Source organism: Fonticella tunisiensis, from assembly GCF_004364155.1.
In the GTDB taxonomy this organism is placed as follows: domain Bacteria; phylum Bacillota; class Clostridia; order Clostridiales; family Caloramatoraceae; genus Fonticella; species Fonticella tunisiensis.
This window is the reverse complement of record NZ_SOAZ01000024.1, coordinates 1-50,195: the sequence shown is the minus strand read 5'-3', so window position 1 is coordinate 50,195 and position 50,195 is coordinate 1. Positions and strand designations below refer to the sequence as shown.

The 50,195-nt window shown below is 37.0% G+C and carries 45 protein-coding genes, 2 tRNA genes and 1 other annotated feature; of the genes, 43 read left to right on the top strand and 4 right to left on the bottom strand.

Annotated elements, in window-relative coordinates; translation table 11 throughout:
* Positions 1–226 precede the first annotated feature (226 nt).
* From EDD71_RS12010 to EDD71_RS11910, 21 genes are all read left to right on the top strand, one after another.
* A complete protein-coding gene (locus tag EDD71_RS12010) occupies positions 227–1,210 on the top strand; it encodes an LCP family protein (protein ID WP_133628986.1) in 984 nt (327 codons plus the stop codon).
* Between the two features lie 213 nt (positions 1,211–1,423).
* A complete protein-coding gene (locus EDD71_RS12005; protein WP_133628985.1) occupies positions 1,424–3,709 on the top strand; it encodes a SpoIID/LytB domain-containing protein in 2,286 nt (761 codons plus the stop codon).
* Between the two features lie 88 nt (positions 3,710–3,797).
* Positions 3,798–3,920: an NTP transferase domain-containing protein gene (locus EDD71_RS12000; RefSeq protein WP_133628984.1), complete on the top strand. Its 123-nt coding sequence runs from the start codon at positions 3,798–3,800 to the stop codon at positions 3,918–3,920.
* Positions 3,921–4,141: 221 nt separating this feature from the next.
* Positions 4,142–5,122 carry a choline kinase family protein gene (locus EDD71_RS11995; RefSeq protein WP_133628983.1) on the top strand — a complete coding sequence of 327 codons (981 nt, stop codon included), beginning with the start codon at positions 4,142–4,144 and terminating at the stop codon, positions 5,120–5,122.
* Positions 5,123–5,159: 37 nt separating this feature from the next.
* A complete protein-coding gene (gene eutH, locus EDD71_RS11990) occupies positions 5,160–6,383 on the top strand; it encodes an ethanolamine utilization protein EutH (protein ID WP_133628982.1) in 1,224 nt (407 codons plus the stop codon).
* 134 nt (positions 6,384–6,517) lie between these two features.
* On the top strand, positions 6,518–7,489 hold the full coding sequence (locus tag EDD71_RS11985) for an NTP transferase domain-containing protein (protein WP_133628981.1): 972 nt from the start codon (positions 6,518–6,520) through the stop codon (positions 7,487–7,489).
* A gap of 258 nt (positions 7,490–7,747) precedes the next feature.
* The gene (locus EDD71_RS11980) at positions 7,748–8,440 is read left to right on the top strand and encodes a sugar phosphate nucleotidyltransferase (RefSeq protein WP_133628980.1); all 693 of its coding nucleotides are present in this window, start codon (positions 7,748–7,750) and stop codon (positions 8,438–8,440) included.
* A 496-nt stretch (positions 8,441–8,936) separates the two neighbouring features.
* Positions 8,937–10,283, top strand: coding sequence for an O-antigen ligase family protein (locus EDD71_RS11975; protein WP_133628979.1), 1,347 nt, complete (start codon positions 8,937–8,939; stop codon positions 10,281–10,283).
* Positions 10,284–10,392: 109 nt separating this feature from the next.
* Positions 10,393–11,493, top strand: coding sequence for a glycosyltransferase family 4 protein (locus EDD71_RS11970; RefSeq protein WP_133628978.1), 1,101 nt, complete (start codon positions 10,393–10,395; stop codon positions 11,491–11,493).
* 124 nt (positions 11,494–11,617) lie between these two features.
* Entirely contained in the window at positions 11,618–13,168 is a 1,551-nt protein-coding gene (gene murJ, locus EDD71_RS11965) for a murein biosynthesis integral membrane protein MurJ (RefSeq protein ID WP_133628977.1), read from the top strand.
* On the top strand, positions 13,165–14,115 hold the full coding sequence (locus EDD71_RS11960; RefSeq protein ID WP_133628976.1) for a LicD family protein: 951 nt from the start codon (positions 13,165–13,167) through the stop codon (positions 14,113–14,115). The genes murJ (EDD71_RS11965) and EDD71_RS11960 overlap by 4 nt, the downstream gene beginning before the upstream one ends.
* On the top strand, positions 14,112–15,023 hold the full coding sequence (locus EDD71_RS11955; protein WP_133628975.1) for a LicD family protein: 912 nt from the start codon (positions 14,112–14,114) through the stop codon (positions 15,021–15,023). Before EDD71_RS11960 ends, EDD71_RS11955 begins: the two co-directional genes overlap by 4 nt.
* 20 nt (positions 15,024–15,043) lie before the next feature.
* Positions 15,044–16,159, top strand: coding sequence for a glycosyltransferase family 4 protein (locus tag EDD71_RS11950; protein ID WP_166636474.1), 1,116 nt, complete (start codon positions 15,044–15,046; stop codon positions 16,157–16,159).
* A gap of 90 nt (positions 16,160–16,249) precedes the next feature.
* Entirely contained in the window at positions 16,250–17,644 is a 1,395-nt protein-coding gene (locus tag EDD71_RS11945) for a sugar transferase (RefSeq protein ID WP_133628973.1), read from the top strand.
* Positions 17,645–17,731: 87 nt separating this feature from the next.
* On the top strand, positions 17,732–18,850 hold the full coding sequence (locus tag EDD71_RS11940; protein WP_133628972.1) for a glycosyltransferase family 4 protein: 1,119 nt from the start codon (positions 17,732–17,734) through the stop codon (positions 18,848–18,850).
* A gap of 19 nt (positions 18,851–18,869) precedes the next feature.
* Positions 18,870–20,114, top strand: coding sequence for an O-antigen ligase family protein (locus EDD71_RS11935; protein WP_133628971.1), 1,245 nt, complete (start codon positions 18,870–18,872; stop codon positions 20,112–20,114).
* Entirely contained in the window at positions 20,111–21,445 is a 1,335-nt protein-coding gene (locus EDD71_RS11930; protein WP_133628970.1) for a nucleotide sugar dehydrogenase, read from the top strand. The genes EDD71_RS11935 and EDD71_RS11930 overlap by 4 nt, the downstream gene beginning before the upstream one ends.
* Positions 21,446–21,793: 348 nt before the next feature.
* A complete protein-coding gene (locus EDD71_RS11925; RefSeq protein ID WP_133628969.1) occupies positions 21,794–22,762 on the top strand; it encodes a glycosyltransferase family 2 protein in 969 nt (322 codons plus the stop codon).
* Positions 22,763–22,798: 36 nt separating this feature from the next.
* Positions 22,799–23,176, top strand: coding sequence for a GtrA family protein (locus tag EDD71_RS11920; protein WP_133628968.1), 378 nt, complete (start codon positions 22,799–22,801; stop codon positions 23,174–23,176).
* Positions 23,177–23,304: 128 nt separating this feature from the next.
* Positions 23,305–24,432, top strand: a complete 1,128-nt coding sequence (locus EDD71_RS11915; RefSeq protein ID WP_166636473.1) for a glycosyltransferase family 4 protein — start codon at positions 23,305–23,307, stop codon at positions 24,430–24,432.
* Positions 24,425–25,147, top strand: a complete 723-nt coding sequence (locus tag EDD71_RS11910) for a WecB/TagA/CpsF family glycosyltransferase (RefSeq protein ID WP_207669345.1) — start codon at positions 24,425–24,427, stop codon at positions 25,145–25,147. The genes EDD71_RS11915 and EDD71_RS11910 overlap by 8 nt, the downstream gene beginning before the upstream one ends.
* 11 nt (positions 25,148–25,158) lie before the next feature.
* Here EDD71_RS11910 and EDD71_RS11905 read toward each other — a convergent pair whose 3' ends face one another.
* Positions 25,159–26,334: an alanyl-tRNA editing protein gene (locus EDD71_RS11905; RefSeq protein WP_133628966.1), complete on the bottom strand. Its 1,176-nt coding sequence runs from the start codon at positions 26,332–26,334 to the stop codon at positions 25,159–25,161.
* A gap of 140 nt (positions 26,335–26,474) precedes the next feature.
* On the opposite strand from EDD71_RS11905, the gene murJ (EDD71_RS11900) reads away from it, so the two are divergent.
* The 9 genes from murJ (EDD71_RS11900) to trpS all read left to right on the top strand — a co-directional run bounded on the left by murJ (EDD71_RS11900) (position 26,475) and on the right by trpS (position 36,826).
* Positions 26,475–28,049 carry a murein biosynthesis integral membrane protein MurJ gene (gene murJ, locus EDD71_RS11900; protein ID WP_133628965.1) on the top strand — a complete coding sequence of 525 codons (1,575 nt, stop codon included), beginning with the start codon at positions 26,475–26,477 and terminating at the stop codon, positions 28,047–28,049.
* A 117-nt stretch (positions 28,050–28,166) separates the two neighbouring features.
* Complete coding sequence (locus EDD71_RS11895) at positions 28,167–28,922, top strand: TSUP family transporter (protein ID WP_133628964.1); 756 nt, start codon at positions 28,167–28,169, stop codon at positions 28,920–28,922.
* A 410-nt stretch (positions 28,923–29,332) separates the two neighbouring features.
* Positions 29,333–30,280: a phosphodiester glycosidase family protein gene (locus EDD71_RS11890; RefSeq protein WP_243116458.1), complete on the top strand. Its 948-nt coding sequence runs from the start codon at positions 29,333–29,335 to the stop codon at positions 30,278–30,280.
* A gap of 9 nt (positions 30,281–30,289) precedes the next feature.
* Positions 30,290–31,276 carry a hypothetical protein gene (locus tag EDD71_RS11885; RefSeq protein ID WP_133628962.1) on the top strand — a complete coding sequence of 329 codons (987 nt, stop codon included), beginning with the start codon at positions 30,290–30,292 and terminating at the stop codon, positions 31,274–31,276.
* 294 nt (positions 31,277–31,570) lie between these two features.
* On the top strand, positions 31,571–32,212 hold the full coding sequence (locus tag EDD71_RS11880; protein ID WP_133628961.1) for a cyclodeaminase/cyclohydrolase family protein: 642 nt from the start codon (positions 31,571–31,573) through the stop codon (positions 32,210–32,212).
* A gap of 109 nt (positions 32,213–32,321) precedes the next feature.
* Positions 32,322–32,828: a GAF domain-containing protein gene (locus EDD71_RS11875; protein ID WP_133628960.1), complete on the top strand. Its 507-nt coding sequence runs from the start codon at positions 32,322–32,324 to the stop codon at positions 32,826–32,828.
* 227 nt (positions 32,829–33,055) lie between these two features.
* Positions 33,056–33,301 carry a hypothetical protein gene (locus tag EDD71_RS11870; RefSeq protein ID WP_133628959.1) on the top strand — a complete coding sequence of 82 codons (246 nt, stop codon included), beginning with the start codon at positions 33,056–33,058 and terminating at the stop codon, positions 33,299–33,301.
* 121 nt (positions 33,302–33,422) lie between these two features.
* A complete protein-coding gene (locus EDD71_RS11865; protein WP_133628958.1) occupies positions 33,423–35,153 on the top strand; it encodes an Eco57I restriction-modification methylase domain-containing protein in 1,731 nt (576 codons plus the stop codon).
* Between the two features lie 220 nt (positions 35,154–35,373).
* Positions 35,374–35,580: a binding site (T-box leader), on the top strand.
* Between the two features lie 241 nt (positions 35,581–35,821).
* Positions 35,822–36,826 carry a tryptophan--tRNA ligase gene (gene trpS / locus EDD71_RS11860; RefSeq protein WP_133628957.1) on the top strand — a complete coding sequence of 335 codons (1,005 nt, stop codon included), beginning with the start codon at positions 35,822–35,824 and terminating at the stop codon, positions 36,824–36,826.
* 124 nt (positions 36,827–36,950) lie between these two features.
* Here trpS and speE read toward each other — a convergent pair whose 3' ends face one another.
* Complete coding sequence (gene speE / locus EDD71_RS11855; RefSeq protein WP_133628956.1) at positions 36,951–37,790, bottom strand: polyamine aminopropyltransferase; 840 nt, start codon at positions 37,788–37,790, stop codon at positions 36,951–36,953.
* A 186-nt stretch (positions 37,791–37,976) separates the two neighbouring features.
* Between speE and EDD71_RS11850 the strand changes: the two genes are divergently transcribed.
* The 9 genes from EDD71_RS11850 to spoVAEA all read left to right on the top strand — a co-directional run bounded on the left by EDD71_RS11850 (position 37,977) and on the right by spoVAEA (position 43,675).
* Positions 37,977–39,212, top strand: a complete 1,236-nt coding sequence (locus EDD71_RS11850) for a M16 family metallopeptidase (RefSeq protein WP_166636472.1) — start codon at positions 37,977–37,979, stop codon at positions 39,210–39,212.
* 176 nt (positions 39,213–39,388) lie between these two features.
* The gene (gene spoIIAA, locus EDD71_RS11845; RefSeq protein WP_133628954.1) at positions 39,389–39,724 is read left to right on the top strand and encodes an anti-sigma F factor antagonist; all 336 of its coding nucleotides are present in this window, start codon (positions 39,389–39,391) and stop codon (positions 39,722–39,724) included.
* A gap of 13 nt (positions 39,725–39,737) precedes the next feature.
* A complete protein-coding gene (gene spoIIAB, locus EDD71_RS11840) occupies positions 39,738–40,163 on the top strand; it encodes an anti-sigma F factor (RefSeq protein ID WP_133628953.1) in 426 nt (141 codons plus the stop codon).
* A gap of 17 nt (positions 40,164–40,180) precedes the next feature.
* Positions 40,181–40,939, top strand: coding sequence for an RNA polymerase sporulation sigma factor SigF (gene sigF, locus EDD71_RS11835; protein ID WP_133628952.1), 759 nt, complete (start codon positions 40,181–40,183; stop codon positions 40,937–40,939).
* A 178-nt stretch (positions 40,940–41,117) separates the two neighbouring features.
* Positions 41,118–41,261: a hypothetical protein gene (locus tag EDD71_RS15410; RefSeq protein ID WP_166636471.1), complete on the top strand. Its 144-nt coding sequence runs from the start codon at positions 41,118–41,120 to the stop codon at positions 41,259–41,261.
* A gap of 49 nt (positions 41,262–41,310) precedes the next feature.
* Entirely contained in the window at positions 41,311–41,718 is a 408-nt protein-coding gene (gene spoVAC / locus EDD71_RS11830; RefSeq protein WP_423244829.1) for a stage V sporulation protein AC, read from the top strand.
* A 9-nt stretch (positions 41,719–41,727) separates the two neighbouring features.
* Complete coding sequence (spoVAD, locus tag EDD71_RS11825) at positions 41,728–42,744, top strand: stage V sporulation protein AD (protein WP_133628950.1); 1,017 nt, start codon at positions 41,728–41,730, stop codon at positions 42,742–42,744.
* A gap of 1 nt (position 42,745) precedes the next feature.
* Positions 42,746–43,102, top strand: coding sequence for a stage V sporulation protein AE (gene spoVAE / locus EDD71_RS11820; RefSeq protein WP_133628949.1), 357 nt, complete (start codon positions 42,746–42,748; stop codon positions 43,100–43,102).
* Positions 43,103–43,114: 12 nt separating this feature from the next.
* Positions 43,115–43,675: a stage V sporulation protein SpoVABEA gene (gene spoVAEA, locus EDD71_RS11815; protein ID WP_133628948.1), complete on the top strand. Its 561-nt coding sequence runs from the start codon at positions 43,115–43,117 to the stop codon at positions 43,673–43,675.
* A gap of 31 nt (positions 43,676–43,706) precedes the next feature.
* On the opposite strand, the gene EDD71_RS11810 is transcribed toward spoVAEA, so the two are convergent.
* Positions 43,707–46,220: a transglycosylase domain-containing protein gene (locus tag EDD71_RS11810; protein ID WP_133628947.1), complete on the bottom strand. Its 2,514-nt coding sequence runs from the start codon at positions 46,218–46,220 to the stop codon at positions 43,707–43,709.
* 439 nt (positions 46,221–46,659) lie between these two features.
* Here EDD71_RS11810 and EDD71_RS11805 point away from each other — a divergent pair, with 439 nt between their 5' ends.
* The 4 genes from EDD71_RS11805 (at position 46,660) to EDD71_RS11790 (ending at position 49,190) form a co-directional block, all read left to right on the top strand.
* A complete protein-coding gene (locus EDD71_RS11805; protein WP_133628946.1) occupies positions 46,660–48,087 on the top strand; it encodes a glycosyltransferase family 2 protein in 1,428 nt (475 codons plus the stop codon).
* 97 nt (positions 48,088–48,184) lie between these two features.
* The gene (yunB, locus tag EDD71_RS11800) at positions 48,185–48,862 is read left to right on the top strand and encodes a sporulation protein YunB (RefSeq protein ID WP_133628945.1); all 678 of its coding nucleotides are present in this window, start codon (positions 48,185–48,187) and stop codon (positions 48,860–48,862) included.
* A gap of 72 nt (positions 48,863–48,934) precedes the next feature.
* A tRNA-Ala gene (locus EDD71_RS11795) sits at positions 48,935–49,010 on the top strand.
* Positions 49,011–49,113: 103 nt separating this feature from the next.
* A tRNA-Ile gene (locus tag EDD71_RS11790) sits at positions 49,114–49,190 on the top strand.
* A gap of 125 nt (positions 49,191–49,315) precedes the next feature.
* Here the strand turns inward: EDD71_RS11790 and hpt are convergent.
* Positions 49,316–49,843: a hypoxanthine phosphoribosyltransferase gene (gene hpt / locus EDD71_RS11785; protein WP_133628944.1), complete on the bottom strand. Its 528-nt coding sequence runs from the start codon at positions 49,841–49,843 to the stop codon at positions 49,316–49,318.
* Between the last annotated feature and the right edge of the window lie 352 nt (positions 49,844–50,195).

Here is a 50,195-nt window from a genome sequence, read left to right as displayed (position 1 = left end):
CGGCCTTTTTCCCTTCCAAAATTTCAATAAAATAGAAAAAATCTAATTTCCTATAAAGAAAAAAGCTTTACTGGAAATTAGATGCGAAATCTCTGGTAAAATATTAATACTTTTGAAACTTTAATTACACTCTCTTGAAAAACATCATTTACAGTGTTACATTTAAATATATGTGTTTTTTACTGCTTTAAGATAGCTATGTCCAATATTAGGAGGTAAATAATTAATGAGCGAGCGACGAAGGAAAAGGAATAAAAAGAATAAGAGAAACAAAGTTCTTATAGTTTTGACGATTATATTGGCAATGATCGTGGGCTCAGCTGCTTACGGGTACTACACTTTCTTTGGAAGGCTTCAAAGAAAGGAGTTGCCTAAGACTAATGAGGAACTTGGAATACAGCCTGAGGCTGCAGAAAATAAAGATAGCAATATAATTAATATAGTATTTTTCGGACTTGATAGAAGAAATCAAACAAGTGAAAGTTCGAGATCCGATAGCATTATAGTTGTTTCCATTGATAAGACAAACCAGAAGGTTAAAATGACATCCCTTATGCGAGATATGTATGTTCCCATACCGGGTAAAGGAAACAACAGGATAAATGCAGCCTATGCATTCGGGGGCCCGGCACTTGCAGTTAAAACGATAAACTCAAATTTTGGACTAGATATAAGGGATTATGTGACTATTGATTTTTTTGGACTTGAAAAACTTATTGATAAGGTTGGTGGTGTAAAAATTAATATATCTGAAGCTGAAGCAACATATGTAAATGGATATTTGGCAGAATTAAATAGACTTAATGGAAATGTAGTTAAAGGTGTAAAGCCAGGAATTCAGGTGCTAAATGGTAGACAAGCTGTTGCATACTCAAGAATTAGATATGTAGGCCGCGGTGATTATGAAAGAACTGAAAGGCAGAGAGAGGTTTTAAATCAGCTTTTCCAGAAAATAAAGGCTCAGGGAACAGCTAAGATACCAGGGCTGGTTTCGGAACTTATTCCATATATAGAAACAAGCCTTTCTAATAAGGAGATAATCGATCTTGCAATGGAGGCAGCAAAGTTTAATACAAGCAGCATTGAGCAGTTTAGGCTGCCAGTTGATGGCTATTTTAAGAGTCAGAACATAAATGGAATGGCTGTTTTAGTTCCGGATATTGAAGCTAATAAGGATAAACTGCATGAGTTTATATATGGAGAGAAATAAGGGCTTTTAAGCCCTGTTTTTTTGTCTAAAAAATCATATAGCCCATTATATCGCTTTCAGATTGAGTGATCAATTTTGGTTTACTTCAAGTAAGCTTTAATTGCAAATAAAATGTTGTTAAAATATACATTTAAATATTTCATTTTATTTCGTTGATGGATAGATTTTTATATTATATAATTGTTGTAAACAAAATAAAGAGGAGGTGAAATATTGAAGAAATTTGCTATTTCTTTTTTCACTGCTTTATCCTTTCTTCTTTCTATGCTTTTCTATGCTTCACCTGCTCTTGGATATACAAATTCAAATTATTATAGGGATTTGAGAGTTGGGCTTAAGAACATGCTTTCGCCCTCGGTTAATGTTACCCTTAGCGGTGAATATAAGGCAGGGGAGAAAACGTATGCTTCAGGGACAAGCTTTACTCTTACAGTAAGCAATGGAAAGGTGCTTTTTAATGGCGAAGAATATGATTCAATAACCTTTGTTCCTTCATCGGATAAAAATACAATAAAGCTTAGGGTAAATAACGGCACAATCAAGGAATATTCATATCTGGGGAGTATGACATTTAAGGTTTCTGATAATCAGGTTTTTGAGATCAACACGATAAATATTGAAGACTATTTAAAGGGTGTTGTTCCCTATGAAATGTCAAATTCCTATCCCCTGGAAGCCCTAAAGGCCCAGGCAGTTGCTGCAAGAAACTATGCATTAGCCAATATGGGGAAATACAACAGCTACGGCTATGATATCGATGATACCATAAGCAATCAGGTATATAGAGGGTACAATAGTTACTACGCCAATGCCATAAGGGCCGTTGAAGAAACAAGGGGAATGGTTCTTTTATATGGAGACAAACTGGTAAATGCCTACTATTCTGCAAGCAATGGGGGATATACCGAGGCATCAGAAAATGTATGGCTTTCGAGCCTTCCATATTTTAATGCAAAGCCTGATGCATATGATAAAGATCCAAGCTATGATTGGACTGCGTCATTTACAAGTTCAGAAATAGATGAAATTCTTAAAAACAAGGGATATTTATCAGAAACTGATAGCTTTATAAAGATAGATACTGATACAATAAGAAAATATGAGAGCGGAAGAATATCAAATATTGAAATTGTATATTCAACAAGTACAGGAAGCATAAATAGAAAAGCATTTGGAAAGGAATCGGCAAGAACGTTTTTAGGCCTGAAAAGCTCATTATATGATGTATCCTTGAATGATGGTGTGTACACCTTTACAGGTAAAGGCTACGGACATGGAGTTGGACTCAGCCAGATAGGCGCAAGGGATAGGGCAAAAGCTGGACAAACCTATGAGGATATTTTAAAGTTCTATTATGATGGTTCGTATTTGTATAACCTTAGAACCAGAATAACCAGCTTTAATTTAGATAAAACTAAGATAATTCAGGGAGATGGGGTAACCTTTACTTCTCAGGCATCAAATGGCAACATTCCATTATACAGGTACATTGTTAAAAAGGGTGACAGTGTAGTTTATACCAGGGACTACAGTGAGGTTTCAAAGGATACATTCACTCCAGGAGAGCCTGGAGACTACAGCGTTGAGCTTTATGTGAAGGACAAGCTATCAACGCAGGATTACGAGGCAACTGACAGGATATCCTTTTCAGTTTACGCTCAACCTAAAATAAAAACTGTAACAGTTTCTCCTGAGAAGCCCGTTGAAAAGAAACCCGTATCGGTTAGCGTTGAATACGAGGGTGGGAGCACGGATGGTGTTGAGTACAAATATGAGATTTTAAAGTCTGGAAAATTTATATCTACTGGTTTAGCTTTAAACTCTACATATAGTTTTACACCTGATAGTTCAGGTCAATATGTAGTAAAAGCATATATTAAGGATAAGCTAAGCACTAAACAGTATGATGATGTTAAGGAAATTACAGTAACCGTTGAGAAGACACCTGCGGCGCCGCCAACACCACAGCCATCAACACCGGGCAGCACTTCCTTCAGCCTGTCAAGGACGTTGAAGAAGGGCAGCAGAGGAGAAGATGTAAAATGGCTGCAGGATGCACTTAAGAGGCTTGGATATTATAAATCCACGATAGACGGAAGCTTTGGACCTGGAACCTATTCAGCAGTTGTAGCCTTCCAGAGGGCAAACGGGCTGAAAGCAGACGGTGTAGTAGGTCCGGCAACTGCATCAAAGATAAACGAAAAACTCCAGGGAGGTACAACAATCCAGCCTATAGCGCCGCCAACATCACAGCCATCAACACCGGGCAGCACTTCCTTCAGCCTGTCAAGGACGTTGAAGAAGGGCAGCAGGGGAGAAGATGTAAAAAGGCTGCAGGATGCACTTAAGAGGCTTGGATATTATAAATCCACAATAGACGGAAGTTTTGGACCTGGAACCTATTCGGCGGTTGTAGCCTTCCAGAGGGCAAATAATCTGGCAACAGATGGCATAGTAGGTCCGGCAACCGCAGCAAAGATAAATGAAAAATTAAGATAGGGCAGCTAAGGCTGCTCCTTTTTTATGAATATCTATTCCATAATATTCCCACTATATATTTAATTAGGGTTACATAATTTGACATGTTTTGTTGATTCTAGCCGGAGGCACCGGTATAAGAATGGGTGTGGTTGACAAGCCAAAGCAATTAGTTGTTGTGTATGGAAAGCCGCTTATCATACAAGCTCTTGAAAGTTTTGACAGACATTAGTGTATCCAAAATCACCTGTGGTTTGGTTGATTACAAAATTTTAAAGATGTTGAAAAATATCAAATTTACATCAAAATATTATTTCCTACTGGAAATTAGATGCGAAATCTCTGAAACCTTATTTTATGTGTTGCTTTTTTGTAAAAATAATATTAAAATTAAGTTATGTTCAAAAAATGAACGGAATATAATTATAATATAGAGCAAAGGGGGATGGTAAAATGATTAAAAACCTGCCGCAGGAAGTGTTTAACGCTATTGAGAAAATTGACATACTTAAAAATAGAGTTGATGAGATTACATTTATTGAACAACTATTGGGAGGACTAACAAACAGAAACTATAAAATAACCCTTGGCGAAGAAAATTATGTTTTGAGGATTCCAGGGGAAGGTACAAGTCTCTACATAGACAGAAGTGTTGAGATGCATAATGCTAATATAACATCAAGAAATGGTATAAATACAGAGATTATATATTTTGATGAGAAAACAGGAATTGCTTTGACAAAATATATTGAAAATGCTGTGACTATGCATCCTGAAAGCTTTGTAAAGGATGAACTCGTAGTTGAGGCCACTAAGGTACTTAAGAAATTGCACTCTATCGGTGAGGAGTTTAAATTCACCTTTGATGCCTTTGACGGTATTGATCTTTATGATGATATATTAAAAAGAAATAATGCAAGGCTTCCTGATGATTACGCTGAGACCTATAAAGACCTGGAGATTATCAGGAAGGTAATAAAAGACAAACCGGTAAAGCTTGTACCAAGCCACAATGACCCTTTATGTGAAAATTTCATTTCAGACAGCAAAAAGTTGTATCTTATAGACTGGGAGTATTCAGGAATGAATGACCCAATGTGGGATCTTGGGGCCTTTTCAATAGAAGCAGGACTTACAGAACACCAGGAATACATGATGATGAGGGAATACTTTGATGGGTATGTTACTGCTGCCAATTTTGGAAGAATGGTAATAAACAAGGTTTTAATAGATGCCTACTGGACCGTATGGGCCATAGTACAAATTGTATATGGAAAACATGAGAATGATTATTGGCCATATGCTATGGGAAGATATGAAAGATTCAAAAAACTTATTAAAAGCGAAAACTTCCAAAAATACCTGGAAGCTGTTAAAAATGATTCACAGAAAAGGGTTTACTTTGATGCTGAAGCCGAAGCGGCTGCATTTTAAAATGATTTAAATAAAAAATAATGTGAGGTAAAGTAATATGGCTCAGTTTGGTAATTATGTACTATATGTTATTATGGCGTGTGCAGTTTTGGGAGCATTTGCTTCAATTATAAATGATGAATCCGAACTTGGCAGAGAATTTCTTGAGGGCCTTTTTTCAATAGGTCCAATCTTCGTTCCCGTTGCGGGTATAATGGCGGCAACACCTTATTTAGCAAGCTTTGTTAAGGCAATATTCGGTCCTGCCTTTAGTGCTGTGGGGGCAGACCCCGCCATAGCAGCTACAACCTTTATCGCCGTTGACATGGGCGGATATCAGCTTGCCGAGGCCCTTGCGGATACGAAGGAGAGCTGGATTATGGCAATGGTAACAGGCTATATGGCTGGGGCTACAATAGTATTTAGCATTCCTGTAGGGCTTGCAATGATTGATAAAAAGGATCATAAATATATGGCACTTGGGGTTATGTCGGGAATACTTACAGTGCCAATAGGAGTATTTGTGACTAGTGCTATTTTATCCCTGTCTAAGGCAAGCGTACGTGGAGTGATAAGTACAGATGCTGAGGCTACCTATCAGCTTGCACTGGGATTTGGGCAAATTTTATCAAATCTTCTGCCTCTTATTGTGATTTGTATACTTATTGCATTGGGACTATGGCTTATACCCGACAAAATGGTTAAGGGCTTTATATGGTTTGGAAAGATTATGGACGCTGCAATAAAAATAATACTTGTATTTTCAATAGTTGAGTACTTTACAGGAGTCTTTACAAAGATATTTGGAGCCTGGGGATTCAATCCGATAATTGCAGATGCTCAGGATCAGTTTAGAGCACTTGAGATTGCCGGTTATATAGGTATTATGCTTGCAGGTGCATTCCCAATGGTGTATCTCATTAAGAAGTATCTTTCAAAGCCCCTCGAAGCTATTGGCAAAAGGTTAGGATTTAGTTCAATTGGAAGTGCAGGGATTTTAGCCGGAGCAGCAAACATATTAGCCCTTTTTAGAATAATAAAGGACATGCCTGCAGCTGATAAGGTTAAGACTATTGCCTTCTCGGTATGTTCAGCCTTCCTGATAGGAGATCACCTTGCCTTTACAGCAAACTTTCAGCCGACAATGATTTTACCTGTTATGATAGGTAAGCTGACTGCCGGAATTATAGCTGTTGGTATCGCTTTAAAGCTATCCGTTCCAAAGGCTGTAGCTCTTGAAAAGCAGGATAAGCTTGAGGAATGTGCAAATACAAGCTTGTAAGGTTTAAAAATAATTTTTAGTCAAAAAACAATATATTGAAAGAATATATTGAACTATGGTTTTGAAATTGGTACAATAAGGATATGTTCATTATTTGAACATATCCTTATTGTGCATATGAAGGTGTGAAATAAATGCTGGATAAAGAGTTGAGGGTTTTAGAGATATTAAACAGAAATAGTGGAATAAGCCAAAGAAGTATTGCAGCGGCTGCGGATATTTCTATCGGTAATGTTAATTCAATAATAAAGCATCTGGTGGAGGATGGTTATATAAGCATTGATAAACACTCGCGTAAATCCAGATACGTTGTAAATAAAAAGGGTTTGGATGCCCTTGAGGAGCATATAAACGGAGCAATAAACAAAAAAATCATAATTCCTAAGCATGATAAAAAAGTTAATACTGCAGTTGTACTTGCTGCGGGAGAAAGTCCAAATTTTGATAAACCTGTAGGGTTTCTTCCGCTTGGGAGGAAAACTATAATCGAAAGAATACTTGACATACTTGAGGAATATGGAATAGAGAATATTATAGTTGTTGCGGGTTATGAAAGCCACTACTATGAAAAGCTTGCAAAGGAAAGAAAAATAAGCCTTGTAAAAAATAGAAAGTATAAATCCACGGGAACAATGACATCCCTTGCTGCGGCAAAGGATTTGATTAAAGATGATTTTATATTAATTGAAAGTGATATAGTATTTGAAAAGAGGGCAATTGGTGAAGTTCTTAAAAACGAAAACAGGGATTGTGTTTTAATTAGTAGTGTAAGTGGATCAGGGGATGAGGTATTTGTTGAAATACGAAATACCTTTATTTTTAAAATGTCAAAGGATAAACATCAGTTTAACAAAATAGATGGTGAGATGATAGGCATAAGTAAAATTTCAATTGACATATATAAAAAGATGCTTGAAGAATTTTCGGGAAACAGCAATCCCTATTTAAATTATGAGTATGTACTTTTGGATGTGGCGAGAACCTACAACATAGGTTATGCAAAAATAGAAGATCTCATATGGACCGAAATCGACACCCAGTGGCATTACAGTAATCTTGTAAACTTTATTTTTCCGATGTTGGAAAATAGGGAAAAACACAAGTGATGCATTAGTAAAATCCAATCATCACTGTTAAGTTTAAACAGGTCAAGCTTATATACCGTAAATACTTGCAAATTGTGTATTTACAAATATACTGGTCGGAGGTTGTTATACACCTTAACAAGGCAAAAAATGTCTTGACAATCTTAACCTACATAGCTAATAAGCTCCAATGAGCTTTGTTTAGGATCTAATTTGTTATTCAATTCTCGATTAATGATTGTTATATATTACTAATACAAGTTAGAAAGGAAGATACAAATGAGAGCTATTATTTTGGCAGCAGGAATGGGAACAAGGCTTAGGCCCCTTACATATGACACTCCCAAATCCCTGGTTAAGGTTGCTGGAGAGCCAATGGCTGAAAGGCAAATAAGATTTTTAAAGGAAAAGGGCATAGATGATATTATTGTGGTTACAGGGTACCTTAAGGAAAAGTTTGAATATTTAAGGGAAAGATACGGAGTTAAGCTTATTCATAATGATAAGTATGACGTTTATAACAATGTATATACTATGTATTTAGTAAGGGAATATCTTGAAGATGCCTATGTTACTGAGGCAGATGTATATATGTGTAGAAACTATTTTGAAAATCATTTGGAAAACTCCACATACTTTGGAGGTATAAAGGAAGGATTTGAATCCGAATGGAAGCTTCACTTCGATGAAGATGGGAGAGTATTCGAGATAGAAGTAGGTGGAGGTACAGACTATATTATGTCAGGTATTTCCTATTGGACCAGGCAGGATGGACAGGTTATCAGGAAAAAACTTGAGGAAGTAGTTGAAGGTGGAAACTTTGACAGGGTATACTGGGATGATGTAGTAGGAACAATTTTAGGGGATGTAAGAGTTTATATTAAAAAAATAGATTCAAATGATTGGTTTGAAATTGATTCTCTTGAGGATCTTAAGAAGGCTGAAAATTATATACTTGGAAAAAATGTTTAAAAAAGCTAAAGGATGTTTTATCGTCCCTTGGGAGCATATATAGATTTTTATAAATCAGATCTGTGTATGCTCTTTTTATGCATGTGTAATCGGTAAATATGGGAATAATAGCCATGCATTTTTGAAAGGAGTAAGCAATTGATAAGGTTGGAGATGTATCCAAGTTTAATACAAGCAGATTGGCTAGTTTAGACTATCAGTGGATGGTTTATTTTCAAGCCAGAATATAAACGGAATGGCAGTTTTAGTTCCAAACTTAGAGGTAAATAAGGATAAACTCCATGAGTTTATTTATGGTACAAAATAGGGTTTTAAAGCCCTATTTTATTATACATAGGGTTAAGGAATAGATCTTTGTTTACTCAAGCAATGAGGTATTAATTGAGTAAAATGAGTTAAAATATTGTCTAATAAATACTTGATAGATTTACTTTTAAACTATTATCGAGTAAAATAGCATTGGTATTTAATTTATTTTCAGCAAGGGGGAGAGTAGTTGAAAAAATTAAGTAGTATTAATCATAAAATAATAGATGCCTTATTAATTGTAGCCTTACTATTCTCATCTGTAACGGGGTGGTATACTCTTGACTATATTGGAATGAATTTATTTTGGGGTGTTTTTATACTTCTATCCATGGTGATTTTTTGTTTAATTATAGCAAGATGTGGTTTTAAGGCTGTTATAGACGGGCTTTTTAGAAGTAAATTCAATTTTGTTGTGGCAGCATATTTATTATGGACAGCTTTTACCTATTTAATAAATGGGGGCGGGAAGTCCACTCTGCTTTATATTTTTAAAATGTGGTTTATCGTTGGTATATATTTATTGATGTTAAGGATATACCTGGCTAGTTTAGAGGAAGAAAGCCGAGGGCAGCTTGTATATAAGATATGTAAGTATGTATTTTTACTAGGAATATTCCATTCAGTTATAGGGCTTAACCAGTTTATCACATTAAACAATACTATACTTGGAGTTACCATATCAGACTGGCCTGCCTATAATCCGGCTTCGATGTATGGTAATGTAAATGGGCATGGAACCTATTTGTTTTTATCCATAATAGCAGGGATATATTATCTTATTCTTAGGGATAAAAAGAATGGAAAAGGATTCATTATATTTGGTTTAGTCCTTCAGGCATATATGCTTTATTTAACTGTTGCAAGAACTAGCATAGTTTCAGCTGCGGTATATGTTTTTCTAAACTTGGTTGCTTTTATTATTTTTAATACAAAGCAATTTAAATTGCTATTTAATAAAAGAACCCTGGCGGCAATATTAATTTCAAATCTGGTTATGATGGGTATCATAATGTTGCCTGGCTATAGAAACGAACTTAACTTGCCTGGAAATAATAAAAGTACAAGATCGGCAGCCGATATGCTGGCTGAAAAGAATGAAAAGGGCGTTAATCAAAGACAATTTATATGGCTAGCGGTTATAAGGGATTATAAGAGATATGTTTTAGTGGGAGATGGTCTTCAATATAATATCGTTAATAAAATAGATGTGGAAAAGGTCATAAGCTCCAGGAGTAAGGGCGCTGAGAGAATAAGTTATCATAATACACTCTTTAGATATTTTGCTTCAAATGGCTTGGCGGGCGTGATAATTTTTATAGCCGTATTTTCATATGTTCCTTTAACCCTTCTAATAAAAATGTTTAGGAATAGAAAACTAAATATGAAATATTTTAATATAATTACACTCTTTACTTCCATATTCCTTTATATGCAGATGGAAGAGGTTTACCTGGGGGAGATAGGTTTTATTCAGCTAGTGACACTTATAACCATAGCATATGGTTCACAATATTTATATAGGAATATAGACTAAATCGTTAAAGGCAGGTTTTTCCTGTCTTTTTCATTAAAACCTATTAATAGACAAATATTTCATATAATATTATAATTTTTATATATAGTGTGGAGAAGAGGAATTACTTATGAATGTACTTTTTATAGGTGTGAGAAAAAATGAAGATGAAATAATATCGGGTCCTCAAAAGGTTTCCAATTTTTTGTACAATAATATAATAAAAAAACATGATAATGTCTATTATTATGGAATATATGAGGATGAAGTGCCTGAAGATCCAACAAGGGTTGTTATTATTAATGACATGGAGGTCAAGGGACCTGTTAAAGGTATAGAGAGTTTTATAAAATCGAAGGAGATTGATGTTGTCTATTTCGCAAGATATCATACCTCAATAGCCTTATACTTAATATACCTTAAATTTAAATATCGCTTTAAGCTTACATATACGGTTCATGGTATAGTTAAGAAGGAAGCACAAATAAACAAATCCTTTAAATTTTACCATGGCATGCTTGAGGGCTTTTTTTTAAGCTGGTGCGACAGAATAATTGTCATATCCCATGCCCTGAGAGATGAGCTCTTGAAATATCATCCTAATTTGAAAAAAGAAAAAATAGAGATTATAAATAATGGTGTTTCTGTTATACCTGTAAGAGAAGAGATAGATATAAGAAACTTCTATGGCCTAAACAGCGAGAATAAAATAATATTTACTGCAGGCATCAGGAAAATAAAAAATATTGAGGAACTTATAGAGGGATTTATTAACAATAGCAATTTATACAGGAAGGCCTATCTATTAATAGCTGGGGAGAACGACACTGAATATGCAAATTACATAATTAATAAATATAAAAATTACTCCAATATAAAGTTTATAGGACTTGTGAATCCAAATCAAATGAGTAATATCTATAATCAGTGCGATTTGTATGTACAGATCAGCGAGTTTGAAACCTTTGGTATGTCCATTGTAGAAGCACTGCTTCATAAAAGAAAGATTTTAATATCTAAACACCTGCCCATCGCACAGTATTTTGAAAAGGACGAAATATATCTATATGACAGGGAAAAGGATGATTTGGGAAACTTAATAATATCCTGCCTGGAAAATAAGGAGACAATTAATATAAAGGGATATGAAAGGGCAGTGAAATTGTTTGATTGGGAAAATATATCGGAGGAGTATTATAAGGTGTTTGAGGATGTTTGTAGGTTCAAATAAAGTACCATAAACATATTAATGAAAATTGTTGTTGATTTGACACCACTATTTTTAATAGTGGTTTTTGTATATAATTGATGTATAATAGTAGGTGATTTTTACGTTTTAATGTTTGGAGGAGACTATGAGTAAGGCAAAACTAGCTAAGGCAGCAACCTTGATAATGGTAGTAACATTTATAAGTAAAGCTGTAGGTTTTCTTAGAGATACCTTAATCGCCAGTTCCTTTGGCGCAACATATCAAACCGATGCCTATAATATGGCTATATCTATACCCGAGATTTTATTTGCCATTCTCAGCCTTGCAATTACCACTACCTTTATACCCATATTAAGCGAGAGTTATAATAGCAGGGGTAAAGAGGATATGTTTCAGTTTTTCAACAACATTATGAATTTAATTGTTATCATTTCATTAATATTTTCTGTGCTTGGATGGATTTTTGCCCCTCAATTAGTTAGTGTTATAGCGCCAAAGTTTACGGGGGAAAAGTATGAGCTGACTGTTGTTTTAGTTAAAATAAGCATATTAAATCTTGTTTTTATGAGTTTAACAGCGGGCTATACTGCACTTCTACAGACCTTTGATGATTTTTTAGCCCCTGCCTTTGTGGGAATTATGCTTAACTTTCCAATTATTATATACATATTACTCGGAGCCAGGGGAGGAGTAGTAGGCCTTACCATTGCAACTGTAATTGGTAACGTTTTAAAGGTTGTTGTTCAACTACCTTGGATGTTTAAGCATGGTTACAGGTTTAAATGGATAATAAATTTGAAGGACAAAAGGGTTAACAGGATTATCATGCTTATTCTACCCGTAATAGTTGGAGCAGGTGCAAATCAATTAAATGCAATTATAGATAAGACTATAGGGTCAGGGCTCCCGGATGGAAGTATTGCAGCCCTAAACTTTGCAAGCAGAATTACCGACGTGGTATACGTCACCTTTGCAACGGCCGTGGTTACAGTAGTTTATCCTGCACTTTCAAGGGAAGGGAGTAATAAAAACTTCGATGAGTTTAAGCTATATATTACTAGGGCAGTAAACAATATTAACCTTATAATGATACCTTGTACTGCCGGGCTTATCATTTTGAGCATACCCGTAGTTACTATACTCTTTAAGCATGGTGTATTTGATGACAGAGCAGTTATGATGACCTCCACGGCTCTTATATTTTTCTCTATAGGAATACCCTTTTATGGTGTTAGGGACGTTTTTAACAGAGGTTTATATGCTCTTAAGGATACTAAAACTTCTACAATAAATGGTTTGATAGGAATAGGCATCAACATAATACTCAATTTCACTTTAGTAAGATTCATGGGATTAGGTGGCCTTGCCCTGGCTACTTCCATTGCAGCCATTGTAACTACCTTCCTGCTTTTAAGAAGCTTAAGGAATAGAATTGGAGGCATAAATGGAAGGGAAATTTTGATTACAACAGGTAAGATAGTGTTGTCATCGATAATAATGGGCATATGTGTATATTTTATATATTCTATTATATCTATCAGGATAACAGGGTTCAGCGGGGTTTTAACAGGATTTATCTTATCTTCATTCGCAGGTTTGGTTATATATGCAGCTGAGCTTAAATTTTTAAGGGTAAATGAGTTTAATACTGTTTATGAAAAGGTTAAGAAAAAAATTATGGGGGGAAGAATATGAAAAAAAATTTAAGCGAGATATTTCCAGACAGAAGAAGAGAGTATGAAAGTGAGCCGACACTAAGACAGGCGCAGCTTATAATTCTTAGAATTTTAAAGATAGTTGATTATATATGCAGAAAGCATAATATTAGTTACTGGCTTGAAAGCGGAACTTTGCTTGGTGCTGTAAGACACGGGGGGTTTATACCCTGGGATGATGATATAGATATCGGTATGACAAGGGAGGATTACAATAGATTTTTAAGTATTGCAAAGGATGAGTTGCCGGATGACCTTTTCGTTGAAAACCTTGATACGACAGAGTATGCCGGAAATACCTGGACGCAAATAAAGGATAGGAAGAGCAAAATAGTTATTTGGGGACAGGAGAATCAGCATCCGGGTCTGTATATAGATATATTTCCATATGACAGCTACTCAAGCAACCCCTTTAGAAGGGTTTTTATTGAAAAGTTGTACAAGCTTTTATATATAAATGTATATGCTATAAATGCTCCACTGAAAAAGCCGTATTTTAAGGGGAAAAATGCGGTTATAAATGCTATAAAGCTATTACTGAAGATGGTTTTCTTTGTGTTTGCAATATTTAATAAGGATGTTATATATAAGCTTAATCTTAAAACGAGGGATAAGAGAATCAAGAGAATGGATAAAAATCCAAAAATAAATTATGGGTATGGAACTGATGTACTTAACTGGGACAAGGTGTTTAAAGCGGAGAAGATATTTCCTCTTAAAACGATGAAGTTTGAGGACGGGGAGTTTTTAGTGCCTAACGATGTTGACTATGTTTTAAGGGTATTTTTTGGTGATGACTATATGCAGCTGCCTCCGGAAAGCAAAAGGGTATATCACAACAAGATGATTAAAACTATATTGCCTGAGGAGGAAGTAAGGAAAATAAACAAGGGATTTTACTATAATAAAGGGGAGATTGATTTATGATAGAGCGTGATTTAGAACAATTTCCAGACAATAGACATGAGGGGGAATATGTTTTAAGGCAATCCCAGCTTGTTATGCTTAGAATTTTAAAGATAGTTGATTATATATGCAGAAAGCATAATATTGAATACTGGCTGGATGCTGGGACTTTGCTTGGAGCTGTAAGGCATGGAGGATTTATACCCTGGGATGATGATGTGGATATTGTAATGCACAGGGATGATTATAACAGGTTTATTGAGATAGGGAAAGAGGAGCTTCCTAAGGATTTGTTTTTTCAATATTATAAAACTGACCTTTACTACGACATGCCCTGGATTAAGATAAGAGATAGAAACAGCATGATTGTTGAATATAAACCCGGAAAATATCATCGCGGCATGTTTATTGATATATTTCCTGTGGATGACTTTTCAGGTGATTACGATGAATATGTTAAGATTAAGAGAAACTTTAAAAATATTTATAGAACGATGACCTTAATAAATGAACCCTTTGAGAAGGTTACAAATACAAAGACGCTTACGAGAAATTTTGCCAAGTTGGGATTAAAGGTTCTTGGATTTCCCATAACTCTTATGGGAAGGGAGAGGGTTTTTAAATATTTATTCAATAAAAGGGATAATATATTATCGAGATTTTCACATAAAGGGGGTAATCTTCTTGTTTATAGTCCGGATGCCTTGTTTTGGAACTTTAAAGTGCCAAAGGATGTGGTGTATCCTTTAACAACCATCAAATTCGAGGATGGTGAGTTTTTTGCTCCAGGAAATTACGATGAGTATTTGAAGATAATGTTTGGGGACTACATGCAGCTTCCTCCAGAAGAGGATAGGGTATCACATAATCTTGGTTTAAAGCCAATACTTTCTGAGGAAGAAAAGGCAAGTTTGAATGAAGGATTTTAACCGGAATGGGAGATGTTACGATGGATAAAATAAAGGTTTTGCATATTGTTGCAACTGGAACTCTTAGTGGGGCAGAAAAGGTTGTACTTGATATATGCACAAACTTAAATAGGGACAGGTTTGAGCCTGTGGTAGTGTGTGCCGGCGAAGAACTAAAGGGGTATTATATGAATAATGAAATAGAAGCCCATATTATAGATATAAGCAAGCTTAACCCAATTGAGATTAGGAGATTAAAAAATTTAATCAAGGATAAAAATATAGATATTGTTCATGGGCATGACATTAAGGCATCTATTTCAGGGTATTTGGCCTCAAAGAGATTTAAAATTCCAGTAATATCACATATGCATGCAAGTTATTACTGGATGCAAAAGCCCTCTCCTCTTAAGCTAATGGATAGATACTTTAGAAAAAAGTATAGCTTGTCCATAGCCGTATCTGAAATGGCAAGGAGCTATTATTTGACTCATAACAATACCATAAATCCGGAGAGCATAATAACCCTTAATAATGCCTTTAATTTTAATGAGTTGGAGAAAGCTAAATTACAGGACAGGGTTAATTTTAAAGAACGGCTTGGTATAGACAGGAACAAATTTATTTATGGCTTTTTAGGAAGGCTTATTGAAATAAAGGGAGCTGATTTAATGATAGACAGCTTCAATATCGTTCAAAAGAAAAAGGAAAATACAGTTCTTCTGATTGTCGGGGATGGTCCGGAAAGGCAAAAGCTTGAGGAAAAGGTAAGGGGATATGGTATTTCAGATAAAGTAATATTTACCGGTTATCAGAAAAATGTTTACGACTACATGAATATTTTTGATTGTTTTATATTGCCTTCCATAACTGAAGGCCTGCCAATTGCTGTTTTAGAGGCTATGGCAATGAAAAAAACAGTTATTTCAACACCTGTTGCAGGACTTAAGGATCTTATGAAGGATGGTTATAATGGTCTTATACTTGAAGAAAGAACAGAGGAGGCATTAGCGGAAGCAATGCTTACGGTTTATGAAAAGCCGGAGCTTTCAAGGCAAATGGCTGAAAATGCATATAGTTTTTTATATGAAAATTATAATATAAACAGATATATTGAAAGGCTTGAGAATATATACAGCAGGTTTGTACAGAAATAACTCAGTCAAATATTTTTTAAGAACTTCATGTGATAAAATATATATATAGATTGCGAAAAAATATTTATAGTTATACAATGAGGTGTTTTTATGAAACGGGAAACCTTTGTGACAGGCTTATATGAAATTGGAGTTTTTTTAATGGATATATTTTTAATCCTCTTTGCTATATATCTATCCTATATGGTGATGTTTAATTTTAATCCACCTAAGGTTAATTATGTTGCCTTTGAGCAAACGGCTCCCTTTATTGTAATTTTTTATTTGTTGTTTGCGTACGTATTTGGGATGGGGGATATATTAAAACAATCCCTGGGAGAGATGATTTATTCAGCCTTTTTAACAATTATTTCCCTTTTTATTGTTACTATGGCAATAACCTTCTTTATAAGGGCATTTGCTTACCCGAGAAGTGTACTTATTATAAGTACGATTTTTCAGATGCTTTTTATATCACTTTGGAGAGCTGTTGTTTGGAAGACCAAAAGACTTTCGCATGGTAGAAAACCTACAATTGTTATTGGGAATTTATATGCAGAAAAACTTGCTAAAAAGCTAATAATGAAGCAGCGCGATATTTATGATATAAAATATATATGTGATCCATCATCAAAGAATTTATGGGATTACATTGATAAAAGTGAAGTTATATTCGTATGTGAGGATGTTGATTCAAATTTAAGAAATGAAATTATTAAGCTCTGTATAGATGAGAGAAAAAGCCTTTATATAATTCCAAGGATGTATGAGATCGGGCTTATAAATTCAAAGATGGACAGGGTTGATGATGTTCCTGTATTAAAAATTAGAAAAATGGGATTAACCGTGGAGGAAAGAATAATTAAAAGGCTCATGGATATAATAATCTCCTTAATAGGCATAATTATAGCCCTTCCATTTATGGCAATAGTTATGATTCTTATTTTGCTTGAGGATGGGGCGCCTGTATTTTATAAGCAGGAGCGTGTTACAGAGGGCGAAAGAAGGTTTAATATTATAAAATTCAGGACTATGGTTAAGGATGCTGAAAAGCTGTCAGGTCCGGTTCTTGCAGGAGAGAATGACCCAAGAATAACAAGGGTTGGAAAGTTTATAAGGGCTACAAGGCTTGATGAACTACCACAGCTCTTTAATATTTTAGTCGGGGATATGAGTGTTGTTGGTCCAAGGCCAGAGAGGCCGTTTTTTGTTGAACAGTTTAAGAAGGAGATTCCTGACTATAAGTATAGAACACTTGTGAAGGCAGGGTTAACAGGGCTTGCACAGGTACTGGGGAAATATAATACGACGGCTGAAGATAAAGTAAAATATGATATCCTATATATAAAAAAATACTCAATATTCCTTGATATAATGTTAATTCTTCAGACAATTAAAATAATGTTTATAAAGGAAAGTACAGAGGGACTAAAGGATGATTTATCAATGGAAAGCTTGCTTAAAGATTTAAATCTTGAAATTACAATTGATAAGGATGATAATTAATAAGGAAAATATTTAAAGCTTATCAGGTATTATGGGATCAGCTTGGTGGAATGTGCTTCAAAGTATTATGGTGGAAGGAAGATATGAATGGCAATAAAGGTAGCCCAGGTTATTACTCAATCTGAAATGGGTGGAGCTCAAAAACACGTTTTACTTCTTTCGTCCTTACTTAGGGAAAAGGGGTATGAAGTAACTGTTTTTGCAGCACCAGGCGGCGAGATGATTGAAGAGCTTAAAAAAATGAATATAGGTTTTATGGAAGTTCCTGATATGGTACGTGAGATAAATCCTATAAGGGATTTAAAGGCCACCATGTTTTTATACAAAAAATTTAAGGAAGAAAAATATGATATAGTTCATTGCCACAGCTCTAAGGCCGGACTTATTGGAAGGCTTGCGGCAAAATTAGCTGGAATTAAAAAAAGGATATACACAGTTCACGGATTTGTATTTAATGAACCCATGGGAAGGGTAAAGAAGTGGGCTTATACTGTTATCGAAAAATTCGGTGGACTGCTTAGCAGTGATATCATTGCGGTTTCAAACAGGGATTATGATATTGCCCTTAAATATAAAGTTATAGACAGTAAAAGGCTAAGGTATATACCAAATGCAATAGAGGAAGTAGACATAAAGAAATTGGCCCCTGGGGATTTAACAAGGAAAAAACTTGGTTTAAATACTAATGAGTTTGTTATTGGAACCGTTGCTAACTTTTACGAAACCAAGGGCCATGTTTATCTTATTGAAGCATTGAAAAGATTATATGATGAGGGTTATAAATTTAAAACCATATTTGCAGGTATTGGACCAAAGTATGATGATATGATAAATTTTTCATCGGGATATAATGACATAAAATTCCTCGGGTACAGGAAGGACAATTTTGATGTCATTAATGCCATGGACATGTTTGTGCTTCCCTCGGTAAAGGAGGGTATGCCCTATGTGGTTTTGGAAGCAATGATGCTCAGCAAGCCTGTTTTATGCACAAGGGTAGGAGCCCTTGGTGATATAATTAAAGATGAAGTCAACGGGTTTATAGTTAATTCACAAAGCAGTGATGAATTATATAATAAATTAAAGCTTATACTTGAGCATAAATATGATTTAACCAGGATTGGGCATGAGGGAGGAAAATATGTTAGAGAGAACTTTTCAATTGAAAAGTTCATAGAGGATGTCATAGAGGTATATTCAAGGTGAAGCCTGTGGAGGATAGAATATGAATTTTAAGAGAGTATTTAATTTTTTTATATATTTATTTATGATTATAGTTACCCTACTGCCATTTAAGGCCAGAATATCCTTTATACCGCTATCTGCTGATTTTGTAATTGGGGGACTTGCAATAGTTTCGGGTATAGCATATTTAGTTTTTAATAAGGGATGTAGATTTACCATATCACAGTTAATGGAAAATAAGGAGATAAGGATTATCGGGATTGGTATTTTAGGATTTACCCTTTTATCCTTTATCTCACTGGGTTATGCAGAAAGTAAGGCTGCTGTTATAAGTGAGGCTATAAGGTTTTTGGAGTATGTCATTATGTTTTTTATGCTGCTTTTGATAGCAGACTTAAGGCTTATTAAAAATAGTTTCTATGCCTTTTATGCTGCAATGATTGCTGCAGCGATAATAGGAGTTTTGCAGTTTATTTTTAATGGCTCATCATACTTTGATACCTCAATGCCCTTTGGAAGAGGAAGGATTTATTCAACCTTTGTAAATCCAAACTACTGGGGTGCAGCCATAAACCTTGTTATTTTCTATCCTATGCTTCATATGCTGGAGTATAGGGGAAAAGACAGAGCTATTGATGCTTTAGTGTTTTTGATTTTCATGTTCAATTTAGTATTTAGCTTTACCAGAGGTTCATGGCTCGGTTTTATGACAGGAATTTTTGTAATTGGTGTAATTAGATATAGAAAAACACTTTATGCTATACCGGTTATGATTGTAGGTGCCCTTTTAGTACCTTCAATTAGAAACAGGTTCCTTTCAATTTTTACTATGAAATCTGTTACAAGCCTTCAAAGGGTAAAGCTTTGGACTACTGGCTGGATTATGTTTAAGGAGCATTTTTGGCTTGGAGTAGGGAATGGTAATTATGGACAAAACTATCCCAAATATATAGAAAGGTTTCCAGAGTTGTTTGTATCTAAGGAGCTCTTTAGTGTACATAATTCATATCTAAAGGTTCTAGCAGAGCTTGGAATATTCGGAGGGATTTTCTTTATTATAATATATGTTGGATTGGCTCTGCTTTGTTATAAAGTGTTTAAGAATACAGGGAATACTGGATTAAGGCTCATTGCTCTTTCCTTGGTAGGCTTTTGGGGGGCTTATCTTTTCCAAAACTTTCTTAACAACCTAATGTTCATTCCTCAATTAAACGTTTTTGTATGGATACTGACTGCCCTGCTATACAAGGGATATCTACTTGAAAAACAGGAGGATAAGATATGAGCAGCATAGAAAGCAATATTAAAAGCGAATATAAAAACGTTGCAGTATTTGGCCAGGGTTTTGTTGGCCTTCCCCTTGCTCTAAGCTTTGCCTTCAGGGGATGCAACGTGTTAGGCATAGATGTTATTCAGGGGCTTGTTGATGATATTAATAATGGAATTACCTATCATACTGAAAGCTTTGATGGAAAAAGCATTCAGGAGATTTTAAAGGAGCAGATTGATTTAGGAAGATACAGGGCAACAACTGATACGGCCTATGCGATGAAGAACTGCAATAACATCATAGTAACCGTTGGAATTCCAATAAGAAACGGTGAACATGATCTATCCGACTTGCTGAGCTGTATATCGGAAATTGGGAAAAATCTTAAAAGGGAAGACCTGGTTGTTATAAGAAGTACAGTAATACCTGGAACGACTGAAGAAAGGATTCTTCCAATACTTGAGATGGAGTCGGGGATGAAGGCAGGAGAGGATTTTTATCTTGCATATTCTTCCGAGAGGATTGCAGAAGGTCGTGCCTTTGAAGAGTTTGCATATATGCCAACAGTTGTTGCAGGAATCAATGATGAAAGCGCTAAAAGGGCTAAAGAACTTTTGTCTATAGTTTGCAAAACTGATGTCATTGTTGCCAGCGATATGAAGGTGGTTGAAACTGCAAAGGTTTTTGAAAATGTGCAGAGGGATGTAAATATTGCGATGGTTCAGGAATTTGCAAGGTTTACGGAGGCACTGGGTATTGATATATATGAAGTTATTAAAGTTGCAAATACACATAAGAGGGTAAATTTATTAACCCCAGGACCTGGAGTTGGAGGATACTGTATACCAAATGCATATTATTATTTGGAACCCAAGGCTGAAGAACTCAGGGTAAACCTTGATATACTGAAACTTGCAAGACTTAAAAATTCGGATATTCCTAATGTCATTGTGTCAATGCTTGAAGGTGAATTATTAAAATTAGGAAAGAAAATAGAAACATCCAGGGTTGGAGTTTTAGGAATTGCAATGAAGGATTATTCAAATGATGATAGAATTAGCCCACCTATAGAAATAATAAAAATACTTCTGGAAAAGGGAGCCAGGGTTTTTGCATATGACCCGGTTGTGCCTACCAAATATGATTTTAAAGTAGATAGCATTGAAGAAGCTGTTGAAGAAAAGGATGCTATTTTAATACTGGCAAAGCAGAAGGGCTATGACAGATTTAATGAAGAGATAGTGAATAAAATTAAGAAGGGCACTGTTATATTTGATACAAGAAATATCATTTCAGAGAAAAAAGAAGATTTAAAGGCCAGGGGTATGTTTGTTATAACGATTTAGAAATTTAGAAGGTATAATATCAATTCATCATTTGCTTTGAGTGTGGCATTATTTGCCACTTTTCTTTTATAAAGTTTTGGTCTTGAAATTTGAAATGATTTTTGGTGATAAAATTAAAATTACATAATTCTTTCTATATGTCTAGTCCATTGACGATATTTATTCTGATTAGTATAATTTTATTGAATTTATTAATAGACTATAGAAATATTAACAGGATTTTTGGTAATGAGAAACCAGTTTAATAATTAAAATGGGTTTTATTTTTATGATTAATTTTTAAACAGGTATTTTCATGTACAAAATTAATATACAATCTGAGAATGAAATAATTTGGAGGATAATTTCATGAGCAAAAAAATGATATCCATTGTAGTTCCAATGTATTTTGAAGAGCTTGTTGCTGAGGAATGCTATAGAAGGCTAACTGAAGTAGCCAGAAAAAATGACTTAAACTATGAAATAATTTTTGTAAACGATGGAAGCACTGACAGGACTCTGGAGATTTTAGAGTCAATTGCTAAGGTGGATAATCATGTTAAAGTAATCAGTTTCTCAAGAAATTTTGGACATCAGATAGCTATAACTGCAGGAATGGATAAGGCAATTGGAGATGCCGTGGTTATTATAGATGCGGATTTACAGGATCCGCCGGAACTGATTCCCGATATGATTAAGCTTTGGGAAGAAGGATATGATGTAGTTTATGCCAAAAGAAAGAAGAGGGAGGGAGAAAGCTGGTTTAAGCTGGCAACTGCAAAGGCATTTTACAGGGTTTTAGACAGGATGAGCTCCGTCAAAATTCCGGTGGATACTGGAGATTTCAGATTAATTGACAGGAAAGTGGTTGAGGCCCTCAGAAAAATGCGTGAACATAATAGATTTGTAAGGGGCATGGTAAGCTGGGTAGGCTTTAAGCAAACTGCTATTGAGTTCGAGAGGAAGGAAAGGTTTGCGGGGGAGACAAAATATCCCCTTAAAAAGATGATAAAGTTTGCATTGGATGGCATTATTTCATTTTCTGCGAAGCCTTTAAAAATGGTTCAATACATTGGGTTCCTTTCAATAATTGTAACTTTCTGTGTTTTTATCTACTCAATTGTAAGTAAGATTTTTGGAGTAGGGAACCCGGTTTCAGGCTGGACTTCCATAATGGTTACCATAACATTCATAGGAGGGGTGCAGCTGCTTTCCATTGGAGTTTTAGGGGAATATATCGCCAGGATATACGATGAAAGCAAGGGAAGGCCACTTTATATTATTGAAAAGGAGATCAATATAGATAACACCAAGGATGACAGGGAGAAGAATGAATAATTTAACCCTTTGAGCTAGTTTTGGAGGACTAATCATATGAAAAGATTTGTTAAGTTCTGCGCTGTTGGAGTCGCCAATACGATAATTTCATTCGTTACATTTTATGTTTTAAGCGAGATCTTAGGAGTGAATTATTTGATAAGCTCCTTTACGGGGTATGTCGCAGGAGTTGCCAACAGTTTTATCCTAAATAAAAAGTGGACTTTTGGTGATAACGATAACAAAGTTTTACCCCAGTTTTTAAAATTTGCTGTCCTAAACGTTTTTTCTCTTGGAATAAATCTTTTAATCATGTACATATGCGTAGATAAATTTAATCTATTGAAAACCCTTTCACAGATTATAGCAACGGGAGCTACCACTGTCGTAAATTATATTGGAAGTAAAACAGCGGTGTTTGACAGTGCTAAATGAGATTTAAAGTTGAAAATTAAGATGATATAATAAAGGGGTAAGTCCAGGGGCTTGCCCCTTTATTTTGGATAATACTGAAGTTATATTGTGATGGTTTTGACCTCGATATGACTTATGGGAGGAATTATATGAAGGTACTGCATATTATAAGCGGTGGAGAGACAGGGGGCTCTAAAAATCATCTCTTATCCTTTGTAGAGGCTATGAGGAAGAAGGGAGAAGAGAGCATAATCCTTTGCTTTATGGAAGGCTTGCTTTATGATGAGGCTAAAAAGGCCGGGCTTGACATAAGGCTTGTAAAACAGAGCAAAAGGTTTGATTTGAGCATAATAAAACGAATTAAGGGTATTTGTGAGAAGGAAGGCATAGACATAATAAACTGCCATGGGGGCAGAGCAAATTTTATAGGCTATTTCCTTAAGAAGGTATACAGGGCTATTTATGTAACTACAATACACAGCGACTACAGGGAGGATTACAGAGGAAATTTTTATAAAACCCTTATATACAGCAATATAAACAGGGCTGTATTAAATTCCTTCGATTATTATATAACCGTTTCCAGCAGTTTCAAGGATATGCTTATTAAGAGGGGATTTAAAAATAAAAATATTTATGTAGTATATAATGGCATAAACTTCAATGAAGTGGAGCAGAATTTTTCAAGGGAAGATATTATAAAAAAGTATGGTCTTAGGGATTCAAAGTACCATGTGGCGATGGTTGCAAGGTTTCATCCCGTTAAAGGGCATAGGGTGTTTTTAGATGGGTGCAGAACTGTTTTAGATAAAAGAAACGATGTATCTTTTATACTTGTTGGAGATGGGAATATAAGGAATGAAATGGAAGATTACGCTAAAAATCTTGGAATAAGGGATCATATAAGCTTTGTAGGCTTTCAAAGGCCCGATGAGTTTTTGTTTATATCGGATTTTACTGTGCTTACTTCCTTTACTGAAAGCTTTCCCCTTGTCATTTTAGAATCTGCAAAGTATAGGAAAACAGTTATATCAACGGAGGTTGGAGGAATCCCAGACTTAATTGAAGATGGAGTAAACGGGTATCTTATAAAACCCGGAGACAGCGGTACCCTTGCAGATAGAATTTTACGTCTCATTGACGATCAAGCCCTGTGCCGGGAAATGGGGGAAAGGCTACATACCAAAGCCAGGGATTGCTATTCGATAGAAAATCTTGCTGACAAATACATTCAAATATACAGAAGCCTTTTAGCGAAGGAGGAAAAAAATGATTAGGGAAAACTATCTGGGGGTTGATGTATGCAGGATTGATATGAAGGATGCACTTGATGAAGTGGACAGGATTATTTCAAATAGAAAACCTTCCTTTGTTGTTGCAATAAATCCAGAAAAGATCATGAAGGCACAGAAGGATGAAAGTTTAAGAAATCTTTTAAACAGTGCCTCCATGCAGATACCCGATGGAGTAGGAGTTGTGATTGCGTCAAGGTTTAAAGGCGGGAAAATAAGAAGCAGAGTAACGGGAATAGAGCTTATGGAGAACATATGCAAAGTATCGGCAAAGAAGGGCTACAGGGTCTTTCTACTTGGTGCAAAGCCAGGAGTTGCGGAAGGGGCTTCTGACATTCTAAAGAAGAGATATCCGGGGCTTAATATTGTCGGTACAAGGGATGGATATTTTAAGGATGAGGATGAAGTTATAGAGAACATTAAAGCCTCCAGTCCAGATGTACTTTTTGTTGCAATGGGAAGTCCAAAGCAGGAGTATTGGATTACGAAGAATATGGATAAACTCGGCGTTCCATTGTGCATGGGAGTTGGAGGAAGCTATGATGTTATATGCGGCAATATCAAAAGGGCACCAAAATGGATGTGCAGCATTGGACTTGAGTGGCTCTACAGGCTTATAAAGGAGCCCTGGAGGTATAAAAGGATGGCGGTGCTTCCAGTTTTTCTATTGAAAGTTTTATTTGGAGTTAAAAGGAAATGAAAAAAGGCCCATTAAAGCTGGGCTTTTACTGTTTCTACAAGGAGCTTTTCGAAGGATTTAAGGTCTTTAACATCAGCAAATAGGGCCTGGGCCATCCTATCGCCTCCGCCACCTCTGCCGTTGTATTTTAAGAGGTGTTCTTTAAAGAGCTTGCCGCAGTGAATGGAGGATTTCCCACTGTGGGCTAAAAGGATTTTTCTGTCAAAGGTGGAAGTAAGTATTACTACGTAGTCTCCAAGGCTAACTATTTGTTTTGATAAAAGCTGTATGTCTTCAAAGCTTTTATCATCGAAGGACTTTACGATGAGGTTCGATGAAGAAGCAGCTATGATTTCCTTTGCTTCATATCCAAGGAGCTTCTCCTTTAGGTCCCTTACTTCCTTTGAAAGGTTCTTAAGCTCCGCTGATAACGCTTCTCCACGATGAATTAATTCGCCTTCGGAGGCTGTGAACTGTCTTGAGAGGGATGCAACTATGTCCTGTTTTGCCTGGTAGTCCAGCAGAGCTCTTTTTCCACATTTAAAATATACCCTTGTGGCACCCTTGTATTTTTCCGTTTTAATGATTTTTATAATGCCTATTTCACCTAGGCTTCTAACGTGTGTGCCGCAGCATGGAGAATAGTCTACTCCGTCTATTTCAACTATTCTTATGGAATCGGCAACCGGAGGAAGTTTTCTGAGGGGAAGCTTTGAAACTTCGTCTGGTTTAATTATGTACGTTTTAACCTTTAGATTTTTATATATGTAATCGTTTGTTGTATCCTCAACCTTCCTGAGCATGTAATCCGAAATTTCAGGCAGGGAAATATCTATTGAAACGTAGTCTTCGCCTAAGTGAAAGCTTGAGGTTTCCCCAGAATAAAGGTTGTAAAATACAGCGGACAGAATATGCTGGCCTGTGTGCTGCTGCATATGGTCAAAGCGCCTTTGAAAATCAACTTCGCATCTTACTGTCTGGCTCTGGGGTTTTGATGGATGAATGTGGTATATTATACCGCCATCTTCTATGACATCGAGAAGCTGTATTCCGTCGATTGTTCCTCTATCGGAGGGCTGGCCTCCTCCTTCAGGATAAAAGGCCGTCTGCGAAAGCGTTACGGCGAATTTGCCTTCCTTTTCAACTACATCAATCACCTCTGCCTCCCATGAAGTGAGGTAGGGATTGTCATAATAAAGTCTTGTCATGAAAACTCCTCCTTATCAAAGGTTATAGTATTTTTAAATATAATAACAGAAATGTATGCCCTTTGTTAACCGCCATCTTATTGAAGAAAGGATTATATTGGATTATAATTTAATAAGACTTGTGCGAAGGGAGATAGAAAATGACGAGACCAAAGGGTGAAAATATAAAAAGGGCCACTTTTATGCTCATGATTACTCTTTTTTTGAGCAGAATATTGGGGTTTGTAAGGGAAATGATAACTGCAAGGGTGTTTGGAAGCAACTATGTTACAGATGCCTTTTTTGCAGCTTTTACAATACCAGATGTGCTTTTCGACCTTTTAATATCGGGGGCGCTGAGCTCAGGGTTTATGCCTGTTTTCAACTCATATCTTGCGGAGGAAGATGAGGAAGGGGCCTGGAATGCAGCCAATACCTTTATAACTGTATCTATGATATTTATCATCGTTTTCAATTTATTGGGAATGGTATTTGCACGCTATTTGGTACCCTTTGTTGCGGCAGGCATGACAGATAATCAGGAAGGCTTTAAACTTACGGTAAAGCTTACCAGGATAATGTTTTCGGCCGTAACCTTTACGGTACTTGCAGGCCTCATTAGAGGAATATTGAATTCCTATAAGAGGTTTACCATTCCATCTCTGGGGCCCATGCTTTATAATGTTGGTATTATTTTAGGAGCACTGCTTCTTGGACGTAAATTTGGAATTTATGGTATGGCAGTTGGGGTTGTTGCTGGGGCCATATTAAACGTTGCGGTGCAGCTTCCCGAGTTTTTAGCCTTTGGAAAGCGATTTCGGCTTGAACTGAATACAAAAAATGCTGGATACAGAAGGATGCTGAGGCTTATGGGACCAGCTATTATAGGACTTGCCCTTGCAAGGTTAAACCTTGTTGTAAACCAGAATATAGCCTCGTTCCTTGATGATGGAAGCATAACTGCGCTTAGATATGCCCAGAGGATTATGATGCTACCTATAGGTATTTTTGGTGCAAGCATTTCAACGACAATATTTCCTGAAATGTCCATGCACATTGCCAAAAAAGAAATTGAAGAGTTTAAGGATACGCTTTTAAATGGGCTCAAAACCCTTATGTTTATTATAATACCGGCGACAGCAGGAATCATGGCCATAAGTGAGCCCGTTGTAAGGCTGCTTTTTAAATCCGGAAAATTCATGGAGCAGGATGTTAAGGTAACGGCCTTTGCTCTAAGCTTCTATGCAATAGGCATAATAGGCCAGTCAGCAGTACCTATTATTATAAGAGGGTTTTATGCGATACAGGATACAAAAACCCCCGTTAAGGTTGGGGCCATTGCCTTTGCTGCAAATGTAATATTAAACCTCATATTTGTTAAATTCAGCAACCTTGCAATTGGAGGAATTGCCTTTTCAAGCTCCCTTACATCTATTTTGCAGATGATACTTCTGTATAAACTTCTTGCCAGAAGGTTTGATGGGCTTAGGACAAAGGAATTGATGATTTCAACGTCGAAGGCAACTATTGCTTCTATAATAATGGGGGCTGCTGCCTTTGGAATTTCGAAGGTTGTTGAAGGTTCCATTGGAACGGCGTCGAAGATGGCCCAGTTGATTGATGCAGGTACAGCCATTGCTGTTGGGATGATTATATATATTTTAGCGGCCTATGCTCTTAAAATGGGAGAGCTTGATTTTGCAGTTGGAACAATAAAACGAAAGTTTAAAAAGTAGGCGGTATATGCCTGCGCCATGTATGAATCAGCAAATAAAAAATTACCACTTCAGCAGTGGTAATTTTTTTAAAAATATGATAAAATATCTATAACTTTTGTTGTGATGGGGGATATTATGGTAACTAAAATATTGTTTTTATGCATGGCAGGTTTTGCAGCTTCCTTCGTGGATTCAATTGCCGGAGGGGGAGGGCTTATAAGTCTTCCAGCCTTTCTAATTGCCGGAGTACAGCCGCATTTTGCCCTTGGAACGAATAAGTTTTCTGCAACTGCTTCGGCCTTTACAAGTTCTATAAAGTATGCAGCGTCGGGCAAGGTGAACTTCAAGCTCTTAAGATACCTTATTCCATTTACACTTTTGGGAGCGGTTTTAGGAGTAAATACTGTACTTAAAATAGATCAGAAATTTTTGAACACCACGGTGTTTATAATGATATTGGCTGTTTCTATATATACTTTTTTTTCAAAATCAATGGGCAGGGAGGACAAATTTAAGGGGCTTACAGGAAAGAATGTTTTCTTTGGAATGCTTTTAGCCTTCGCCCTTGGGTTCTATGATGGATTTTTCGGTCCCGGTACAGGCTCATTTATCATGTTCGGCCTTATAAGCATATATGGTTTTGATTTTGTTCAGGCAGGAGGAAATGCCAAGGTTCTTAACTTTATTAGCAATATAACCTCCCTTATCCTTTTTGCGATTCAGGGCAAGATTGATTATGTTCTCGGGCTTCCCGTTATGATATTTATGATACTTGGCGCCAGGATAGGAACTAAAATGGCTCTTAAAGAAGGGGTAAGGCTTGTAAAGCCTATCTTTGTGGTTATGTCACTGGGCGTTGCTGTTAAAATGATGTTAAACATAATAAATTAATCCGTTGTGATAGTTCAGGGGCAGAGCGGAGATAAAAAATATATGAAATTCACATAAAGCTGGCAATTAGAAGTTCTAGGCGAAGGGATGCAGAAAAATCCTAGAACTTTCGTGACTTAAGCAAGGCGAGTTTAACGAAAGTTCTTGATTTTTCAAATCCCGAGCCTTAGAACTTCTTTGCTGAGCGTACTGGTGAATGAAATATATTTTTTATCGCAGCGCCGATCTGTAAATTTATCTAGCACAACGAGTTAAATTAATCCTTTGGCACAGCCTGGTACTGTGCCATATTTCGTATTTAAAATAAAAAATATTTACAATTTATTTGTTGATAACTTGATATAAACTCTATAAACTATAATGTTGTATGGATGTTCCATGCTTTCAAAGCCAGAGAAAGGTGGATATGTATGATTAAAAAGCTTAAAAAAATAACTGGTTTCATAGTATTTGAAATTATATTCTGCACCATACTTGGAATTTATCTTGTGTTTTACGGACCCTTTACAAGGATTAAGGAGACCTTTGTTACATCGGCGATGACCACTTTAAGACACAAGTATCTTGCGACGATATTTTTAAGCGATGAAGAAATCAAAAGGATAATGGAAAAGAATCAGAGTGGAATAGCATCTGAAAGGGAAAATGAGGATGAAATAGTTATAGGCAGTAAGTCAAACGATATAAACGTAATAAATATCAAAGCCAACAAGTTCAGAGGTTATCTTATGATTATCGATAATCCTGCAAGAATATCAGTTGGGACAGCGGATGAGCTTGGAGAAAGGGGAATGACCCTAAGCGAAATAGTTAAAAAATATGATGCAGTCGGTGGGATAAACGCTGGGGGATTCAGCGACAGGAAGATGACCGGTACAGGCGGAGAGCCTTCAGGAATTCTAATAGAAAACGGTAAAATAAAGCATATAGATAAATCTTCGACCTACGGCATCATTGGATTCAACGATAAGAACGTGCTTATAATAGGCAATTATTCCTTAAGTCAGATAAAGAGTATGAAAATAAGGGATGCCGTTACCTTTGGCCCGCCTCTTATAATCAACGGAAAGCCCATGATTAAAAGTGGTGACGGAGGATGGGGCATTGCTCCAAGAACTGCCATAGGGCAGAGAAAGGATGGAGCTGTGCTGCTTTTAGTTATCGATGGAAGGCAGAAGGATAGTATAGGTGCTACATTAAAGGATGTTCAAAATGTACTTTTAAAGTATGGAGCGTACAATGCTGCTAACCTTGATGGAGGATCATCCTCAACAATGGTTTTGGACAAACAGGTAGTAAACAAGCCTTCTGATATACTCGGAGAAAGGTCTATACCTTCTGCCTTTATAATAAAGTAGGAGGGTATTATGAAAAGGATAATTAAGAAGCTGATAATATATTCGATTATAGGCGTTGTTATAACTCTTACACCTTTATACTATGTAAACAATGTGCTTCTTTCAGAAAACACCGATATATCGGAAGAGAAAAAGGGAAGTTTTATTGTAAACGCCCTTAATCTTCATGTCAAGCTTCCGGAGGGAGCTGAGTATGTTTCAAGAGTACATGATACGGATTATGTGACCTATGTTAATAAGGGAAATATCTATATAAAGAATATAAAAAACGATAAACTTGTTAAAGAAATAAATGAGCTTAATCCTGTAGTATATGCAGCTCCGATTGATAATGGAAGTATCGTTATGTATTTCGTTTATGCAAATGGAAGGCTTTATATTAAAACTTACGACATTGCAAGGGATGAGAGTGCAGACCATAAGGCCTTTCCAGTAAAGAACTTTTACAGAATAGATGATGTAAAATATTCAAAGTATACTAATGTTATTTATGTAAACGTTGAGACGAAGGCAAAAAACGAAATACAGAACAACATCTATAGAATAAACATCATGAAAACGGTATCAATTGCTGTATCGAATAAAAAAATAGATGCTGTGAATCTTTTAAACAACGAGGATGTACTCGTGTATGAGGATTATAAAAACAACGTATATATAAATAATAGACTTTTTAAATACGGAAAGGAAAATAAATTTAAACTCCTTGGAGTTGATGAGGATGATAATCTATACCTCATGTCAATGGAAGATGCTAAAACCATATACGTTGTTAAGGATGAAAGGGTTAGTTACCAGATGAATATTGATGATACTTCCTACGAAGATGTTTATAGCAAGGATAACAGGATATATCTAGTCTATAAAGATCATGTATATGATTTAATAAATCAAAAAAATATAAGGATAAAACCTGATGTGAAGATAATAGATATCAGCGACAGTACAATAACCTATGTTGATTCGCAAAACCTCATAACGGAGGAGGACATTTAAAACAGCCTTCACACCACTCAATTCAAAGAGTTTTAATATATGATGCGGCTGACAAGCCAGGCGAATTCGTTAAACTTGCATATCCTTAAGTATAACGGATTTCACTACGGCTTGTTAGCCACTTTTTTTAACTTTACCTTGACGATATGATAAAAAAGAGGACCAGGCTGGCATGGGAACTGTCGATTTCGCTCAGAATTGGAAATGGGCAGAAATAAACCATGTTGATATTGCTGTTAAAGGTGATAAAATTGTTATTAGAAATGGTTGTTTGTACCATTAAGGAGGGATATCATGGAAAAAATTGAGAAGTTGTCCGTTAAGGAGTTTATGGATAAACTTTACTCAAGTATGCCTGCCCCAGGAGGTGGTTCTGCGGCTGCACTTGGAGCGTGCATTGGCGCTGCTCTGGCGGGTATGGTTTTCAATTTAACAACTGGAAAGAAGTTTTATAACGAATACGATGATTCTGTAAAGGAAAAGATTAATAAAAGCCTTTTGAGGGCGGGAGAGCTTAAGGATGAGTTCCTTGAGCTTATGGATGAGGATATAAATGCATTTAATAAGGTTATGGCTGCCTTTAAACTTCCAAAGGAAAGTGAGGAGGAGAAGGACATAAGAAGCAGAAGCATACAGGAGGCATATAAAGGCGCTATGGAAGTGCCCCTTAAAATGGCCCGTAAAGCCATTGAAATATTCGACCTTCTCGAAATTTCTGCAAAGTATGGCAATCCCAATGCCATATCCGATGCAGGAGTGGGGGCACTTTTTGCACTTTCTGCCCTTGAAAGTGCAGTTTTAAATGTAAGGATTAACCTTGCGGCTATAAAGGATAGGAATGTGGTTGATACAGCTTCCAGGGAATGTGAAGGCCTTCTTGAACTTGCAAAGGAAAGAAAAGAACGTATTATTGAACTGGTGGAAGGAAAGCTGTAAATGCAGGGGAAAAGGTTAATAGCTTAAAGCTTTTCGGCAATTCAAAATGGAGACAGGAGTATTGCTGTATGTTGATTTATGATAGAATATACTTCTGGGAGGTGAAAATATGCACGACAATAGTAAAATAGTTGCAGATGACAAGGAGAAGTTTTATAAGCTGCTTCTTACGACCCTTGAAGGTCTCATATCATCAGAAAATGATTCCCTCGCAAATCTAAGCAACAGTGCAGCACATCTATTTAATAATCTGGAGAACATAAACTGGGCAGGCTTTTATATTATGAAGGATGGTGAGCTTGTCTTAGGGCCCTTTGGAGGGAAGGTTGCATGTACAAGGATAAAGGTTGGCAGAGGCGTTTGTGGAAGCGCTGCAAGGGATAGAAAAACATATGTGGTTCCAAATGTGCTGGAATTTGAAGGGCATATAGCCTGTGATGCGGCCTCAAGATCGGAGATAGTGGTTCCGATTGTAAAGAATGATGTATTATATGGAGTACTTGATATTGACGCCCCAGTATTTGATAGATTTGATGAGGTGGATAAGCTTTATCTTGAAGAGTTTGTAGAGAAACTTAACAAATATATCAACTGGGATGAGCTAACAAGGGTATAGGGTAGGCGGGTATAAAAACCCGCCCCATTTTTTATTCTCTTCAGCCTTTCATTTCCATTTAATTCTTTTTATCTTCTTATCAGTATATGAAGGAAATTTTCTAAATATATAGAATATATTAGTTATATGGCAGTTTATGCAAGTTATATAGAATTTAAGAAGTTTGTATGTTGCTCTAAAGCAGTTTTATATCCATCATTGCCCAAAAATAGTTGGGAGGTATGTATATGAGCAAACTTTATTATTGTACCAGATGTAAAAGAGTGGTAAAGAGTGATTTGTCATGTGATTTTTGTAAGAATGAAACCCTTAAGGAGCTTGTGGCAGGAGCCCCGGTTAACGTTATTGGAAGCAAATTGAAAGGAAAGGTTTTAAAGATAAAGGATGGTGTTGTAAGGCTTCTTATAAGGGACGAATCGAATAATAAGTTTATCAGGGAATATGAAGCTGAAAAGGTAAGGAAGATACTTTGATTTAATATCCACCCAATTTGGGTGGTTTTTTTATAGGTGCCTGGGATATGTTTGACATAGGTTTTGATAAAAGGAGGCTTTACAGTTATAATTTTATTAGTCTGATTAAAGGAGGGCTGAAATGCTGAGGGATTTTGTTACAGATATAAGAAACGTTTATGAAAGAATAAACAGGGGAGAAGAGCCTTCTCTTCATGTTTTTAAAGAAAAGTGGAACATAAAAAGAAGCATAGGTGAAGTTTACCAGAATTTATGCTACAAAGAATTAAAAAAGCAAATGGGAAGCTTCTATACTCCCCATGAGATCGTGGATTTTATGGTTAAGAGGGCTTTAGAGGATGTTAGTTTAAAGGAAAATCCATATATAAGGATAGCCGACCCCTCCTGTGGAGGTGGATATTTTCTCATATCCCTTTTTGAACATCTTGTCCAAAAAGGAAGGGATGAGGGATTGGCAAACGTTGAGGAGCATGTTCTTCAAAATAATTTATATGGATCTGATATAGATGAAAACGCAGTTATGATTACGGCTCTGGAGCTCTATGACAGGACGGGATACGTTTTTAAAAATATAGATAAGAAGGATTTCCTTTTAGATTCTAAAGAAAAGTATGATATCATAATTGGCAATCCACCGTATATGGGGCACAAGGTTTTAACCGGAAGCTATAGAGAAGAGCTTTATAGATTGTATGGCGAGGTGTTTTCAGACAAGGGGGATATATCCTATTGTTTCATAAAAAAATCAATAGACAGCCTTGAAGATGGAGGAAAACTTCTATTTTTTACTTCCAGATATCTGCTTGAGGCTCTAAATGGTGAAAAGCTAAGAAGATATATTAAAAAGTCTGGGACGATATCAACTCTAATTGACTTCTATGGTGTAAGGGTAATAAAGGGGGCAGGGGTTGACAATATGATAATGGAGTTTATAAAGGATGAACAGGGGGAGAAAACCCACTATTTCAGGCTGATGGAGGAGGCGAAGGGAAGGGGAGAGGAGGTTTTTAGGGATATTAAATCCTGGGAAAACATCTATTCAAGGCATATAAGTGTGGATATGCAAAGGATGAGGGATGACAGATGGATGTTTTTAGACGAATTGGAGGAGTCGATTTTAAACAAAATAAAGGGTGTTGAGCTTAATACCCTGTGCGAGGGATACCAGGGCATTATTACGGGCTGTGACGATGCCTTTGTACTTAAAGTGGATGAGGCCGAAGCCCTTGGAATAGAAAGGGATGTGCTAAGGCCATGGATTAAAAATAAAAATGTGGAAGCCTTTAACGTTCAGCCCTCAGATGAGGTTATCATTTATTCTGATTTAATATGTTGTGAAGAAAAATATAAAAACGCAATTAGCTACATAGAAAGGTTTAGGGATAGGCTGGAGAGAAGAAGGGAATGTATAAATGGAAGAAGAAAATGGTATGAGCTTCAATGGGGGAGAAGGCCTGAACTTTTTGATGATTTGAAAATAATTTATCCCTTTAAAGCCTCGAGAAACAGATTTGCCCTTGATAGGGGAAGCTATTTCAGTGCAGACGTTTATGCCATTAAAATAAGGGATATGTTTATAAATACCATTAGCTATGAGTTTTTGCTGGGGATTTTGAACAGCAGAATATATGAATTTTATATAAAGATCATGGCAAAAAAGCTTGGAGATGACATTTACGAATACTATCCCAATAAAATAATGACGCTGAAAATACCGGAATATATTCCTGAGCTTGAGAAGGAGGTTATAAAGAAGGGCGATGATTTAAGGGACAGGCTTGATAGTGTCCTAAATAAATACTTTGGAATCACCGGTGAAGAATATGAGATTATAAAAGGCTGGTGTAAATAGAAATTTAGCGTCTTTTGGCATGGGATGAATGTCGCACTTGTGCTGGCAAGTCATTTTTTGTATAATATAGTTAATCCATCATTCGATGGCTACAAGTACAAGACTCTAATACGACAAGCTGGGCAGCCTGGTAACAGGGCTGTCGCCTATGGTGCTTTATGCACTACCGACTACACCAAAGAATCCTATGCCTTCAGGCGTGCGGAGCGTCAACAAAATAGTTAAAACGATGATTGAGGCTAGTAGGTATATCAACCTTATAACAGCGATTCGGGAATGGTGGAAGCCCGATATAAGGAATATGCTGAATGGGCTCATGAGTGCAGTCTGAATTTTAGTAGGATTTGACGGATGTCCCCCGTTACGGGATAGAGTGGGCCTATGGCCAATGGGAGTGGTACCGCGGAAGCAGCCTTTCGTCTCTTTTTGAGATGGAGGGCTTTTTGTATTACTAAAATTTATATAATTTCGTTTTCATGGAAAAAACATATTTCATTTACTGCTTCCCTTGTTCAGAGGAGTTCTAAGGTTCGGGGTAAATCAATTCCTTTGCTACTTTCTGGCTAATCAAAATAGAGAAAATATCCTTGCAGGATGGTGAGGGTAAGATAAATAGCTAACACAACAGTTTAATATATATGCATATAAATTCAGAAGGAGATGATTTTATGGGAGACAAAAAGGTTATATTCAGCGGAGCACAGCCATCGGGTGAATTAACCCTTGGCAATTATATAGGGGCGTTTAAAAACTGGGTTGAGCTTCAGGATGAATTTGACTGTTATTACTGCATAGTTGACCTTCACGCAATAACCGTTCCTCAGGAGCCTGCCCTTCTTAGAAAGAGATCTTTGACTCAGCTTGCACAGTATATTGCAATGGGTCTGGATCCTGAGAAAAACACTATATTTATTCAATCCCATGTAAGTGCCCATACTGAACTGGCATGGGTTTTAAATTGCCTTACCTATATGGGAGAGCTCAACAGGATGACGCAGTTTAAGGAGAAATCAAAAAAGAGCGAGGCTAACTTAAATGCGGGACTTTTTACCTATCCTGTGCTTATGGCAGCCGATATACTTCTTTACCAGACGGATCTGGTGCCGGTTGGTGAGGATCAGAAGCAGCACCTTGAACTTGCAAGGGATATTGCCAAGAGGTTTAACAGCAGGTATAGCGAAACCTTTAAGGTTCCGGAAGCCTATATTCCAAAGGTTGGTGCCAGAATCATGAGCCTTCAGGAACCCGAAAAGAAGATGTCAAAATCCGATGAAAATGAAAATGCATATATACTTCTTCTCGATAAGCCGGAAGATATAAGAAGAAAGATTAAAAGGGCAGTTACCGACTCGGTTGGAGTTGTGAGATATTCAGATGAACAGATGGGAATTAAAAACCTTATAACGATATATTCAAAGCTTTCTGGGGAGTCCGTTGATGATATAGTAAACAGGTATGAAGGACAGGGATATGGAAAGTTCAAGGAAGATACGGCGGAGGTTATAATAGAAGCCTTAAGGCCAATTAGAGAAAAGGTTGACTATCTTCTAAGCAACAGGGACTACCTTGAAAAGGTTTATATGGATGGTGCAAATAAGGCAGAAAGGGCTGCGGCGAAAACCCTGAGAAAGGTTTATAAAAAGGTCGGTTTTATACCGAGAAAATACGAGTAAAACTACCGCCCCGATGGAGAAATCGGGGTGTTTTTGTTTTCGCTAATCGATTTAAGATAAATGAGTGAAGAGAAGCTGAAAAATAACAAAAAACCACCCTTGGTTATCCCAAGAGTGGTTTTTGTTATTTTTCACCAATTACATCCTTTATGTATTTTGGAAGCACAAATGCAGCTTTGTGCAGTTCTGGGGTGTAATATTTAGTGTCCCAATCAGGTATTTTGGTTGTATCAACCTGTGATGGATCATATTTTTTAGAACCTATGGTAAAGCTCCAGTATCCACCAGGATATGTAGGAATTCCTGCCATAAATAACTTTGTTATTGGGAAAATAGCTTTTGCGTCATTAAACACCTTTCTAACTGTGTCTGGAAGGAAGAAAGGCGTTTCGGTCTGGGCTATGAAAAGACCATCCTCCGTAAGAGCATCATAGATGTCCTTATAGAAGTTTCCACCGAATAGTCCCTCGGCAATGCTGAAGGGGTCAGTGGAGTCTACAATTATTACGTCGAATTCGTTTTTGTGGTCCTTCACGTATTGAATTCCGTCACCTACGAATATTTCACACCTTGGATCATCAAGGGCATGGCTTATTTCAGGCAGATATTTTTTACATTCTTCTATAACATCTCCGTCTATTTCACATAAAACAGCCTTCTCCACGGAAGGATGCCTTAGGATTTCTCTTATTGCACCTCCGTCTCCGCCGCCAACTACAAGCACCTTTTTTGGGTTGGGATGGGTGAAAAGAGGAACATGAGTAATCATTTCATGGTATATAAATTCGTCCTTTATGGTTGTTTGTACTATTCCGTCAAGTACAAGCATTCTTCCAAAAACTTCAGCATCAACAATTGCAAGATCCTGATATTTGGTTTTCTTCCTGACAAGAGTTTCCTTTATCTTGTAGGACATAGCCACGCCTTCACCTTCAAGCTGCATTTCTTTGAGCCATAAATCCATATGATTACCTCCCCTGTTTGTAATTCATGAAATAATGCTATCCAAGCAATGTCAATATGTACATAGTGCATTTTATCATTATTATGCGGATTGTACAATATAAAAATACATTTTGAACCTATATGGATTTTTCCTTTCTTTATGCTAAAATATATTTACTGCAAATATGAAATGGTGAGGTTGAGGATGAAAAACATAGAGGTACAGAAGACGATTTTAAGCAATGGACTTAGTGTTATAACTGCCTGCAGAGATAGCGATATCTTCTCACTTGGTATGGGAATTAAGGCAGGGTCCCTTTATGAGGATAAAGACAACAATGGAATAGCACATATGGTTGAGCATATGCTCTTTAAAGGAACAATAAACAGGAATATGGATAGGCTTAATGATGATATTGAAAGGCTGGCGGGTGATATTGATATATATACAACCTATGGCAGCACCGTTCTTACCGCAGATGTTATGAAGGAAAAGGGAGAGGAGTGCCTTGAAATAATATCGGACATGATGATGAACTCCATATTCCCTGAAAGGGAATTCAGGCTTGAAAAAAAGGTTATCATTGAGGAAATAAAAATGGATAAGGATGACCCTGAGGAGCAGTCATACCTGGGGCTTTTTAAGGCTGCTTTTCCTGAATCATGGCATAAGTATTATATAGCAGGCACCATAAAATCGGTGAAGGGCATTAAAATAAATATGCTTAAGGAATTTTATAGAAACTACTATGTTCCAAAAAATGCCGCGATATGTGTTGTGAGTTCCTACAGCCATGATGAAGTAGTTAATATGGTGGAAAAGTATTTCGGAAAATGGGTCGGAAAAGAAGCGCCTGTACTTGCAGAGGGAAAATATGCAATTAATCCTCGAAGGGTTGTAAGGCATAGGAAGGGATTGAGTCAGACACATCTTATTTACGCCTTTGACATTCAGAGTTTAAGCAGAAGGGAAGAGGTGGCTCTGACACTTTTGAATGAGAAAATAGGTGCAGGTGCCAACTCGATATTATTTAAAGAGCTTCGCGATAAAAGGGGATATGCATATAGTGTATACAGCAGCATTGACTTTATTAAGAATTTAAAGATGTTTTATATATATGCAGGTATTTCAGAGGAAAATCTGAAGGATACGATGAACGTCATAGAAAAGGTCATTGATAACTGTAAGAAAAATGAGCTAGGCATTAATGAAGAAAGCATTAAAACGATTAAGGATATGTTCTTTACCCATATGGCAATCGCTCTTGAATCCTCTTCCCATATGGTGGAATATCTCCTGGATGGAGAAATCAATTATGAAAATCCCCTAAACTTTCAGGAGGTCCTGGAAATGATGAATTCAATTAATGTAGAGGATATCAAAGGGGTTATTGAGAAGGTGTTTAAGGAGCCTTTAATTCATATTTTATTGCCGGCGTAGATTTTCCATAACCTTATTTTGTTGAAATTTGGTTTGATTTTCAAAAGACCTGTATAAAATTAAGTCAGAATGGGAATAATTTAAACGATTATTCCGTAGTTTTTTTATACTTTAGAAGGAAAAATTTACATTTTATAGAATATATAAGTTAATATGTATTTTTTGGGGGGATTCTAATGAACTTAAAGTTTAGCCAAAAAAAGGGAGCCCTTGTGGTTACAATGCTTGGAGAGCTTGATCACCATTCGGCGGAGAGGGTCAGAATAAAGATTGATAATAAAATAGACGAGCTTGGTGTAAAAAATTTAATACTGGATTTTTCCGGAGTTAACTTTATGGACAGCTCAGGGATTGGTGTGGTTATAGGGAGATTTAGAAAAGTTTCTGAATGGGGCGGAAAGGTAGCCATTGTAAACCTGGCTTCTCCTGTTAAAAAGGTTTTTGAACTTGGGGGCCTTTTCAAAATAATAAAGGAATACAGGGATATTGATGAAGCCGTTTTGAATTTATAAAGGGGGATGTACTATGTTTAAAAATGAAATGAAAATAGAGTTTCCAAGCAAATCTCAAAATGAAGCCTTTGCAAGGGTTGTGGTTGCCGCCTTTGCTTCTCAGCTGGACCCAACCATAGAGGAGCTTTCAGATGTGAAAACCGCCGTTTCAGAGGCCGTTACAAATGCAATCATACATGGCTACGAAAATTCCAGTGGGAAGATAGAGATAGAATGTAAAATTGAAGGCAGAACCCTTACGGTGATTGTCACAGACTATGGCAAGGGAATAGAAGATGTTGAACTTGCAAAGCAGCCATTATATACATCCAGGCCTGAGCTTGAAAGGTCAGGAATGGGTTTCACCGTTATGGAAACCTTTATGGACAGTCTTGAAGTGGAATCAGAACCTCTTAAAGGGACAAGGGTAAAGATGACAAAGGAATTCAAATCCTTTTAATCTATGGAGGAATATATATGAAAGATAGTTCATCCATAAGCTATAAGTTTCAGAGCCATGAAGAGGTTATGGAACTTATAGGAAGAAGCCAGCAGGGAGACCGGGAAGCTCAGGACATACTTATAAACTCGAACATAGGGCTCATTTCTGTTATAGTTAAAAAGTTTTTAAACAGAGGATACGAGTATGAGGATTTGTTTCAAATAGGTTCCATAGGGCTTATTAAAGCCATAAAAAATTTTGATACCAGCCTCAACGTCAAATTTTCAACATATGCAGTTCCCATGATCATGGGAGAGATAAAAAGGTTTATAAGGGATGATGGCATCATCAAGGTAAGCAGAAATGTAAAGGAAACGGCCAAAAAGGTTAAACATGCAAAGGAGAAGCTTTCCAAACAATATGGGAGGGAAGTAACCGTTGAGGAAATTGCAAATGAGCTCTGCATAACCTCTGAAGACGTTGTTATGAGCCTGGACAGCCTAAATGCCCCTGAATATCTATATGAAACCATTCATCAGGATGATGGTTCTCCAGTTCTTCTTATTGACAAGATAAAAAGCGATGGAAATGACTATGGCTCGGATTTGATTGACAGGGTCGCATTAAAGGAACTGATAGGCAATTTAGACCCAAAGGCAAGACAGGTTATCATTCTCAGGTATTTTAAGGATATGACTCAAAGCCAGATAGCAGAGAGGCTTGGAATATCCCAGGTACAGGTATCAAGAATTGAAAAGAAGGTACTGGATTATTTAAGAAAGGCTATGACTTAAAAAGGGTAGGGATCATTAGGTCCTTGCCCTTTTTGTTTTAAGCTATCTCAGTTATTCGCTTTCTAAATGTGAATTTCATATATTTTTTATCTTGCTTATTTACAGAAGAACCAGCACAACAAGTTACATTAAATATAAATTATGAGGAAAAATAACTGTATAAGCAGGAGGTGATATTTTGTATTATAGCGGTAAAAGATGCGATATTTCAAAGGTTAAGCAGAGAGAAGATAAACATACAAGGTTTGATTATGGCAAAGTGAGGGTGGATTTATCATCAGCGCTGGTGGGTGAAAATGAAAAAATAAAGGACAGTAGGTGATTCCATGGAAAGGTCAAAGGAAGAAGAGATTAAGAAGGATTATTTAAAAATGGCTGAAAAGGTAGGACCTTCATCGAGTTTTTTAAAGAATTGTGCAGCAGCTTTTATCGTCGGGGGGCTTATTTGCGATGTTGGCCAGCTTGTAATGAACTATTTTTTATCCCTTGGTATACCAAAGGATGAGGTTAATTCCTATGTGGCAGCGGTTATGATTTTTTTGGGAGCCTTTTTAACAGGAATTGGCGTTTACGATAATATAGGAAAACATGCAGGGGCTGGGTCTATAGTTCCAATTACGGGCTTTGCAAACTCCGTAGTGTCCCCTGCAATGGAGTTTAAGAGGGAAGGATACGTTTTTGGAGTTGGGGCTAAAATGTTCGTTATAGCAGGCCCTGTGCTTGTATACGGCATATCAGCTTCCATTATAGTGGGGTTAATATATTATTTTATAAGGTGAGGTGGAAGTATGGCAGAGAAAAAGATAGGACTTCAGACGGTAAAATTTAAAAATCCACCATCAATAGTTTCTACAGCTTCAATAGTTGGACCGAAGGAAGGGGAGGGGCCTTTAAGGGAATACTTTGATTTAATAATAAGTGATGACCTGTATGATGAAGACTCCTGGGAAAAGGCGGAGAGTAAAATGGCAAGGGAAGCAGTTAGAATGGCACTTAAAAAGATTGGGATGACTCCCGATAGGGTTGATTATCTTTTTGAGGGGGATCTTCTAAATCAAATAACGTCCTCAAGCTTTGTAGCAAGGGATCTTAAAATACCATTTTTTGGACTTTATGGAGCGTGTTCAACCATGACAGAATCCTTGAGCCTTGCAGCCATGATCACCGATGGAGGGTATTCAGATTATGCCGTCGCGGCAACGTCAAGCCATTTTAGTTCGGCAGAGAGGCAGTTCAGATTTCCACTTGAGCTTGGAACCCAGAGGCCTCCCACAGCACAGTGGACTGTAACGGGAGCGGGTGCTGCCGTAGTAGGAAGAAATGGAGAGGGACCGTATATTACATATGTTACCACTGGGAGGGTAATGGATTTTGGGATTAAGGATGCCAACAATATGGGAGCTGCAATGGCACCTGCAGCAGCAGACACCATAATAAGGCATTTTAAGGATACGGGATTTAAACCCCAGGACTACGATTTAATAATATCAGGGGATCTGGGGCAGGTAGGAAGGCAGCTTACAATTGATATGGTAAAGGAAAACGGATATGATATTTCTCAAAACTTTACAGACTGCGGAATTGAAATATTCGACTCTGACAGGCAGGATGTACATGCTGGCGCAAGCGGATGTGGATGCTCTGCAGTGGTGTTTTGTGGATATTTATATAGCCAGATAAAGAAGGGAAACATAAAGAGGCTTTTAATAATGTCAACGGGAGCCCTTCTAAGCCCAACAAGCACGCAGCAAGGGGAATCAATACCTGGAATAGCCCATGCTGTAGCAATAGAAGGGAGGATATAGCATGGATTATATAAGAGCCTTTTTAGTTGGAGGAACTATTTGCCTTATTGGTCAAATATTGATGGAGAAAACTAAACTAACATCGGCAAGAATACTTGTAATATTCGTTACCGCAGGGGTTATACTCGGTGCAGTTGGCGTATATAAGCCCATTGCAGAATTCGGAAGGGCAGGTGCATCTATTCCTCTTACAGGTTTTGGGTATTCACTTGCCAGGGGGGCAATTGAGGAGGTACAAAAAAATGGAATAATAGGTGCCTTTACAGGAGGCATTAAAGCTGCATCAGCAGGAATGGCGGCAGCGGTTTTCTTTGGATATATCATGGCTTTAATTTTTAAACCCAGAACTAAAAATTAAGGAGCTGAATGAATGAAGCGAAATGTTATACTTGTTACAGATGGAGATACAATAGCTCAAAAGGCTGTAGAGATTGCAGCAAAAAACATTGGAGGAAGATGCATTTCAAGCTCTGCAGGAAACCCTACACCCCTTTCAGGTGAAAAGATAGTAGAGCTTATAAAGGAGGCCAAGCATGATCCTGTTGTTGTAATGGTAGATGACAGGGGTAACACCCATAAAGGCGCTGGGGAAAAAGCCATGGAATATATACTTGAAAGCCCGGATGTTGAAGTGCTTGGCATAGTTGCAGTAGCATCGAATACAAAGCATGTAAGGGGAGTAAAGGTCAATTTATCCGTGGATCGGGATGGAAATATAATTGAAAAGGCGGTGGATAAGCATGGTAATTCCAGGGATGGGAGAATAATAAAGGGAGACACTCTGGATGTTCTTAATGATTTAAAAGCGCCGGTAATTGTTGGCGTAGGCGATCCAGGCAAGATGGATGGATTTGACGATATTGAAATCGGAGCGCCGATTATAACTAAAGCTCTAAAAGAGATAATCAAGTTAAATGAAGAGAAAAAGTAAAGGAATCGGATGAACCGATTCCTTTTAAAAGCTACGGGGTTGTGTGGTTATTTCCGTTATTTCCATTATTCCCATTATTATTACCGCCATTACTGCCGCTGCCATTATTATTAGGATTGTTCGTATTGCCATTATCGTTTGCACCGCCAGTATTTCCGGTGTTTCCAGTATTATCGGTACCGGTAGGAGGGTTGGTATTCGTTGGCGGCTGCGGAACAGTGCTTGGTGCGTCGGTGTATTCGGTGGGGAGTATATATGGCTTATCCTTATCGAGTATTATAGAATTTGGATAGGGCTTTATAAACACCTTTTCCTGCACAAATTGAGCGGGAGTATCAGGTCTTGCAAGTTTTCCGGTTCTGATGTCTATCTTCGCAGTAGTATGCACATCGCAAAGTTCAACAGGCTCAGTTCCCTTAATGAATATATCTGAAACAACCCTGTTTCCCCTTGGATCCTGGGAACATAGTGAAGTTGCTGCATTTCCAGAATCAAGGCATACCTGGGCAGTTACAATTCCAGATGGCCTTTTAAAGTCCTTTACGGGAAGTCCCTTATGGGCTTCAAGCATTACCTCCTTCCATAAAGGAGCAACAGTTGCACCCTGAAGCTTGCTGTACGAATTATGCTTTCCGTCAAATGAGAAATTTGGATCGTCATGACCTATCCAGAAAACCCCTGCATAGTATGGAGTTATTCCGGCAAACCATCCATTCTGCCAGTCATTTGAGGTTCCTGTCTTTCCTGCTGTTGGCATTGAACCAAGGTTTGCAGCCTTACCTGTACCGTTTTTAACTACGGATTCCAGAAGGTCAACCATTATATATGCAGCCTGCGGTGATAATGACTTTGACTGTTCCGGTTTTCTTTCAAGGACGATACTTCCTTTATTATCCTTAACTACCGTATAAAACATAGGTTCTGAGTATATGCCGTTGTTTGCAAAAACGCTGTAGGCTGCAGCCATTCTAAGGGGTGTAACACCCTCTGTTAAACCTCCAAGAGCAAGTGATGCGGGACCTGTATCTGAAGATGCAATCTGATTTCCCAGGTGGAACTTGTTTATAAGGAAATCCCTTGAAACATTTGATCCCACCATATCCCACACCTTTATAGCAGGTATGTTCTGAGATTTTGTAATCGCCTGCCTTAGCGTCATAAGGCCGTCATAAGCACCATCGTAGTTTTTAGGCTGTGTTTTCCAGCCATAACCTTTCCAGAATTCTGTTGGAAGGGGGGCATCATATAGCGGTGTTGCAGCTGTAGCCTTTTCTGTTTCTATTGCAGGAGCATAAACCCCAAGGGGCTTGATTGTTGAACCAGGCTGTCTCTGGACCTGGGTAGCTCTGTTGGTTGACATTTCTGGATGATCCCCACGTCCTCCAACAACTGCCTTCACGGCGCCGTTTGTTACGTCTATGATGACTCCGGCCGCCTGAGGTTCTACAATATTTGGGTCATATGGGCTGACCTTTTTTGATTCAACCTTTATTTTAGGATAACCTTTGTAGTTGTTTACGGCATCCTCAGCCCTTTGCTGGATTCTTGTGTCCATTGTTAAATATATACTGTATCCCTGGGTTCTGAGCCTTTGCATGGCTTCGGCCTTCGATATTCCATATTTATCAGCAAAATCCTGGGCAATCTGATCCATTGCAGGTTCTATAAACCATTGATATTTCATGGAGGAACTTGCCGATTCTTTTTTGTTATACTGTGATTTGATTGTTGCAACTATATCCTCCTTAAGAGCCTCATCGTACTGTTCCTTTGTTATAAAGCCCTGCTCAAGCATCTTGCTTAAAACAAGTCTCTGGCGGGTGACATATTCCGTTGGATCCTTCATATTTTTTTCGCTGAATGGATATAGTCTTGAAGGTGCCTTTGGCATTGCTGCAAGAAGGGCGCTTTCAGCAATTGTTATATTTTTTACATCTTTACCAAAGTAAAACTTTGAGGCAGCCTGTACACCAAACTTGTTTCCTCCAAGGTGTATTGTGTTGAGATAGGCGTTTAGTATTTCATCCTTGGTTTTATGTCTTTCAAGCTGAACTGCCAGATACATCTCCTGAAGCTTTCTTGTCCAATTTTTATCCAGAGTAAGCGCATAGTTTCTAATAAGCTGCTGGGTTATGGTTGATGCCCCTTCAGCGAGTGACATTGTCTTTATATCAACCCAGAGAGCGCCGAATATTCTCTTTATATCTATTCCGTGATGGGTTTTAAACCTTGTATCTTCTATAGCTATAAATGCGTTTTTGGTATATTCTGGTATATCCTTAAGATCAACTATATTCCTCGTTTCCCCATCGGTGTAGTTGGCAATGAAATTACCCTGGCTGTCATATATTTTACTGCTTTCCTTGAGATTATCAATTATGTCGTAATTGATTGCAGGTGCCGATTTAATGACAGCCACTAAAACACCTGCCCCTGCTGCTCCAACAAGTAAGAACAATATTAAAAAGGACAGTAAAACAACTTTGCCGATTCCCTTTTTATGTTTTTTTCTATTTTTTTCACTTGTCCTGTTTTTTGATTCCATAATTAACCTCCTTCATAAGGATAGAAACATTATTAATTATTGACAGGCCTTTATGATATTATAACATTTTATCCTTATTATATCCATAAAACAAATTTAAATTAGCAAAAATTAGAAACTGTTAGTTCTTTAAATTCTATATGTACAGACAGCATTTAAGTTGATTATATTGTACAAACGATACAAATGTACTAAATGATTATTAATTAATTATTAATAATCTGTGAAATGACTTTATTAATCCTATAAAATAGCTATAATAAAGCATGGTAGTAAAGATTTATTGGAATAATTTATCAGTTTATCGGAATAAATACCTTGGGTTTGGAAAAAGATATTAACAGGTATCTTTTTGTATTATTTATCTGCTACATGGCTCAATAAAGGTTTATTAATGCAAAAATACTGACGGCTTATGCTATCGTTTGGAGGAATGAAGATGAGTGAGCTAATATATAATATCACCATGATATTCCAGATTTTCATGTTTATATTATCCGGATATTATCTTGTGATTTCGATTTTTGGTCTCCGCCTTAAAGAGGAGAACACCGATGATGTAAGTCCCGAAAAAACATTTGCTTTAATAGTTGCTGCACACAACGAGGAAATGGTTATAGGGCAAATAGTTGAGAGCCTTAAAAATCAGGATTACCCGAGTGAACTCTATGATATATTTGTAATAGCGGACAACTGTACCGATAACACAAAGCTTGTAGCAGAAAAGCATGGTGCAAAGGTATATGAAAGGTTTAACTCCGATAAAAGAGGTAAAGGTTATGCCCTTGAGTGGATGTTCAACAACATCTTTAAAATGAAAAAGAAATACGATGCAGTTGTTGTATTTGATGCCGACAACCTTGCTTCCAGAAACTTTCTCAGGGAAATGAATAGAAAGCTCAAGGAAGGGTACAGGGTTGTTCAGGGATATATAGACAGCAAGAATCCTCATGATTCATGGATTACGGAATCCTATTCCATTTCCTTCTGGACTGCAAACAGGCTTTTCCAGGCTTCAAGGGCAAAGCTTGGACTATCAAACCAGATTGGAGGAACAGGTTTTTGTGTTGAAACTGAGCTTTTAAAGGAGTTTGGATGGGGAGCTACATGTTTAACTGAAGACCTTGAATTTACGTGCAAGCTTGTTTTAAATGGGTATAAGGTTGGCTGGGCCCACAATGCAGTTGTATACGATGAAAAACCATTAACCCTTAAACAGTCATGGTATCAAAGGAAAAGGTGGATGCAGGGGTTTGCAGATGTTGCATCAAGGTTTTTTACAAAGCTTATGAAAAAGGCCTTTAGGGATAAAGATTTAGTAGCCTTTGACTGTGCACTTTACACTGTTCAGCCCTTTGTTGTAATAGGACTTGGTATATCGGTTTTATTAAACTTTATTCAAAATAACAATGGAACAGGAAGCGGGTTTAACATATTTGTTATTGATTCTATATTTAACCCCGTTGTATGGAAAATCTTCAGCGTATTTCAGTTTCTGTTTACTCCATTTGTGATGGTTCTTGAAAAAAAGCTTTCAAAAAGAATTCTTGCCTTTTTCGCTTTATATTCTATGAACATATTTATCATGAGTGCTATTTTTGACAACGATACCAATTTCCTTGTACTTGCTTTAGCCCATGGATTGTATTTATCACTATTTTTAATGGTCATACTCTGGCTTGAAGGTAAAAAGTCTTTTAAGTTATTTATATGGTATCTTCTCTATGGCATTTATACATTGACATGGATACCTATAACCATTCAGGGTATAATGGATAAAAATAAAAAAGAGTGGAGCCATACAAAGCATACAAGGCAAATAAGCATCAATGAAATTGAGGGTATGGAAAACAAGTCTATAGCTTAAAGAGTCAGTTTCTGACTCTTTTATTTTTAAAAAAGTACAGGCTGTAAGTGTCAAAACATCCCTGTTATGCATATTATAGAAGGAAGGGGGTGTTTTTATGACGGGGGCCCTAAAAAAATCAAAGTATAAAAAGTGGGTTTTTCTAATAGTTTTTTTTACATTTTTTATATACTTTTTATACAAATTAGATCATGATTTAAGGCCTATACTTATGGCCTACTGCGATGCTGAGGCGAGAATTACGGCGACACAGACCATAAATGAAACTGTAAGCAGGGAATTTGGAAATAAGATCTCATATGACGATATCATGAACGTTAAGACTGATAAGGATGGAAACGTGGTGATGATACAGGCAAATACCGTGGAGCTGAATAGAATTGGTTCTGAAGTAGCCATTTCTGTGCAGAAGAGGATTCAGAACATAGAGCCAAGGTCTGTAAAAATTCCTTTAGGGGTTTTGTTAAAAAACGATTTGTTTGCCCAATATGGGCCTAAAATTACCTTTAAGATGCAGCCCGTAGGTTCTGTTAATACGACCTACAGGTCTGAGTTTGAGGCAGCTGGGATAAATCAAACAAGACACATCGTTTATCTCGATGTTACAACGAATATACTAGTTATAATTCCCCTTGCAAAGAATAGTGTTTCTTTGACTTCAAGCATTCCGATTGCTGAAAGCATTATAGTTGGCAAAGTGCCGGAGTTTTATGGAAATTTCCAGAACACACCGGGAAACTCCGGAAGCAACAACTATGGTACTTTTAATCGCTAGGATGCTATTTGTGAAAAATTGTTGTTGACTTGAAATACATATTATGATAATATAAAAAAGCACGGAGGACGTGGGGGTGTAGCTCAGTTGGGAGAGCACCTGCCTTGCAAGCAGGGGGTCAGGAGTTCGAATCTCCTCATCTCCACCACTATAGAAGACGGAAGTCGAAGGTGAGAGGTCAGAAGGTTAAATCTCTACTTGATTTATCAAATTGCTGACTTTTAACTTCAGATATCTGGTCTTTTAATCAAGGGCTCATAGCTCAGACGGTTAGAGCGCACGCCTGATAAGCGTGAGGTCGGTGGTTCGATTCCACTTGAGCCCACCATTTGGGAGCAAAGTATAAACATACTCTGCTCCTTTCTTTTTTTAAGGATTATATTATCCTCTAATAGGTAAAACAAAAAACCTGAGTCTAGTCAGGTTTTTTGTTTGAAAGGCCTAATTTATAATCTATTCTGCCTCCCAGTTAAATACATAGGGTACATTTCTGTAATAATCCCCATAGTTTAAGCCGTATCCAACAACAAAAACATCGGGTATTGTGAAGCAGCAGTAATCTGGATTTATTTCAACCTTTCTTCTTTCCGGTTTGTCAAGAAGAACGCATGACTTAATGCTTGCCGGGTTGTATTTTTTTAGGTATTCCATAACGAATTTCATTGTAATCCCTGAATCAACTATGTCATCCACTACAAGCACATCATAACCTTCGATATCATCGGCTATGTCCTGAACTACCTTAACGTTTCCAGAGGAAACTTCGCCGTGGCCGTAGCTTGAAGTAGCCATAAATCCAATTTTTACAGGAACCTTTATCTGTCTTACCAGATCAGCAGTAAATATGAAGCTTCCCCTAAGGAGGGAGAGAACGTATAGCTTTTTGTCCTTATAATCCTCGGAAATTATTTTGCCAATTTCTGTGACTTTATTAGCGATTTCATCTGCTGATATAAGTATGTTTTCCTTTCTGCCTTCCATTGGAGCACCTCCTTTTGTATAGTGTAACACAAACTCATAATTTAACTCGTTGTGCCAGATAAATTTAAAGACTGGCGATGAGATAAAAAATATATCCCAGCAGCTGCTGCGCTTCGCAAAGAAGTTCTATAGCACCTGATTCGCACAGCCTAGAAAGGTTCACGAATGCGCCTTCGCTCAGTTTTTAAACCAGCACAACGGATTAATTTAAAATTAATATAAATTAAAGTCAACAACTTGTCAAGAATAGTAAAGCATTAACAGAGATTTCGCATCTAATTTCCAGTAAAGCTTTTTTCTTTATAGGAAATTAGATTTTTTCTATTTTATTGAAATTTTGGAAGGGAAAAAG

What these genes read in the sequence shown, in the direction of transcription:
- murJ (WP_133628977.1), top strand. Translation starts at nt 11,618, where the DNA reads ATGAGTAAGGCAAAACTAGCTAAGGCAGCAACCTTGATAATGGTAGTA.
- EDD71_RS11895 (WP_133628964.1), top strand. Translation starts at nt 28,167, where the DNA reads ATGGTAACTAAAATATTGTTTTTATGCATGGCAGGTTTTGCAGCTTCC.
- EDD71_RS11805 (WP_133628946.1), top strand. Translation starts at nt 46,660, where the DNA reads ATGAGTGAGCTAATATATAATATCACCATGATATTCCAGATTTTCATG.
- spoVAC (WP_423244829.1), top strand. Translation starts at nt 41,311, where the DNA reads ATGGCTGAAAAGGTAGGACCTTCATCGAGTTTTTTAAAGAATTGTGCA.
- EDD71_RS11955 (WP_133628975.1), top strand. Translation starts at nt 14,112, where the DNA reads ATGATAGAGCGTGATTTAGAACAATTTCCAGACAATAGACATGAGGGG.
- EDD71_RS11945 (WP_133628973.1), top strand. Translation starts at nt 16,250, where the DNA reads ATGAAACGGGAAACCTTTGTGACAGGCTTATATGAAATTGGAGTTTTT.
- EDD71_RS11925 (WP_133628969.1), top strand. Translation starts at nt 21,794, where the DNA reads ATGAGCAAAAAAATGATATCCATTGTAGTTCCAATGTATTTTGAAGAG.
- EDD71_RS12010 (WP_133628986.1), top strand. Translation starts at nt 227, where the DNA reads ATGAGCGAGCGACGAAGGAAAAGGAATAAAAAGAATAAGAGAAACAAA.
- speE (WP_133628956.1), bottom strand. Translation starts at nt 37,790, where the DNA reads ATGGATTTATGGCTCAAAGAAATGCAGCTTGAAGGTGAAGGCGTGGCT.
- EDD71_RS11985 (WP_133628981.1), top strand. Translation starts at nt 6,518, where the DNA reads ATGCTGGATAAAGAGTTGAGGGTTTTAGAGATATTAAACAGAAATAGT.
- EDD71_RS11930 (WP_133628970.1), top strand. Translation starts at nt 20,111, where the DNA reads ATGAGCAGCATAGAAAGCAATATTAAAAGCGAATATAAAAACGTTGCA.
- sigF (WP_133628952.1), top strand. Translation starts at nt 40,181, where the DNA reads ATGAAAGATAGTTCATCCATAAGCTATAAGTTTCAGAGCCATGAAGAG.
- yunB (WP_133628945.1), top strand. Translation starts at nt 48,185, where the DNA reads ATGACGGGGGCCCTAAAAAAATCAAAGTATAAAAAGTGGGTTTTTCTA.
- spoIIAA (WP_133628954.1), top strand. Translation starts at nt 39,389, where the DNA reads ATGAACTTAAAGTTTAGCCAAAAAAAGGGAGCCCTTGTGGTTACAATG.
- trpS (WP_133628957.1), top strand. Translation starts at nt 35,822, where the DNA reads ATGGGAGACAAAAAGGTTATATTCAGCGGAGCACAGCCATCGGGTGAA.
- EDD71_RS11890 (WP_243116458.1), top strand. Translation starts at nt 29,333, where the DNA reads ATGATTAAAAAGCTTAAAAAAATAACTGGTTTCATAGTATTTGAAATT.
- EDD71_RS11875 (WP_133628960.1), top strand. Translation starts at nt 32,322, where the DNA reads ATGCACGACAATAGTAAAATAGTTGCAGATGACAAGGAGAAGTTTTAT.
- EDD71_RS11850 (WP_166636472.1), top strand. Translation starts at nt 37,977, where the DNA reads ATGAAAAACATAGAGGTACAGAAGACGATTTTAAGCAATGGACTTAGT.
- EDD71_RS11880 (WP_133628961.1), top strand. Translation starts at nt 31,571, where the DNA reads ATGGAAAAAATTGAGAAGTTGTCCGTTAAGGAGTTTATGGATAAACTT.
- EDD71_RS11920 (WP_133628968.1), top strand. Translation starts at nt 22,799, where the DNA reads ATGAAAAGATTTGTTAAGTTCTGCGCTGTTGGAGTCGCCAATACGATA.
- EDD71_RS11980 (WP_133628980.1), top strand. Translation starts at nt 7,748, where the DNA reads ATGAGAGCTATTATTTTGGCAGCAGGAATGGGAACAAGGCTTAGGCCC.
- eutH (WP_133628982.1), top strand. Translation starts at nt 5,160, where the DNA reads ATGGCTCAGTTTGGTAATTATGTACTATATGTTATTATGGCGTGTGCA.
- EDD71_RS11950 (WP_166636474.1), top strand. Translation starts at nt 15,044, where the DNA reads ATGGATAAAATAAAGGTTTTGCATATTGTTGCAACTGGAACTCTTAGT.
- EDD71_RS11995 (WP_133628983.1), top strand. Translation starts at nt 4,142, where the DNA reads ATGATTAAAAACCTGCCGCAGGAAGTGTTTAACGCTATTGAGAAAATT.
- spoVAD (WP_133628950.1), top strand. Translation starts at nt 41,728, where the DNA reads ATGGCAGAGAAAAAGATAGGACTTCAGACGGTAAAATTTAAAAATCCA.
- hpt (WP_133628944.1), bottom strand. Translation starts at nt 49,843, where the DNA reads ATGGAAGGCAGAAAGGAAAACATACTTATATCAGCAGATGAAATCGCT.
- spoVAEA (WP_133628948.1), top strand. Translation starts at nt 43,115, where the DNA reads ATGAAGCGAAATGTTATACTTGTTACAGATGGAGATACAATAGCTCAA.
- EDD71_RS11940 (WP_133628972.1), top strand. Translation starts at nt 17,732, where the DNA reads ATGGCAATAAAGGTAGCCCAGGTTATTACTCAATCTGAAATGGGTGGA.
- EDD71_RS11960 (WP_133628976.1), top strand. Translation starts at nt 13,165, where the DNA reads ATGAAAAAAAATTTAAGCGAGATATTTCCAGACAGAAGAAGAGAGTAT.
- EDD71_RS11870 (WP_133628959.1), top strand. Translation starts at nt 33,056, where the DNA reads ATGAGCAAACTTTATTATTGTACCAGATGTAAAAGAGTGGTAAAGAGT.
- EDD71_RS11865 (WP_133628958.1), top strand. Translation starts at nt 33,423, where the DNA reads ATGCTGAGGGATTTTGTTACAGATATAAGAAACGTTTATGAAAGAATA.
- EDD71_RS11810 (WP_133628947.1), bottom strand. Translation starts at nt 46,220, where the DNA reads ATGGAATCAAAAAACAGGACAAGTGAAAAAAATAGAAAAAAACATAAA.
- spoVAE (WP_133628949.1), top strand. Translation starts at nt 42,746, where the DNA reads ATGGATTATATAAGAGCCTTTTTAGTTGGAGGAACTATTTGCCTTATT.
- spoIIAB (WP_133628953.1), top strand. Translation starts at nt 39,738, where the DNA reads ATGTTTAAAAATGAAATGAAAATAGAGTTTCCAAGCAAATCTCAAAAT.
- EDD71_RS11935 (WP_133628971.1), top strand. Translation starts at nt 18,870, where the DNA reads ATGAATTTTAAGAGAGTATTTAATTTTTTTATATATTTATTTATGATT.
- murJ (WP_133628965.1), top strand. Translation starts at nt 26,475, where the DNA reads ATGACGAGACCAAAGGGTGAAAATATAAAAAGGGCCACTTTTATGCTC.
- EDD71_RS11910 (WP_207669345.1), top strand. Translation starts at nt 24,425, where the DNA reads ATGATTAGGGAAAACTATCTGGGGGTTGATGTATGCAGGATTGATATG.
- EDD71_RS11970 (WP_133628978.1), top strand. Translation starts at nt 10,393, where the DNA reads ATGAATGTACTTTTTATAGGTGTGAGAAAAAATGAAGATGAAATAATA.
- EDD71_RS11885 (WP_133628962.1), top strand. Translation starts at nt 30,290, where the DNA reads ATGAAAAGGATAATTAAGAAGCTGATAATATATTCGATTATAGGCGTT.
- EDD71_RS11905 (WP_133628966.1), bottom strand. Translation starts at nt 26,334, where the DNA reads ATGACAAGACTTTATTATGACAATCCCTACCTCACTTCATGGGAGGCA.
- EDD71_RS11915 (WP_166636473.1), top strand. Translation starts at nt 23,305, where the DNA reads ATGAAGGTACTGCATATTATAAGCGGTGGAGAGACAGGGGGCTCTAAA.